Below are 43,336 nucleotides of genomic sequence, written 5' to 3' on the forward strand. Positions count from 1 at the left end.
AATTCTTTCATCATGCTTGTTTAATGCTGTAAAAACGATTTTATAATCTGCTTTATCCAAAGCTAGCTTTTGACTTAAACTATTTATCAATTCAACTGCCGAGGTTTGATACATTACGCGTTGACTACCTTGCATCAAGTATGAGAGTTCTGCTGCTTTATTATTTGAACCAGTAAAAAGTTGACCATTTATAATTAATGCCCCAGCTAAAGCACTGCCTAACACTAATACAGCTGCATTTTTTACATTTTTTAACAAGCCATAGTTTTTTTCACCAATTGCTGCTGCTCGACCATCATTTTCAATTGCGACTGGTATTTCTAAATTTTGCAAAACCTCCTGTAAATTTAAACTTTTTTGTTGCCGTAATAGATACACTTGGCCTGAAGAAGTATCTACATTTCCTAAGATACTAATTCCTACTCCACACAATTTTTCTTTTTGTTGTTCAATTATTTTCATCAACTCTAGCGTTAAATCTGATATCGTTGGCGTTGGTATCGTATTATATAAAAGTTTACGTCCAAGCTCATCAAAAAGCCCGTATTTCAGTGATTGTCCTCCAATATCAATACATAAATATTTATGTAAATCCAAGTTATTTAAAGCAGTTTGTGCAATCGGCAAGCTACTAGCTGCTAGATAATGTTTTTTGGCTATTGTTTTTTCATTTAATTGCTCATACACTTTTCCTAACCCAAACTGCGGTAACTCTAGGTTATAGCACTTACTTAAGGAATTATGCAAGTTCAACGCCTGTTGGTAAGCATCTTTAGCTACCTCTAATTTAGCTTGAGCCAAATAATAGTCGCCTAATGCTGTTTGAAAAAGCGAAAATCGGCTATACATTGGAATCCAGGCAGTAACTAGCTTATTCATTTCGGTTGTTTTTCTAGAATAAATCGCCGCCCATATCATGTTTGTTGTACCAATAAGCGTTTCTTCTATCCCATAATCAATCTCGCTATTAGTAAATAATTGTTGATATAGTTCAAATGCCGCGAAATATTGTCCCTGATAAAACAAATAGTTTGCTTGCTGTATAGACTGTTTTTCCCATACAATTGACAGTTCACTTGAACTATTAATTGTTAATGGAATTTCAAGTTCGTTTTCATTGCTGTTCTTACATATAAATTTTCCATTTTTAAATTCATATGCATCTGCTTGCAGTAACCGCGAATCATGTCGCCTGTTTTCTAAATTCATCTCAGGTAACTGAATCGTCTGAACTAAGAATATATTTCCATTCAAAGTAGTTGTTCTACTATTAGTGAGCAATTCTTGCAAATTTTCTTTATTCCAGTTATAAAGTGCTTCTCCTGCATATAAAATAAGAATATATTTATGTTTTGCATGTTTCAATCCATAATTAATTAAATTATCTATGCTTCCTGTTTGATAACTCACTGCTAAATTTACTATATCAGCAAATCGCTTGGTATTTGTAACCACAACTTTATCAACTTGCATCTCTTTTAAACTATCCAAAGTTACTTTTACTAATTCTTGAGTATCTTTTTCAGCAATAATACAGATTTCAAGATCCAACTGCTTATACTTTATTTTTTTTGCAGCTTTAATTGCAGATTTAAAAGGAAATGCAGCTTGATAATACTTCAACGCTTGTTGTTCTTGACCTGCATTTTCACATAATGTTCCCAAATAATAATCTGCTAAATACGTGTTTCTTCCTTCAATACGTGCACTTATAAAGTTCTTAGCTTGTTTTAAATATACCTTTGCTTGCTGATACTGCCCAATTTGAATGTAGTAACTTGCTAATAAAAACATACTATCTGCCGTTTGCCAAATAAAAGCATATTTTTTAACAAAGTCAATTGTTATTGTTTGTTTTAGCTCTATCATTAGTGCTAAATAACTCTCGGCCGCTAAATATTCAAATGATTTTACATCAGTTTTTGTGGTATTTTTTATAACCTGCAAAAAGCTCACTGAAGCTTGTGCTTTATCTGCTAGTTTAAGATACGCTTGACCACTAATATAATACATATATGTCGTTTTGGGATATTTATTTAAAAAGCGTTGTGCCAATTCAATTTGTTTCTCTGGCTTTTCTTCAAGTTCAATTGCTTTTTTTGCGACTGTATATTCGACTTTTTCTAATTCAACTTGCGCTGGTTCAAATTCTTCTTTGCATTTTTTGTAATACGCTATTGCTTGCTGATAGTCCCCTAATTGTGTATATATCTGACCTAAACTATAATATGAAAAATCACTTTCCTTACCTGGTGCTGAAACTGTTGTACATTGAGTAGCATGCTTAAACGCAGCAATTGCAGCATCGACTTCAGTTAAATTAATATATATAACTCCAACGTCATACCAAAAATCAGCTACATTAGCGAACTTAGGTGCAAACCTTAATATTTCTTTTTTCACTAATTCGCTTTTTTTTAAATGATACAGAACATTTAGATAACTTGTCACCGTTTCATATGCATATGCAGACTTATAACCAAACTCTGGTTGATTTAGTGCTTGTTGCAAATATTCTAAAGCTTGTTGATACTTATTTAAAATTAAATAGCTCTCACCTGTTTGAAACAAAACATAAGGATTCTTAGGTTGATCAGCTAAATCTTTTAAGAGGAGATCTAAATTTCTCTTAGCTTTTCGTTTTGATGTAATAGAAACATAGCCATCATGATACAGATTTAAATTTATTATGATTGTTCTTGATTCACCTGCTTTATCTAGTAAAACAGGTTGCTCATGTACTCGACCAGTAAAAGTATAATATTTTCGTGAAAATAAACGTGGAACAACCGCTTTAAATTTGCTATAAGTTATTTCAGGTCTAATACTAGCCTGGTAACAGCAACCTAATGTAGAAGCATCATATCTAATAAAAGCTTTAAATATTTCTTTATTTCGTTCTGTTTCTTCTGTTGCTAGCCACTCATCACTATCAATAATTAAGACATCATCATATTTAGCTTGCTTAATTGAATAATTACGTGCTTTAGAAAAATCATCACACCACTTAAAAGTAAAGTAACGTCCCCCATTTTCAATAACAACATTTTTGGTTGACTCATTGATACCTGTATCAACAACAACTACATCAGCCGCTAATGGCTGCAATGATTGCAAGCATCTTTTTAAAACTTTGTCCTCATCTTTTGTAATCATACATACTGACAGTTCCAATCTTTTCACCTCTTCTTTACTTATTTTCCAAGTAAGTTAATCTTTTTTTTGCAGGTTCATAGTCGTTACATTCTAAGTAGCTTTTGATTGCCTGTGTTTTATCTCCACAATATTCATAAATTATTCCAAGATTATACTGAGTTAACCAACTATTAATACCGCTATTAGCCGAATTTTTATATTTAAGTGTTGCTTCAAAGGCTTGTTTAGCAGCATCCAGCTTTTTATTAGCAAGATAAACATTTCCTAAAACAAATAAAAAATCCGATTGTATACTAAAATCATCTTTAAAAATCAGTGCCGCATCTAATGCCTGCGCATAATTACCTAACTTGATATAAGATTGACATAGCCTACAGATATTTTGTAAAGTCCTTATATTTGAAGAATCTCTCTTCAATTCTTCAATGTAGAAAAAACTTGCTATTAAATATTCTTTAGCAAAGAAAAATTGATCTGCATCTTGCTCCAATTGCTGGATTGTCATCAATTCAAATACTTTTTCACAGTATTTTTTAGTGTTTTTTATATCATTTAACTTAGCGTAGCACCGTGTTATTTTTAGCCAGGTTTCAGGATTAGTTCGATTTTTGCTTGCGTATTTTGAATTAGAGATGCTCAATCCTTTTTGATAATATAAAATTGCTTGTTGATACAATTCTTGCAACTGTAACAAACTTGCAACCAAATAATAATAATCTGTGCTATTAGCAAAATATTGAGTATATTTGAGTGCCGTTTCTATTAATAAATCTTGTTCATTTAAGCGTTCATATGCAATTAATAACGTTGTAATGCAATCGTACATGTATGGTTGCTGCCAATTCTGTTGATAAGTTACGGCATTTTCTAAATAAAGTACTGCTTTTTTTTCATTCCCTGGTTGTAAAATCAAAGCCTTGCCCATTTGAAATAACAGATATGCATCATGTGGTTTATCTGCTAAATCTTGTTTAAGGAGCTGCTCATCCCTTTGGGCTTTAGTAAGCAGTACCCTTTTATCAAGATACCCAGTATGTTCTATTTCTAATCCACTATCCTGGTATGAAACACCCGTTACCTGACTATTAAGTGGAATGATTTGTTCATGCACACGACCAGTATATTTAAAGTACCGTCGAGAAAATAATCGGGCCTCAACTTCATAACTTTTTCCAATAGCTGTCTTTTCTCCTGTAAAACTAACTCGCTTAATTTTGCCAATTGTATTAGTAAGTGTATTGTTTCTAAAAAAATACATTGGATTGCCAATAACCACATATTCATCACTATCAATCATAAAAATCCAATCATATTTAGCTTTTTGAATTGCATAATTACGTGCTGCTGCAAAATCATCGCACCAATCAAATTGGTAATAACTACAACTATATTTATTAGCTATATCTTCTAGTTTTCCCATACCGGTATCAACTAATACGATTTCTTGCTTAAATCTTTTTAAAGAGCTTAAACATTTTTCTATATTATCAATTTTATTAGCAATTATACAAATCGATACACACATATTAGCTCTACCTCCCTTAAACATAGAATTGCGTTACTATTTCTATCGGTTAAAAAAATAAAATTTAAAGAAACCCTAGCCAAAATATTTTTGAATAGACTTAATTTTAAAATCAGTTGCAAAATTGATTATAAAAACACCCCATAACTGTTAGTTTCTATGTCTAACAATTATGGGGTGTTTCAAATCAAAACAGATTTCTCAAAATTTTTTTAGAATTTAAGGTTTTTATCCGAGCATATAACCAGTATTTATATCGCTACTGAATAGCAGCCAAAGCATCCATTGCATCTGGATAATCGTCACATTTTTCATAATTTTCGCGTGCCTTTTGAAACTCACCCTGTTGTTCAAAAATTTTTCCGATTCCAAAAAAACTAGCTGAAACATATTTTTCAGATATATCCTGTTTTGCTAATTCAATAACTTTTTTAAAATGAGCTAATGCTCTATCATTCTCCAAGTATAGAGCATATATTTCACCAGCCATATATTGAAAATCTACAGAGTCTTGTAGCATTTCTGCATCTTCTTGTATTGTCTGATATAACTTTGCTGCATCTTTCCCAGTAGTGTTTGAAACAACTTTATCTAATACAATTTTAGCAGCTGTTAATTCTCCCGCATCACGATATGATTTTGCAATATTAATCAGATAATCATCATCATTAGGATACTTAGACAAATCCTCTAATGCTAAGACAAGATTACGACCTGCTTTAGCAACGTTTTCTTTTTCTAAAAGATAACCATCATGATGAATTGTTGTTACATTCATCAAATCAAAAGTTAGTGAATCAAATCCCATATTAGAAACTAACTTTTCATAAACCCGCGTATCTTCATTAAAATTAAAATGTTGTCGATTAAATGCCCGCTCTACAATTGATCCTTGTATCATCTCTTGATTTTGTCTGATACAATGATTCAAACAACGTGCAGTTCCCTTGGCCTGTGATAAGTCGTCACGCTCAAAATAACGTTCAAGTTGCTCAATATTATTTGCGATATCTTCTTTTGCCCACCACTCATCACTATCAAGAAAATAGATGTTGTCATTTGTTGCATTATCTAGTGCAAAATTTCGAGCTTTAGCAAAATTATCTACCCAATCAAATTCACAGTAGCGAGCTCGATTATTTTTAGCTAATGTTGCAGTTGCTTCACTTTTACCACTATCTACAACTACTAGTTCTGCTTTCACGCCTTGGATAGAATTCAAACAGCGTTGCAAATTGTCTTGTTCATCCTTAGTTAGCACACAGATTGTTAAGTTATCATTCAACATATATTTTCCTCTCTTCTTGTCTCACAATATACACTAATATTATTCCGCTATTTTTTTCCATGAATTTAGTAGCGTAACAAAGACATTTAACACACTGTCTAACTGCTGTGAATCTTTAGAGATATTAGCTTTACGTAATTGATTGTTACTAAAATCATATAGAGAAATTAATTGTTGTGCTATTTCTTTATCAACTGATGGATCTATTGCAGATGATAGTTCATAAATAATTTCTTCTGCATTACGAATATAATTATGTGCTTTTTCTATTTCTTTATTTTTCATAGCCAATTGTGCTAGCTTTATACTTTTAATTGCTCCTTCAAAGAGCATTGTCGTTAACTTTGCAGGACTTGCACTCATAACTTCAGTTTTTAAATAATCGTTTTTATACCCTTTAGGACCATACCCCACGATAACAGACTCCCCTCTTACTAATTCTAAAAGATTCTCTTCATTGAAGATTGCATGTGCTTAGCATATGCATCTACAATTCGTTTCTGCTTTGTATCACTTAATCCACTAATTTTTGTAGCTAACTGTTTTTTTTCCTCAGCTAATATATGGATAAACTTTTCATAAACACGTTGAATATCTTGTAATGTTCCTTCAGATATTCCTTGTGGTCTTCCATTAAATTGCAAAAATATCGGTTCTAAATATGTTATTATTTTAACGGCACTATCTGCACTACCGTCAAATCGCCTAATTTTTTTCATGATTTCCGCAATTAGTTCCGTATCTTTCATAATAAATACCCCTTTTTATTAGCTATCATCATCATCATCACTTGAAAACCAATTGGAAATTTCCTTCAATGTCGATTCAGCCGACTCCATTGCAGCGTCAACTGCAGTGTATTTAGTAATATATGCCTCTTTTTTAGTCTCTAACTGGCTGGTTAAATCAGTAACTTCAGAATTCAAGCTTTTTATCTGACTTGTAATACTGCTGATCTTATCTCCAATAATTCCTTTTGAAGTACCAGTACTGCTATAGCTTGTACTGATATAGGAACTGATTAGAGAAGCAAAACCAGTTGTATACCCCGATTCGGTTTTGCTAGTTCCTTTACCTGTTGAAGTATAAAAGAAATTTTTAACATTAGTTAAACTATCACTGATTGCTGACTCTAGTTTCGTAGTGTCAACTGACATCGTGCCATCTGAGTCAACACTCAAGCCTACATTAGCTGAACTTAAACTAGAAGAACTCGATCCTGTAATAGCACTTGCTAAAGAAGCTAAAGAAGACTTTAATCGTGTTGCTGTACTATCACCGTATAAAACACCATTACTTTTTTCTGTAGCATCTGTCGTACTTGTATCAATTGCTGTATCTGTATCTAACAGCGTCATCGTAGCATTATATTTATCAACAAAATTCTCAACAGCCGCTTCTAAATAAGAAGTATCATTAGTTAAAGTTAACGTTGTTGAGCTTAACGTGCTACCTGTACTATCTGAACTATCAGCCGAGGAAACACCGGTTAATGTAAGTGTGGCACCATTGATTGCATCTGAAATAGTATTTGAAGAACTTGTCAAATCATAACCATCTAAGGTATAGCTTGCATCTTTGCCTGCTGTTGTTGTTGCATCAGAGCCTAACCCTAAACTGTCTGCTGTACTGTCTGTACTAGTTGCAGAAATTGTATTACTTGCGCCGGTAGCAGATGAAGTTAAAACTAAATGTTTAGCGACAACAGTTGCCGTAATACCCAAAGAATTAGTAGTACCATCAGAAGAAGTAACCGTTAAGTTATTGATGGCTGAAGCAATATCTGTTAAACTCTGCGTACTTGAAACTGATAGCGAAGCACTACCAACACTTGACGTTAATGTCAGTGAACCGCTCAAACCTAAAGCTGTAGTATTACTACTATCTGAACTACTACTTAAAACACTAGGTACAGATCCTGAAATAGTTTCAGCGGTCGCCAACTGGCTAACACTAATACTATATGAACCGGTAGCTGCTGAGGTTGTTCCTGAAATTGTTGCAACTGCTGAGTTACTCGAAGTTGCTGTTTTTGTATAGTATTGATCATCATCTTGTAGATAATCTAACGCTGTTTGTAAATCCGATAATGATGATTTGATTGCCGTCCAAGCAGAACTTTGACTTGTTAAATTAGTTATTTCCGTCTCATCAGATGTTTTCCGTGTGGATAATGAATCCGCCGCAATCATTTCATTTATAATTTCAAGAGTAACTCCAGAATACTTACCTAATGTAGAGCTAACACTAGCATCAGATTCACTAGTTGTACTTGTTGTAGAGCTACTGGTTGACGTACTGGTTGAAGTGCTAGTGGCTGAACTAATTGCAGATGCTGTCGCTGAACTAATTGATGTTGTTGTCATTGAAAATCATCCTTTCTTGTTAATTGATATTCCTTGGTGACTCCATCTATCTCGTCTATATAGTTCTAAAGCTTCCTTGATAGTTAAGCGTCTGATTATTTTCTTCGTATTTTCTTCAACCAATACTATTTTTGAATCATCTTCTTCTAACGAAAGCCTTAATCCTAGTCCTTGTTCACTTAAATTATGATTTACCTCTGTGATTATTTGATAGAGTCCCTCTTTGTCAAAATCTATATTATCAATATCGGCTTGTTTCTTCCTTTTTTTAAGTTTCTTTTTTGATTTGTTTGGCTGATTATTATTTATAAATCTTTTTTCTGTAACTCCTTCATCACGTAATTGATTTTCTATCTGTTCTTTTTGGCTATCTTCAATTTTACGAATTTTTTCAACTGGAGCTATCTCACTAATGATACGCGAAATTCTATCTATATCCATTGACTTTTCCCCCTAATAAAAAACAAGAAAATCAAATGTGGATCCTTGATTTTTCTTGTTATAAAAGTTCTAGTCCATATAGTCTAATACTGTCGTTTGCATGATTTTAGTTCCAACAGCTAAAGTTGCTTTATACGCAACCATTTGATTCTCATATTGTAAGTATGCTTCTGCATAATCAACATCTTGTTGATCAGAAAGCTGGGTTGTGAGATTCAATTTTTCGGTTGAATTTCGACTAGCTGCTGCTTCTAAACGCGTTTCTTTTGCACTAATATTAGTTTGTACACTAGTAAAGTTATCATAAAAATCTTGTGCTTGAGTTAAAAGAGTACTACCTAATTCAGTCTGATTAGTGTTCCCATCACTATCACCTAAAGCACTCATTAAGTTACTAACAAATTCATTTAAACTAGTTGTTGTTCCATCTGAATTTTTAATAGAGGTAAACTGACTACCATCCGCAAATAAATCAACTGATACTCCATTCGCAATCGTTCTTGTCAAATTATCGTCAGTACCTTCATATGAAATATTACTAACAATCCCATCAGAATCAGTTGAAACCTCAAATGGCTTAGTCGTTGTATTCTGCCCCGAAAAAAGATATTTGCCTGCATAATTAGTATTTAGAGAATCCATAATATTTTGGATATCTTCATTAATTTCTTCTTTTTGAGCTGCTAGTTCATCTGTCCCATTTGTAGATGAAGCAGCTGCTGTAATTAAAGTAATAATTCTATTCATAGAAGTACTAACATTATTTAAGACGCTATATTGCTCTTGTGTCCATGTTTCTGCAGAACTAATTGTATCAGCATACGTTTCATTCTCAGCTAAGGATACTTTTGAAGAAATTATCTTTGAAACAAGTAACGGATTATCTGAAGATTCCGTTACTGTTTTACCACTGGACAATTGATTCATTGTATCTTGCATTGTATTAGCATTCTTCTGATAATTAGTTAAGAAATTTGTATAAGTCATACTACTGGATATTCTCATTATCTTATACTCCTGTCTTATTGATTAAAGTATCCAAACAATCTGAAACTATTTCAAGCATCCGCGCATTAGCTTGAAATGCATTCTGATATTTAATAACATCTGCCATTTCCTCATTAATTGAAACACCTGATACAGAGTCATCTTGATCATTTAGGCTTGTTAGTAAAGTATTTTGCGATGATTCTGAATTATCAGCTTTTTGCTTTGCAATACCATTAGTCGTAACAATATTATTAAAACGTGTAGCATATGAACTACCGCTTGTACTAGTTGTAAAACTCAAGGAACTTGCATCAAAAGTACTTAAGACACTTTCATCGCTACCATCAGTCGTCATCGCCGAACTAAACGCATTTGCAATTGCCGTTGCAATTGTACTATCACCACTATTACCACTTGTTCCTGTCTTTAATTCCTCTGGATTATCAACTAAATCTGTATTGACTTCAAAATCTGCAGCGGGATTAGTACTATCTTGACTCAAAGTAAAAAGCCCATCATACATTTGAGAAGTTGTCGGTGTCGTTGATCCATCAGAATTATAAATAGTATTAATAGTTTTGACCACTGTATTAGTAAAACTATTTAAATCATCCATTTCTGAATTTATTTCCTTTAATGCATCTTGATAACCACCTAGGTCGCCTTCACTAACTGTTGCTTCTTTTGCTACAGAATATGTATCTCCTGATTTAGATAATATTAACAATGTTCCTGGATCATATGTCCCACTAACACTTACTGGTGTCGTAGTTGTATCACCATCAACAAATACAGTTGAACTATCTGAACTCGTTGCACTTACCACACTCAACTTATTAACGGTTTTAGTAGAAGCATCTAAAACTAAATTGTCTGAATTCTTTGTGCTTCCCAAGTAAACAGATACACGTCCATATGAATCTGTTGATGTCGTTATATCCGCTAATCCAGATAATGATTTTAAGAGCGAATCTCTTGTGTCTAACAATGTATTAGGTGTATCACCAGCTGTTTCAGAAGCATAGATTTGAGTATTAATATCATTCAAATCATCTAAATCAGTATTAAAATCTAGTGCCGACTGCTCAATTCCAGTAACTGTTGTATTTTTTAAATCTGAAATCGAACTTGCCATGTCATGAATAGCATCAACAAAACTACTTGCATCCTCGATAACTACACTTTTCCCTGTGGATAATTCTGGATCATTAGCAACTGTAGTCCATGAACTTGACATGCTACTCAATTGCGTAACAATACCATTATCGGAGGGTTCATTTAAAATATCCTCTAAATTACCTAAGGTTGTAGAACGTTGTGTTGCTGATTCATATTTTGAATTTGTATTTCTAATCTGCTCTCGAATATAATCACTAACATCTCGTTGTACCCCATCAACTTTAACCCCAGTTCCGATTGAGCCAACACCAGCCAAAGTATACGCACTTTTAGTCTGTAAATTAACTTTTTGCCTTGAATAGCCATCAGTACTAGAATTAGAGATATTATTCGCTGATGTTTGTAATGCAACATCACTAGCATTCAACCCGCTACTAGCAGTACCTAAAGTTCCAAATAGTCCAACCATAGTCTCCTCCTACAAAAGAAATCAAGCCTTATTATCTAAAAGATAGGCACCCGGATCAGAAGCATATGCATTTTTTTTATACTTTTTTGGGCCGTACAGTTCATTAGGACTTTTTAAATTATCTTTAATAGCTTGCATAAGCGTGTTTTGATAACTTAATGCCTGTCTTGTCAATAAAAGGTTAGTTTCTTGTAATTCTTTGATTTCTCGTAATAATTGTTTCGTTTTTTCAGAAATTGGTCCTTGATAATTATCTAGAATCGGAATATACGTTTCTTTTTCAGACAATGCCTCAAGTACTTTCTCAGTTTTATTATTAATTAAGCTTTCCTTTTCATTAGTTAAAACATTTCTAAATATTCTGATTTTTTTTTGAAATTCCTTTTCGTTCATAACATTCTACTCCTCATCCATTGCTGAAATCATGTTAGTAGCAATCTCATCAGCAGAAATATTATAATTTCCAGATTGAATAGCAGATTTTAAATCTGCAACCTTAGCTGCATCAAAAGCTCCTGATGTCGCTTGACGACTTGAATCTAATTTTTTGGCTGTATCAGAAATCTCCACATTTGCATTGCTATCGTTAGTAGATTTAGATTCAGAAGATGCAGTTACTTTCCCATTTGATTGGTTTATTTCATTCTTGGATACAAGTGGATACACCTTATTATAGTTACTGTAATCACCATGAATATCCATATCTATTTCCCCCTTTCACATCTCTAATTGAATAATTCTTTCATCTCATATTATATCGGATTATCAAAAAAAAGTTAAACCCCTTAAGTTTAACTTCTTTCATAATTAATTATCTCATATAATCGATTCGTTTTTTTGGTGATAATATATCTGTAATTCTAACTCCAAAATTATCATTGATTACAACAACTTCTCCGGTTGCAATTAATTTACCATTTAGCAATATTTCTAATGGTTCATCAGTTAATTTATCTAATTCAATAACTGAACCGGTATTAAAACTTAGTATATCTCTGACGGCTTTTTTACTACGTCCAAGTACAACACTCAAGTTTAAAGGAATATCCATGATTAATTCAAGATTATCACCCTTTCCTGTATTGGGTGTATCTGGATTTAACTCTTGGAACTGCGGCGTATTAATCTCCACTTTTTTCTCAATTACATTCTTAGATTCACTTTTCTGTGGTTGTACAGTTGTATTAGTTTCTATAGACTCTTCAGCAGGCTTTTTTTCATTATTTTTACGATTATTAATTACTGTTGCCTTATCAGATAGCATAGCTGTTGCAATATCATTAACCATTGTTTCCGTAAAAATCTGCATAATTTCACTTTGAACTAAACCATCGACATTTAACGAAAAGGATATTACATAAATTACTTCATCCTTAACAATGAAATCATAATCAACTTTATTAGGCTCTTTCCATAAGTTTACTTCAGGAGGCAAAATATCTACTTTACGATTAATCATTGTTGCCATTGAAGTTGCGGCTGAACCAATCATTTGATTCATTGCTTCTGCTACTGCACTTAATTCAAGTTCTGTAAAGTCTTCATTTTCAGGAGTACCATCGCCACCCATCATTAAGTTAGCAATAACATTAGCATCATGTACTTCTAAAAGCATTAGATTGGCACCAACTAATCCTTCTTTAAATTTAACCGTTGTTGCTACCTTGGGCGCTTTTATTCCATCAATTAGTTCACTAAAAGTTACTTTAGTCACACGTGGTGTTGTGATAGTCACACGATGATTTAAAATCGATGATAAAGTTGTTGCAGCTTGCGACATAGAAATATTACCTACTTCACCAATTAAATCTCTTTTAGCTTGGTCATCCATGGCTGCAACCATCGGATTCAATTCTTTATTCTTATCATCTGATGATTCTTCGACTTTTTCTTCATTTTCTTTACTATCTTGTGCTTTTGATTCATTTTCTTGAGACTTTAGCGCTCCTTCTTTGGAACCATTACCATTCATCAACGCATCAATTTCTTCTTGTGATAGGCTATCACTCATTTTCATCTTCCCCTTCCAACTTATCTAATAACTCGACTGCAAATTGGCCATTGCTCAGTTTTCCTAACTTAGTCGTATAGAATGGATGAGTTTCTATATACGTATCTATAGGATCTGATATTTTTTTACTTAACCGTATAACATCGCCCACTTCTAAATTTAAGAAATCAGCTAAATCCATCTTTGTATTTCCAAGCAAAGCTTCTATATTCATTTCAACGTGATTTAAATTGCGTCTTAATTCTGTCGAATCATCTTTATCTTTCTCTTTACTTGAGTCAAACCAATTTCGAATGCTTAACTTATCTAACATTCCCTCAAAAAAGATATATGGAATACATAAGTTGATGAAGGTGCTCTTATCCATCAAATCGACTGTGAAAGTCACTAGAATAACAGGTTCATTAGGTGACATGCTTTGAAGCATTTGTGGATTGGTGTCCATTAAATCCAATTGCGGATCTATTTCTACAATATCTTTCCACACTTGTTTATAAACCTTAATAAGTTCTTTAACAACCTCTTCTAAAATTGAAAGTTCAATATCAGTAAAACTTTCACGCGTTTCTAAAATACGATCTTCATTGCTTTCACTGTCACCCATCTCTTGACCACCACATAATAACTCAATAAGGATATTACACAATTGAGGATTAATTTCAACTATCTGCGAACCCTTCATTGGATCAGAATGAAATAGACCAATCAATGTCCGACGTGCAATAGAGTGAATAAACTCATCGTAACTGATTTGCTCGATTACAGCTAGTTTCACATTTACATTAGTTCGTAACTGTGAGGCTAAGAGCGTACTTCCCAATTTAGCAAAGTCTTCAAAAACCATGTGTAAGGTATTAATATATTCTTTTGATAAACGCGTTGGTCTTCTGAAGTCATAGGTTTTTACTTTTGTAGCTTCTTTTGCTTCATCTTCAATCTGTTGTTCATCGAGCGTACCACTGCTCATAGCATTCAGCAAGGCATCAATTTCTTGCTGGGACAATACTTGATCCACAATAACCCTCCCTACTTATTAACAATCATTAATTAAAAATTGAATCTGTCACATCAACAATATTTGCAATCTTGTCTGGAAAGGCGACAACACCCTTTATATGTTTACTTTCCTGTTCCAAACTCAACTGAATATCGTCATCCTTAATATCAAGGACTTCAACCACTTCTTCAATTAGCAAGCCCTTTCGTGCTTCTTCGTTTTTCATTACTAAAATATTCATATTATTTTCCGTGGATGGAATATCAAGCAATTCAGCTAATCCTATTATTGTGACAACAGTTCCGCGAAGATTTATCAAACCTTTAATCCACTTAGAAGCTAAAGGTACCTTGGTTATTTGAATAGTTTCAACAACTTCTTCTACATCTGCTGCAGAAATTAAATAATATTGTCTATTCATCTTAAATAAAATCATTTGCATGTTACTGCCTCCTGTCATTAGGAAAGTGCTTTGTCGATAGCTTGAATAACACGTTCTGTATCAAATGGTTTAACAATAAAATCAACCGCACCAGCACGGATTGCATCCATGACCATTCCTTGTTGCCCCATTGCGGAACACATTACGACCTTAGCGTCTGCATTATATTCTTTAATCATCTTTAATGCATCAAGGCCATCAACTTCTGGCATTGTAATATCCATTGTTACTAAATCTGGATTGGTTGCCTTATATTTTTCAAATGCCTCTTGCCCATTTTGAGCTTCATCTGCTATTTCATAACCATTTTTCTCTAAAATATCTTTTAACTTCATACGCATAAAAACAGCGTCATCTACAATTAATACTGATTTTGCCACATTAATTCTCCTCTCAAAGTCCTAAAGCTTTAAATATTTTTTCAAGTACTCCAATTCCTGGAATTAAAAAAAGTGATGCATCTAAATTTTCACTACCATAAGTAAATTCATTATGAATAACAAGTATTTGTTCATCATATTGTTCAAAGGCCATATAAGCACTGGAGATAATCGCTCCAAAGTAGTCATAACTTGCAATAGGTAACCTTGATACTAAACTCATCTGAACCAAATCACCAATTGCACGTAGAAAAGAGTTAAAAATAATATTTGTTAATTCCATCACGGCAGATTGTATCAGTTGTTGCGTTTGAGTTGTATCTTCACCTAGCATCATCTTCGCCATTTTATTTGCAGAGTCTTGCGAAATTACAAACAACAATGCACCATCAAGATCACCTACAATTTGACTTAATACCCCATGCATCTCAACATCGTCTGAAATAATCTTATTATACATATCAGTATAATTCATTATCTGCACTTCAGGAACTTCCATCGCAATCCGTGAATCAATCATTTTAGAAATGCTAGTTGCTGCATTACCGCCACCAATATTCATAATTTCTTTTAAACCATCAAGTTGCAATTTTGTATAGCTCATTATTTAACCGCCACCTTTTTCTCATTGCAAATCGCATTAACATCTAAAATTAATGCAATTGCGCCATTCCCTAAGATGGTTGCTCCTTGATACTTATTTAAATCCATTAAAATTTGATCGATTTTTTTAATAACAATTTCTTGTTGTCCAATTAAGCTATCAGCTAAAATTCCATAATATTGTGCGCCAATAGTCACAATAATCGCAAACTTATTCTTGCTTTCAGTCTTCGGTAGATTTAATAACTCATTAGTGCGTACAATTGGAATTAGTTTGCCCTGGAACCGATATACTTCATTTTGACGGGTTTGAATAATTTCATCATCTTTAATCATTACAACCCGTTCTACCACGTCTAATGGAATTGCAAAGTCTTCATCACTAATTCGAATCATTAACGCTTGAATAATTGATAATGTTAACGGTAATTTGATCGTAATACGGGTTCCGACATTAACTTTACTTTCCATTTCAAGCGAACCACCTAGTTCAGATATTTTTGCCTGAACCGCATCTAATCCGACTCCACGACCAGAAATATTTGTAATTTTTTTAGCCGTTGAAAAACCAGGATGAAAGACTAACATCTGTAAATCACGATCACTCATTCCATCTGTATTAATACCCTTTCTTTGTGCACTCTCTTTAATTACATCAGGATCAATACCTTTACCATCATCTTCCAATGTAATAATAACCTTGTTACCTTCTTGATAAGCTGAAAGAGTAATTGTTCCTTTAGTAGGCTTGCCAAGTTTTTCTCTAACTTCTGGTTTTTCAATCCCATGATCTGCACAGTTTCTCAACAAATGAATCATTGGCTCTGAAAGTTCTGAAACAACCGTCTTGTCTAATTCAGTTTCTTCACCAATAACCACTAATTCCATTTCTTTTTGCAATTCATTAGCTAAATCACGAATCATCCGTGGATACCGGTTAAACACAACACTAACTTGTTGCATTCTAATTTTCAGAACTAAATCTTGCAATTCAGAAGTTAGACGTGAAACTTGTTCCATTGAATCTCTTACTTCATCAGCATTATTACGTTTACCTGCATCTGCTAACTGATTTCTATACACAACTAATTCAGATACTAAATCCAAAAAACTATCTAATCGATTAAGGTCCACTCTAATTGATTGATTTCGATTATTATGATGATTCTCTTTTTTTACTGCTGGTTTCTTTTTTTCAGAATCTTTAGGCCTTGTTTCTAACTGATCTTGTGGCTTTGCAACAATTTCTTTAGAGTCATCATCTTTTTCTTCGCTTACTTTTGGCTTTTGAATTTTCTCTTCATCAAATTCCTCAACAATAACTTGATCAATTTCACTATTGCTATTAATATTTTTGGTAACCTCATCAAAAGTATCTTTTGTCACATAAATAACTTTAAAATCAGTGTCAAAATCACCATCTTCAAGTATCTCAGTCGTAGGCTCCGAATGAATAACATCACCTTCTTGATCTAGCTTTTCCATAATCAAGAAAACTCGAGGGCCTTTTAGCAAGGACTTTGCATCCAAGCGTATTGCTATTGTAAATACATTATAACCCTCTCCTTGTGCTTTTTTTATTACATCCAAATCCGCATCTTCGATTTTTTCAAAATAACCATTTAGCTCAGCGACTTCTTTTTTTGTTTCTTTAGAACTAGATTTTTTTTCGTCTATACTTTGCCGAGCATCAACACCCTTTTCTACTTCATCAAGTTCATCCCATAATACTTTTATTTGATCATCACTTAATGTTTTTTCATCCCGTAAATCATCAACTAATTCAGATAATTTGTCTAAACACTTAAATATTAGTGAAACATGATCTTTAGTTACTTTTAGTTTTCCGGATTTAAATAAATCAAAAATATCTTCCATTTTATGTGTCAACTTTGTCATGACATCATATCCCATTGTAGCTGACATACCTTTTAAAGTATGAGCTACTCGAAAAATATTATTAACTAATTCCATATTGTCTGGATTTTGTTCAAGTTCCAAAATACTGTCATTTAATTCTTGTAAGTTATCATCACTTTCTTCAAAAAAAAGATCGCGATAAACACTATTATCATCTGCCATTTATATTCCTCCCCGCAATCATATTTTTTGATAGATAAACGAGTCTATTTTCCTTAAACCAAACTGTTCACAATCATTTATTGTTTCAGTTGCTCCAGTAAATATAATTCCTCCAGAAACAAGTACATCACTAAAATTGTGATAAACCTTATCTCTTGCATCTGGTTTAAAATAGATTGTTACATTCCTGCATACAATAACATCACACATAGGCTCATAACTGTCCTTTAATAAATCATGCTGTTTAAAAGTTACATATTTTTTAATATTTGTTTTAACTATGTAATCTTCATTTTCTTGTGTGAAATAATTTTTCAAATCTAAGCTAGGTACATTTTTTAGCTCACTCTTTTTATATATACCTTCATGTGCTTTATCTAAAATAACCTTATCAATATCCGTAGCAATGATTTTACCATCAATATGATTACGTTCCAAAATCATTGCTAATGTATATGGTTCTGCTCCAATTGAACAAGCTGCACTCCATATTTTGGGATGTGTTTGTCGTGGAATAATCGTTTTTTTCACTACTTCTTCAAAACTATCAAAAATCTCCCTATTACGATAAAACTCCGTAACGTTTATCGTTAGGTGCTCCACAAATGCATTACGCGCTGTTTTGTCTCGTTCTAAAAGCTTTGCATATTCTTCTAAAGTACTGCAACCAAATGTCGTCATTATATTGCCAATTCTTCGTTGCATCTGTTTTTCTTTATATGCATCTAATCTAATTCCCAGATTTTGTTCAACCCATTTGTTAAAAAAAACAAAATTTAAACTGCTCATCTATAGTTACCTCACTAATTCACTTAACTTAGCTCGAATTTCAGACAAACTTAAAACCTCATCAATTACGTTATTTTCAATTGCATTACCTGGCATTCCAAAAACAATACAACTATCTTTATCTTGAGCGATTGTATACCCGCCTTTTGCTTGTATCTGTTGTAAACCAGTCGTTCCATCTTTACCCATGCCAGTTAAAATTATTCCAATTAACGCTGAACCATATTGTTGTGCTGCTGATAAAAATAATGGATCTACAGCAGGTCTTGTTCCATGTTGCTTAGCCGTTTGATTTAACCTTAAGCGATTGTTCTCGATTGTCATATGAAAATCACCAGGAGCAATATAAACAGCTCTTTGAATTAATTCACCATCTTTTGCTTCTTTCACAGTTACTTTCGCTTCATTATCCATTCTTTCAGCAAATGTAGCTGTAAATCCTTTTGGCATATGTTGTACAATAATAATAGGTACTCGTAAATTAGCAGGTAAAGCTGTTATTAAATTTATTAAAGCTCGTGGCCCTCCTGTTGAGGCGCCTATAACAATTGCTTTCAAATTATATTTCAAATCTGTTATTGATTTAGTTTCTCTTTTAGAACCACTACTTATTTTTATTGAAGCTGAATTCCTTGCCTTTACTGTTTTAGCTCCTGTTGCACCTTTTATTTTGTTATAAAAGTCTCTTATCCAGTCATCCTTTATCTCCATAATATTAGTTGGTTTTTCTATAAAATCAGTTGCACCTAATTCCAAAGCTTCAATTGTTACTGCCTGATTAGTTAGAGCACTAAGCATAACAACTGGGATAGACTTTGTTTTTTTTATTATCTTTAAAGCTTCCAGTCCATCCATAATTGGCATTTCAACATCCATTAAAACTAAATCTATATGTGTATCATCTTCAATAAATTCTATTGCATTTTTACCATTTCGTGCAATTCCTGCCACTTCTATACCTGGCATTTTTGTAATTAAGTCTGTAATTACCTTTCGCATAAAAGCAGAATCATCTACGATTAAAATCCTAATCATTGCTGTACCTCACTTATTTCATATAATAATTGACTCATGATGAACAACTCTAACTGTTGTTTCAAAGTTCTCGAGATTTACAATCATTGTCCTGCCTGAATTGCCACCAACGTGTTCTGCCAACAGCGGAATATCAAGTCTTTCTAATTCCTTTCGTACAGCTTCTACATTTCTCTCGCCAACATTAGCATTTTTTAAAGCTCGATTAAAATCAAACATATTTGCACCGCCAACAATTTTTGCTTTAAAATGACCATATGGAGCTTTTTGTTTCAATTGTGCTAACATTATTTCTAAAGCAGTATTTGCATATTTAGCTAAATTAACTTGTGTAGATTTTGTAAACATATTACTATCTGGTAACATTATATGGCTTAATCCGCCTGTTTTTGTTCGTTCATCGTAAATAATTGTACCTACACAAGAACCTAATCCAACCGTTATTAATGTATTAGGGGCTTGCCCTATTTTATATTGTGCAATTCCTACCCGTATTTCTTCATTAGCCATTAGCATCATCTAATTTTTCAATATTTTCTTGCTGTTGGTCTTCTAATTCATCTGAATTAGCATCGTCTATCGAATCTAACAATTCTTGTGACTGTTCATTATTGAACAAATATTCCAATTCAAGTGAAATAACAACTTCGTCATTTGATTTTAAAAATTTACCGATATATCCTCTTTTTAATTTAGATTTGACTAATTCACGCTCATAGTCTGTATCTTCTAGCATCATGATTCCAGTAATTGATTCAACATAAATCCCAATTGTCTGTTCTTTCCATTGACATAAAATTACTTTATTCTTTGTATCACTTACTGTATCCTCACCAAAAAGTTTCTTGCGTAAGTCAATAATTGGCAACATTTGTTCTTCATATTCGTAAACGCCTAACACGTAATCAGGTACATCTGGCAAAGAAACAAAGTTGTCAGCTTCAACAATTCGTCTAACCACAGTGACTGGCAAACAAAAAAGTTGATCATGACTGATAAAAACAATATATTGTTCCACAGTTACTACCTCTCTTTATTGCTAATCTAGTTGGAAAGCTGAAGCATTTATCTTCTTTTCTTCAGCTGTCTGTTGTAATTTTTCAACATATTTTTCCAATTCTTGTATCATTTGATAGAAATCATCAATATTAGTTGAAACTTCCTGTGTTGAAGCAGATATTGAGGTCATTGAATCAGTCACATTTCTAGATGCTCCTAAAACAACATCTTTTTGTTCAACAACATCCGCCATAATTACCTTAATTGAGTCCAAACTATCATTAAATGTATCAACAATAGCTGTAATTTCCTTTGAGGAATCAATAGCGTTACTGATATCACCATTTTGTTCTTGACTCTTATGAAATGACTTATTAATGTCACCAGTCATTTGTTCAGATTTACCTCGAATCGCTTCAATAATGTCACGAATATCTTTAGTTGACTTACCGCTTTGCTCTGCTAATGATCGAATTTCATCAGCAACTACTGCAAAGCCCTTACCTGCTTCACCAGCTCTTGCTGCTTCAATTGAAGCGTTTAAAGCTAATAAATTTGTCTGTTCAGAAATATCATTAATTAAGTTAACGATATTACCAATGCTTTGAATGTCTTTGTTCATATTGCCCATTTCTTTAACAATACTTGCTTGACTTTTTTGTTCTTCCTCCCAACTAACAGCAATCGTTTGCAGCGTAGTGGCATTCCGTTCATTACTTTCCTTTGATTTATCTGCATATGAAATCATCTTACTGATATCACTATTAATAACTTCGATATCTTTTCCAAGTTTATTAACAAATTTTTCTGTTTGCTCTGCTTCAGAGCTTTTTTGATTTGATTCATCTGCAATAGTACTCATTGTGTTTCGGATACTAGTAATTGATGTCTTTGCATTGTCAGATAAATTACTTAATTTATCAACCATTCCGACAGTACTCTTTGTCTCTTCTTGTAAACTAATTGCCATTCCTTTAAACGCATATGCAATTCCTAATAATGACTGCTGCATACGTCCTGGAACTGTATCTTTTTTGGCAGTTACTAGATTATCTAAGTTACGTAAATCACCTTGCGCAATATTTGTCATGTCACCTTCTATTTTATTGATGATTTGATCACCATTCTTAGAAAAGAAGATTGCTGATAACCATATACCAACAATTTGTAAAATAAAAACTAGACCTGTAAAAATGAGAAAATTAGTATCCAACTTACTATTACCTATTTCTTGTATTAATAAAAAATAGCATAGTAGTAATATGGCTAAAGTAATCAGAGCTGGAAGCATAGATTTCAGCCTAATTTGTTTGAAACGTTTACTAAAATTTTGCATAGTTAAATTCCTTTCTCGTATACAAGCTTGTATACACTAACTTATCTATCTAGAAATCATTTGTTAAATATGCGCTCCCACGCTAAGCGTATCTAACTACACGATATTCTAATTTTTAAATCGGTTAATAAGGAAAAAAATTAACCATTTAATCCTATAAAAGATACACATCCTTAGCATCACTAAATACATTATATTTTCCATAATTTTGATCGCGGATTAATTTTCCATGATCTATTTCCAAAACACGATGCGGAAACGTATTTACAATTGTGCTATCATGTGTTGCCATCAAGATTGTTGTTCCCATTTGATTAATTTTGAAAAGCAAACGCATAACCTCGACTGCTGAAGTAGCATCTAAGTTAGCGGTTGGCTCATCAGCAACTACAATCTTAGGGTTATTTAAAATTGCACGAGCTATTGCTATTTTTTTTTGTTGTCCTATAGAAAGTTGCTTAGGAAATCGTTGTCGATAACTATACATATCTATAATGCTTAATACATCACTAATTCTTTTTTCCCATAAATCAGTATTAACATTTATAGCTTCTAAAACAATTTTGAAATTTTCTTCAACCGTTCGTTTATATAGAAAAGTATCTTTTTGATTAACAACACCAATTTGTCTCCTTAATTTATATACATTACGGCTACGAATTTTACTAACCTGAACATTTCCAACTTTGACAATACCTTTAGTTACCATTTCTTCTCTAGTTATCAATTTGATAATTGTTGATTTACCTGCACCACTTTTTCCAACTAAATAAACAAATTCACCTTGATTAATATTAAAACTCAGATTTTCTAATGCCTCAATGGAACCATATTTCTTTCTAACATTTTTAAAATTAATCATCTCTTCTTCCCCCTAGCTACTATATGCATTAGCTATTGAATGAATTTATTGATTCCCACATATCATCATTTGATTTCAACATTTGTGAGTTAAGTGAATATGCTCTTTGTGCAATGATTAAGTTTGACATTTCTGAAGCTAAATCAACATTGGATGATTCTAAAGCACCTTGTTTTATAGAACCCAAATCCGTTGCACCATTAAGGTTAGAATTTAATGTTGTTCCCGTAGCAACTGAATAAAGGTTATCTCCTCGATTAATTAAACTACTCAAACTTGAAGGCTCATATATTGCTAATTGTCCAACTTGCACACTTTCCGTACCTGTATTAATTGACATTTCTCCGTTACTTGAAACATTCAAAGTGCCGCTTGGCCATTGATTAGTTGGAACTGTCGCATTCATCGAAACCTTATACCCTTGACTATTAACTAAGTCTCCGTTTGCGTCAAAACTAAAATCACCATCGCGCGTTAGATATAAATTCCCACTAGTATCAGTAACTCCAAAAAATCCATTTCCATTAATTGCAAAATCTGTACTTACACCTGTTTCTGAGATTGTCCCTTGAGAATAATCTGCTTCACCACTAGTAACTTTTACACCCATATTTACCGCTAATGGTTGTTCATCTTCTGTAACATCCTCAGTTATATCCTTATTTAATAATTCAGAAAATGAAGCTTGTTGTGTTTTATATCCAGTTGTATTTGAATTAGAAACGTTATTTGCCACAATATCCAATTGTGTTTGCAATCCATTCATACCTGTTAAACTGGTTGAAAATGTGTTATTTACTCCCATTTGTAATAGCCTCCTATGCTTTTCCTAAAGTATTTACGGCTTTATCCAGTGTAGTATTAGTCGCACTTAACACTTGTTGACTTGACTGAAATTCCCTTGTTGTTTCCATCATTTGTGTAATAGCATCTGTCATGGATACATTTGAGCTAGTTAAATAACCTTGCATAACATCCGGATTTGTAACCTGAGTCACGCCCCCTGTAGTACTATAATATGTATCACCTAAATTTACAGCAGAATTATCATCATTAAAGGATACTACTAAAAATTGAGGATTAGTTGTATCTGCATCAATAGCTTCTCCATTTTGATTCAGAACTAAATAACCATCTTGTGTAGTCAATTGATTATCAGCATTAGTTGTAAAATTACCATTTTTTGTATATATTGTCTGCCCACTATTATTTTGAACTGCAAAATATGCATTCCCATTAATTGCATAATCTGTTGACAAACCCGTCTTTTCCAATGAACCTTGGCTTGTATCAACTCTACTTCCCGAAATCTCATTTTGCCATGTGATTCCACCTGTTAATTGATTATATTGATTATTAAGCGGACCATTTTCATAATTATGTACACTAACATCATCCATTGCGGATTGAAACAATTCCTTTTGTTGGTAACCACTAGTATTAACATTAGCAATATTACTAGCAAGATTTTGCTGACGATCTTGAAGAACATTAAAATCTGCGCGTAAAGTATCCAATCCTCTAATCATTATCCAAGTTCCTCCTTAATATAGTCACGTAATTTTACAATAATCTTGCCATGAAGTTGCGAAACTCTTGCAATCGAAATATCTAAAATAGCTGCAATTTCTTTTAAAGTTGCTTCATCTTTATAATACAAACTTAAAATCAGCTGTTCTCTATCATTAAGCTTTAAAATTGCATTTTTTAAAGCTTCTTTCTTCTCACTTAATAAAAGATTTTCTTCGCCATTTTCAGCATTTTTATCTTGAATCAAGTCTTCCAAAACTAATGAGTCATTGTCTCCAGAAAATATAGTTCCTTCGAGCGAAATGCTTGATAAGTAATGAATACTGTCAAAAATATCACCTAATTGTGCGCTTGTAAGATTCATTTTTTTCATAATTTCAGCATCAGTGGCTTCTCTTTTTAAATCCTGCTCTAACTCTTGTTTTGCCTTGTAGTAATTATTAACAGCCGTCATTTTATAACGTGAAATCTTAGCATGTTTACGTATCTCATCAATAATAGCACCCTTTATTCTAATCGTTGCATAGCCTGCAAAGGGGACATTTTTAGAAGCATCATATTTTTTTAGCGAATCTATTAATCCAATAACGCCTATATTATATAAGTCATCATAATCATATTCAGTGTTTTTTACTGAAATTCGACTAGCTACACGTTCTACTAAGGGAAGATATTCCAGAATCTTAGCCTCAATATCAACTTCATACATAATAAAATGCTCCTCTCTTACAATAAATAATTACGTCAAATTTCAATCATGCCTACAGCTTCAATAGTTATTTCATTTGGAACTTCATTTAAAGAAATAACTGCCATCTCAGGGAAGTTAAAAGCAATTAATTTTCTAAATGCGAGTCTAATTTTAGGAGAAGTTAAAACAACATATGAAATATCTTTTACTGCTAAATCTTGTTGTATTTTACCAACAGCCTTTAAAATTTTGTTTACCGATTCAGGATTCAAAACAGGGTATGAGCCAGTTGCTGTTTTTTGAATACTTTCTGCTATCAATTCCTCTGTTTTTGGTTGAATTGTAACTACACAAAGTTTCTTGTTATCTTCTGCAAATTTGTTTGCAATTGTTCGTTTTAATGACTGACGAACGTATTCCGTTAAAACTTCAGTATCTTTAGTTACAGTTCCATAATCAGCCAAAGTTTCTAATATTGTTGTTAAATCGTTAATAGGAATTTTTTCATCCAGTAAATTTTGTAATACTTTTTCAACTTCACCTAAACGCAATATATCAGGGATTAGCTCATCAATAACAACATTATTTTGAGCTTTGATACCTTCTAAAAGATTCTTTACTTCTTGACGACCTAATAATTCTGAAGCATGTGCGTAAATAACTTCTTTTAAATGTGTTGCGATAACAGTCAATGGTTCTATCACTGTAAATCCCTGTAAATCAGCTTGCTCTTTATCAGAAGAATCAATCCAAAGCGCTTCTAAGTTGAATGCCGGTTCCTTCGCTTTAATACCTTTAAATGGAAAAGAACCATCAGAGGAATTATTGATAATCATGTACTTTTCAGGATATATATCCCCATGTGCAACTTCATTACCTCGAATTTTAATTGAATAATTATTTGCTTCAAGATATAAATTATCCCTAATTCGAACTGGACTCACTAAAATTCCTAATTCATGTGCTGTTTGTCTACGAATTGCAGCAACTTTGTTCATTAAACTATTGTCATTTAAGTTATCTACAAGTGATACCAAGCCATACCCAATTTCAACAGCTATAGGTTCAACTTGGAAAGACGTAACATTTTCATCTTGTTCTTGCGTTACTTTTTTCTTTTGCAAGGCTAATTTTTGCTGTTCTTTACGAAAGGCTTCTTTTTTCTTTTCTTCTTTTGAAGTAATCATTGTACTAGCAACAACTAAACCAAAACCCAATATCATAAATGGTATAGTCGGAAAACCAGGAACCAATCCTAAAATAATTAAAATTGCAGCAGCTATTCGAAACAATTGGGGATTTCGAAGTGCATCTGTTGCAATATCCTTACCAAAGCTCCCATTATTACCTGAACGAGTAACAATAATACCTGATGCAATCGAAATTAATAAAGAAGGAATAGAACTTACCAAACCATCACCAATAGAAAGCTTACCAAACTGCGATAATGCTTCCGTAATTGATAAACTACCATTAACCGTAAAAATTATTGATCCACCAATCAAGTTTACTAAAACAATCAGTATTCCAGCTATTGCATCACCTTTAACAAACTTACTTGCACCATCCATAGATCCATAAAAATCAGCTTCTCTTTGTAAATCTTCTCGCCGTTTTCGTGCTTGTTCTTCATTAATCAATCCACTATTTAAATCCGCATCAATTGCCATCTGTTTTCCTGGCATTGCATCTAAAGTAAATCGTGCAGAAACTTCAGCAACTCGTCCAGTACCATTAGTAACAACTAACAGTTGAACAATTAAAATAATGACGAAAAGAATAATCCCAACAACATAATTGCTACCAGCTACAACATTAGCAAATGCAGAAATAACATTCCCTGCACTTCCTTCTGTTAAAATGAGCCGCGTAGAAGCCATATTTAATCCTAATTTAAACATAGTGGTAATTAAAAGTAATGTTGGAAAAGTTGTAAATTCAAGAACCGATTTAGTAAATAACGTGATTAATAAAATATTAATCGCAACCGCAAGATTAGTTACAATCATTACATCTAAAATTGTTGATGGTAGTGGAATAATTATTAATCCGATAACACCAACAACCACAAAAGAAATCACAATATCGGCAGATGATAATTTACGTTTTTTCTTTTTCTTTATTTGAGCTGCCACTATTACATTTCTCCCTTAATTTAAATTTTATACTTTGCCTTTTCTTCAAGTTGATAAACTAACGCAATAACTTCAGCTACAGAACCAAAAAATTCATCTGGAATCACACTACCTACTTTAACTTGAGCATATAGCGCTCGAGCTAAAGGGATATTTTCTATCATTGGAACTTCAAATTTACGTGCCTCTGCTTTCATTCTTTGTGCAATTTCATCAGCACCTTTGGCAATTACCTGAGGAATCCCAAGAGCATCTTTTTCATATTTAATAGCTACAGCAAAATGTGTTGGATTAGTTACTACCACCGTTGCCTCTTTTACATTAGCAATTGAATTTCGTAACATCTGTTGATATTTTCCTTTTCGCTGTGCCTTAAGCTGTGCATCACCCTCATTTTGCTTTACTTCATCTTTAACTTCTTGTTTAGTCATCTTTAACTGTTTCATTAAATTATAGTATTGGTAAATATAATCAAGTAAACCTAAAATTATTAAGATAGCTGCGATTTGAAGCATTAATCCTTGAGCAAAGTGCAATACAAAATATAAGATTTGCCCCATTTCCATACTGCTTAAATTAGTAATTGTCGCAATTGATGCCTTATATTTGTTGTAACAAATATATACAATGATTCCTAATTTAGCTAAAGTTTTTGCTAAATTTACTATTGCTTGAATAGAAAACATATTTTTTAACCCTTTTAAGGGATTTATTTTACTAAATTCTGGTTTTAAATGCTTTGCACTAAAATTTAATCTAGTTTGCAAAATATTGATAAGTAGTCCTACAAATATCGAAACAACCATAAATGGTGCAGAGCCTAATAAAATTATTGCAATTGATTGTATGGCAATTTTGGGCAAATCATTTATTTGCGTTTTATAATCAGAAATACGTTGAAATGAACTAATCATATACGGAAGGTAGTTTTCAATTACAAATTCCCATGCCGGTATAAAAACAACTGCTAAAATAATTAAAACTGTTGCTGCGCTCAAATCTTGGCTTTTGGCTATTTGCCCTTCTTTTCTGGCTTGTCTAATTTTCCTTGCAGTAGGCTTCTCAGTTTTACTAGCTTTGTCCTCATTGTTCATTTATTAACACTCCCTACTTATGCAAATAATTAATCAGATTGACCATGTATGTATAGGCATGCGGCAAAATCTGCTCTAAAAAATCAATAACATTAGGTAGTGCGAGTAAAAAGATAATAAGTGCAACAATTGTCTTAATCGACATTCCTAACATCAATACATTTATTTGTGGAATAGTACGAGCAATAATTCCTAAAACAATATCAACTACTAACACAGCCACAACTAATGGTGCTGCGAGACTAACCGACATAGCAAAGGCTTTAGCAAATAACTTAACAACACCGCCGACTATTGGACCAGTAATGACATTGGCACTTCCAATCGGAACTATTTGAAAAGAATACATTAACCCACGAATCATTAATTGATGTAAATTTAACGCAAAAAAAACCATGATTGCCATCCAGTTATAAATCTTCCCATATGTTGAATTTTCTGTTTGAAAAGTTGGATCATACGCTTGCGCCATTGTTAGACCTGTTTGAAAATCAATAAAAGCACCAGACATCGTTATTGCATCAAAAGCTAGTTTACTAACATATCCCATTAACATTCCAAATAAAGTTTCCTTAATTGCTAACAAAATATAAATAGTACCACTTACAGAATGATAACTGCTACTTACCATTGGAAAAGCTACTATAGTTAAACTGCCTACCACAATTAATTTAGCCAAGTTAGGAAAGTTTTTCTCGGAAAAAAGCGGTGCTAAAATAACAAAAGTAGCAATACGGCAAATTATTAATCCTGTTAATTGAATAAAATCCACCGTATCCCTCCTTTTACATTTGTGTCATTAACCTAAAAATATATTTAGTAAATTCAACCAAAACAGTAATCATAAAGTTACCTGCAAATATTATTGTCGCAAATATTGCAAGTAACTTCGGTACAAAAGTTAGTGTTTGCTCTTGAATTTGTGTTGTAGCTTGAAAAATACTAATTATCAAACCCACAATCATCGAGATTAGTAATGCTGGTCCTGAAATAACCAAGATTCTAATTGATGCTTCACGAATAAGTGTCAACACTAATGAGACTGTCATTAAAAACTCCCTTTCTACTTAAAACCTGCTACAAGCGATTGTACTAATAGATACCATCCATCTACTAAAACAAACAGCAATAATTTAAAAGGTAAAGAAATCATAACCGGAGAAAGCATCATCATTCCCATTGACATTAAAATACTAGAAACAACCATATCAATAATTAGAAACGGAATATAAATTAGAAAGCCTATACTAAACGCAGTTTTCATTTCACTAATTATGAATGCTGGAATTACCGTCGAAATTGGTAATTGTTTATAATTTTTATATTTATGTTTGTCCTTAGAGATAGTTAAAAAAAGCTTCAAATCCTTAGTACGTGTCTGTTTGTACATAAACTTTTTTAATGCATCCTCTGAACGATTAATTGCTTGAGTTTGTGTTATCTTACTTTCTGTATATGGTTGATATGCATTGTTGTATATAGTTGTATATGTGGGTTTCATTGTGAAAAATGTCAAAAATAACGCTAAGCCTAACAAAACCTGATTAGGCGGATTATTTTGTGTTCCTAATGCACTACGTGTAAATGATAGAACCATAACAATACGAGTAAATGAAGTAGTCATAATCAATAAAATTGGAATAAACGATAAGACTGTTAATAGGATAAATGTATTAATTGTCGTATTTGTATCGCTTGTTCCACCAAGCAATTTGTTGATTCCTGAAGAAATATCACTTGTTGTTGTTGCTCTTACATAAGTTGGAAAAACAGCAATAAGAAGTAACCCTAAAAGACAACCACTACCTACTAGAAATAATTCTTTTTTTCTTTTAGTACTAATCTTCATTATTGTTCTTCCTTTTTTTTGATTTATCTAACACAGACTTTAAAATATCTTTAAACCTATTAGCTTGTTCTAGTGTTAACTCTTGGTTTGCGTGGAGATTGTTTTTGAATATTTCGATTTCCTCAGGTGTTAATTCCTTAATAATTTGAACATTTTGTTCTGAAAAACTCATAACATAGTACACACCGAGAATTTCAACAATTCCTAAAGAAAGATTCTTATTAAGAGCAATCTTTTGCAATATTCGCATATTAGCTGTCCCTTTATTCATGTACTTATTTAAATATCGCATAAGTACATTGATCAAGACAATAATTAATGCTAAAGCACCAATCAACTTGATTATTGCAAAAGCTGTTTCCATTTATTATTACTCCCTTATCTATTTTCTATTGAATAACCAAATCAGTTATATATACTTGCTTAACTATAGTTGTTCCGTATTCTGTATTAATTTCATTTTTTATATCATTTTTCAAAGTACTAATGCTATTACTTGTATTCAATAAATCATTAGCCGTTTTTGTATTTAGAACATTGATTACACTATTACGAACCAATGGCATACTCTTTTTAAGACTAGTTTTTGCATCGTCATCAGCTACCAAACAAGAAATTTTCAATCGAACATATGTTAAATTATCTGTCGATGTGTTTCCCGAAAGATTAACAACGAATTTAGAAACAGAAACTAGCTTCTCATTACTGGTTATTGTAGCTTGTGTTTCAGTACTCTTTTCACTACTTTTATTCAGAAAATATTTATTAGCTATATAAGTACCTCCTACTCCAAAACCTGCTGCAAGTAGAACAAACAACAACGCTAATATAATAATTTTCCCTTTGCTTCCCCTTTTAACACTTTGTTCTTCATCTACATTGTTTTCTCTGTTTCTCGCCATTCTTTACTCCTGCCCCTTTAAAATTTTTTCTTGCAATGATTTCGCATAAATTCTTCGACGATAATTAACTATAAGTTCAACTACCTCAGTAGCGTTTTCTTTAATTACTAAATTTTTTCCATCAACTAGGGTTAATACAGTATCTGGAGTTTCATCAATTCGATACAATAAATCAGGATTTAAATAAAACTCTTTGCCATTAAAACTAGTAATTTTAATCACCTGTCAGGCCCCCTACTGTATTAAGACTTCTTTAAGTTAACAAGTTCCTCTAGAATATCATCAGAAGTTGTTATAACACGTGCGTTAGCCTGATATGCTCTATTTGCAATAATCATATTAGTAAATTCTGTTGATAAATCAACATTTGACATTTCTAATGACCCAGATTCAATCGTACCTGCACCATTGTCACCCACATCACCAATTATTGCCGTTCCTGAGTTATTGGATGCTGAATATAAATTAGATCCTTGTTTTTCAAGACCAGATGCATTATTAAATGTTGCTAATGAGAATTTACCTAAAACAAATTTTTGGGAATCCGCATCTGTATCTGTTGAGTTTTGATATTGACCTGTAACAACACCGCTACTATCAACAGAAAAACTGTTAAACGTATATGATTGTCCATTATAAGTAATAGTTGATGGTATAGTTATTCCTGAAGTGTCACTAACACTAGTAGGCGTTGTTAAACTGCTATCTGTGTAATCTGAATATAACATTGGGCTAGCAGTTGTATTTACTCCTTGAATAAGATACCCATCACTATTAACTAAATTACCTTCACTATCACGTTCAAAAGCACCATCACGTGTATAATAACTTTCACCTGTACTTGCATCTTTAGCAATAAAGAATCCATTCCCTGTAATTGAAAAATCCGTACTAATTCCTGTAGATTGGGTCGATCCTGCTGTCATATTTGTATCAATCGAAGCTATTTCATCCCCTAATCCAACTTGTTTTGCATTAGTTCCCCCATTACCATTTGTTGGTGCTGATGCTGATGATATTGTTTGACTAAATGTATCCGCAAAATGAACACGGCTAGATTTAAACCCAGTTGTATTAACATTAGCGATGTTATTTGCAACAACATCTAAGTCCGTTTGTAAATTTTTCATTCCACTAACGCCTGAAAAAAGTGATCTTAACATAATTTATTCCTCCTCTAAAATCTGATACTTTAATTTGAATCTCCAACTTGCACCAAGTCACTCATTGAATATGTATTTCCATTTACAAGTAAAGTGCCATATCCATTTGAGAACTGTGCTCCTGTAACTGTTCCCTCGATTTCTGATCCGCTATCCGTACTTAAAGTTACTTTTTTACCTACAAGAGATAAAGTTTCTTGTTGTTGCTGAATAGCTGCGGATTGTGAAATTGTCGTTTCTAAATCAGTTAATTCCTGTAAGATAGAAAATTGTGCTAATTGAGAAACATAACTTGTTGATGAGTCACTGCTACTTGATGAGCTGTCTCCAGTGAAAGAAGGATTGCTAATTGAAGCTGCCATAATCTTTAAAAAAGACTCCATATTCAATTCAGAACTTGATGAGCTTGATGAACTACTCGAAGTCAATGCAGAATTTGTCGATAATGAAGCAACTGCATCACTCAAACTTGAAATATCCATAATGTTCCTTCTTTCTAAACTAGGCTAAAATGCTGATCTTACTTTCCTGTTTTTCTTGTTCAACAGTAGAAGATTCTTGTAATGTATAGTCATGTTTATTATTTTTATTATTCAAATTTCCTTGCTGTTCTTGACTAAATTGTCTTTGTGTTCCACTTTGATCAAACATAGTTTGTGTATCAAAACTACTACTATTTGTTTCAGATAAATGACCAACAACTTGATTTAAATTTGTTTTAACATTGTTTGTCGTGCTATCTAAATTATTTAACCCTTGTTTTTCTAAAATATTTTGCAACTTTCCTGAAACTGATTCTAAGATTTGTTTCGTTTGTGTTGTTTCAACTTTAAACTCTAAGGATACTTGCTTGTCATCACTGTGAAAACTAACTTCCATTTTTCCTAAAGTTTTGGGTGTTAACTGAATTGTAATTTTGCTCGAATCAGTTTTGTCAAGAGTCTTTACCCCACTTAGAATAGAATTAGCTAATTGATTCAATTCTTTTCCTTGGGAAACAGTTAAATTGATTGCTTGATCATCTGTACCTTGACTCAGAAAAGTGGCTCCATTTGCTACCTGCATTGAATTATTAAACTTGTCACTAGTAAGTAAAGCTAATTGACCCATATCAACAATTGCTTGTGTTGGTGAATCGATAGAATTTTCCACTTTTTTTACTGTAATTGCTGATTTTTTCTGACTAGTCACTTCTTTTGAAGTATCCTCACCTATTAATTGCACTTCTTGTTCATTTACCTTTACTATGTTTTGAGATGTATCTGTTAATGTACTCGATTTTGTTGCTACTATACTTTGACTAGTTTGCTTATTTACTATTTGTGATTGACCGGATTGTATGGTTGATGTATTCTTTATTGCTTCATTATCTTCTTGACCATCCAAATCTAAAGTACTTGATATCTTGATATTTATACTTTTTTTTTCTTCTTGATCTGTAGATACATTCTCAGAAACTTCTTTACTATCCACAGCCTTATTTTTTAATGATGTATTTGTTTGAGTACTTGTTACTGATTTTAATAAATTATCCAACTCAAGTTGTGAATTAGTTTGTGTAGAAACATCTTGTGTCGCTGTTTCATCTAAAACGGATTCTTTAACTTCTTCTTTTACTTCCTGTTTTACGGTTGAATTTTTATCTTGCTGTTCTTGTTTTTGCTTATTTAAAAGACTACTAAACTTATCAACCTTTACAGCATTAACATCCTTATTTAAAGACGTTTTAGACTCGGTAGCTTTAGTTGCATCAGCACTCACGACTGGAATGGTCTTAATCATTTTCTCACCTCCTTTCAAAGATTTATTTGATATTTAAAATTCTTCTATTAGACAATTCATCTAATAACTTTTGCTCTTCACGCTTCTCCAAAATGATATAGTCGGCTTTTTTATTTTCCTTAAGCTTTTCCATTATCTTGCGCTTTTGCTGAGCATTAACATATTCTTCAAGTGCATCGCGTAATTTCCCTTGCAAACTATCTATTTCTGTTTGTAAAGTTAAAGCTATTCTATCTAAATCAGCGATATAACGCTGTTGCACTTGCATACGACTCACTGTATACTCTGGAACGCTTAACATTTGCTTTTTTTCTTGTACTACTTTTTGAATATTATCCTGCTTATCATTAACTATTTTTTGAATTGACGCATAATTATTTTTGGCTTGTTTTTCAAGCTGCAGTCGATATACAAGTACTTTTTCTAGTGAAAATTTAAATTCCCTCATAATCTCCTACTCCCCTTATCACTATCTTCTTTCATTAATAACAGAGCTTTCATTAAAAAGATTATGCAGTTTGCTGATTGTATCTTCGAACAACGAATATTCAGTAACTTGTTGCTTTAAAAAAGCCTCTATTGGATGATGCACTTTGATAGCATAATCTGTTATTGCATTAGAACCTTTTTTATATGCACCAATATCAACTAAATCTTTTGCCTCATCATATGCTGACAAGTTCTCTCTCAAAGAACTAGCGTCTTTATATTGTTCTGGCGTAATCAATTGTTTCATTAAGCGACTTAAACTATTTAGAACATCAATTGCTGGATAATGATTCTTTGAAGCTATCTTACGTGATAAAATAATGTGTCCATCTAAAATTCCACGAACAGCATCCGCAATTGGTTCATTCATATCATCACCATCAACTAAAACAGTATAAAAAGCTGTAATAGAGCCTTTATCAGACATTCCGCTACGTTCTAATAATTTAGGTAATTCTGCAAATACAGATGGTGTATACCCTTTTGTCGTAGGCGGTTCTCCAATTGACAACCCTATTTCTCGTTGCGCCATTGCAAAACGTGTAATAGAATCCATCATTAATACAACTTTCTTGCCTTGATCTCGAAAATATTCAGCTATTGCAGTTGCCGTATGAGCACCCTTTAAACGAACCAAAGGTGGCATATCTGATGTTGCACAAACAACAACAGATTTTTTATAACCTTCACCTAAATCTTTTTCAATGAATTCCCTTACTTCACGTCCACGTTCTCCGATTAAACCAACAACTACCACATCTGCTTGACAATATTTTGCAATCATTCCTAAAAGAGTGCTTTTTCCAACTCCACTTCCTGCAAAAATACCAATTCGTTGTCCTTCTCCAACCGTTAACATACCATCTATCGCTCTAATACCTGTACTCATAATTCTTTCAATTGGCTGACGCTTAAATGGATTAGGAGAAATCTGCATTACTGGATAGTCAACCTCTTTATCAAAATCCATGTGTTCTGAGTCAAACGGTCTGCCTAACCCGTCTAGTGTATGTCCTAGTAATTCATCGCCAACGCTAACCTGTAGTGTTTTACCAGTTTGTTTAACAATGCACCCCGGGCCTATTCCTTCAAGATCATCAAGCGGCATCAATAACACTGTATTTTTAACAAAGCCAACAACTTCAGTTAAAGCTACTCGCCCATCTTTTTCAACAAGAACTTCACATATTTCACCAACAAAAACTTTTAAACCAGATGCTTTTATAATTAGACCTACAACTTCAGATACTTTTCCATATTTTGAATAAAATTGATGATTTTGCGCAATTTCTAAGTTCTGGTTTAACGGTACTGAAAAACTCATTTCACATCACCAACAGTTTCATTTAAAAACTTTTTTAATTCTTCAGTTAAATTAGCTGTAACAACTGCATCTTCTGACTCTATTTTTATCTGTGCATTTCCCATTGAATTGTCATCTAAAACTGCAAACCTGATATTACTATTCTTTTTCATTTTTTCTAATCGTTCTGTCAAAACCATGTGATAACGATTGTGTGCTCGAATAATTATGACTTGATCTGGTTTTTCTAAATTAAATAAAACAGGTTCAATCAAGTTTAGAATTGTTTGTGGTTCTATTTCTAGTTTTTTATTAATCAGTATTTCCGCCATTTTCACACCATACGTTATTACATCATTTTTCTTTTCTTTCACGTACTCATTAATTTCTTGATTTACTTGCTTAATATTAGTTCTTGTTTGATCAATTAAGTTATCCGCAATTTTTTTCCCTTCGGTTAATCCATCTTCATAACCTGCAGTATATCCAGCCTCCTTTCCTGTTTTAAACCCTTGCTCATATGCGCTTTTTTTTATTTTTTCAGCTTGTAATGTGGCGTCATTGATTATTTGATTCTTTAATTTTTCAAGTTTTTCTTGTCCTTCTTGTGATTGGCGCATTAACTCTCTTTCTTCAGCTGAAAGATTAACGTTAAGGAAAATATCCTCTGATTTTTTTGAGATTTTCTTGGGAGGTAAAACAGTAATAATTTTTTTATCTTTTGTTATCGGCATTACTTTTTTTTGCTTTACTACATTACTAGACAACTGCATCTTCTTCACCTCTTCCAATATATATCTCACCAGCTTCATCTAACTTACGAATAACTGCAACTATTTGTTGCTGTGCCTCTTCTACTGCAGATAAACGAGTTGGTCCCATAAATTCCAATTCTTCTTTCAGATTATCAACTGCACGGTTTGACAGATTTTCATAAATAAAGTTTTTAATATCATCATTAGCACCTTTCAATGACAATGCAAGAACATCGTTTGAAACATCTCGTAAAACTTTTTGAACATCTGTTTTCTCCAAACTAATAATATCTTCAAAGGTGAATAGACTAGCTTTTACTTCGCCAGCTAATGTAGGCTGTTTCTTTTCCAAATCACTTAAAATTGCCTTTTCTGTATTCCGACTAGCAGAATTCAAAATGTCAACTAAAGTATGTACACCACCGACTTTTTCTGAGTCATTTTCTATTAAAGTTGAGAATTTAGATTCCATAACCTTCTCAATTCGTCGAATTATTTTAGGGGATGTACTAGAGATTGTACCTATTCTCTCAGCAACGTCAACTTGTAATTCTTTGGGAAGCTCTGATAATACTTGTGCTGCTTTATCTGGCTGAATGTAACATAGAACTAACGCAATGGTTTGCGGATGCTCATCTAAGAGCAAATTCACTAACTGTTGTTCATCTGCTTTTCGTGCAATGTTAAAGGGACGTTCTCGATACTGAATTTGAGTTAATAAATCGATAACATCTTTCGCCTTTTGTGGCCCTAATGCTTGCTTTAAAACACCTTTAGCATAATCAATTCCTCCATCAAGAACATATTGCCGGGCTTGAGCTGTGTTAACAAAATCGTCTAAAACCTTTGTTTTTTCTTCTGGTCTCACTACATCAGTGTTTGCAATTTCATAACTAACCTTTTGAATGAGATCGTTAGGAAGAAGTTTCATAACTTTTGATGACGTTTCAGTTCCTAAAGAAATCATCAAGATGGCAGCTTTTTTAAATCCACTAAGTTTTGCCATTAGTTGCCTCCTTTTTTATCGTCCACTGTCATCTTTATCATCTTTCATCCATGCTTTAACTAATTCAGCAGCAATTTCTGGATGTTCTTGCGCATATTCACGGGCTTTAGTATCACGATCTAATTGTTTTTTTACTTCTGGAGCAATTTTAGGTTCTGTTGAAACAGATTCATCTTTTGCTGTTTCCTCGTTCGAAGCCTCAATATTATCATCTGCGACATCAACATCATAATCATCATCATAATATTCATCTTCAGCTTGTCTTCTTCTACGAATTATTACAAAAGCAGTAATCCCACTTAGTAACAATAATGCCCCTATACCAATTCCTACGTATAACCATGGGAAGGAATTCTTTTTAGTTGCTTTTTTCTTAGTAGTTTTTGTTTTAGTTGTTGCCTTTTTTAATGATAACCCTTGAACTACAATGGAATCACCACGTCCTGAATCATATCCAATTGCGGCAGCAACAGCTTTTTTAATATACCGTCGATTCTTTTTTGATAGCTTATCATTAACTAAAATTGATGTTGTTAGTCTTTTAACTGTTCCAGGTGCCTGAATCGTTTTTGTAACACTCGTGTTAAGTTCATTATTGACGGTATGGCTATAACTAGCTGAAGAAGCACCGCTTGAACTGCTATCGTTTGTCACAGTTGCAACATTGCTTGCTTCATCTGCGGTTTCAGCAGATGAAACGGTTGCAGCTGTACCACCAGCTGAGGTTTCTTCACTTCTTACTTGCGGATCACTGTAAGTAGTTGTTTTGTTTTGAACAGCATCAAAATCTAAAGTTGAATTAACCGATACTGTAAAACCGATATTCCCCATTGAAGACTTGAGTAACGCCTTAATTTTTGCCTGTAATTGTTGATCATATTTATTTTGCATTTGTATGTATTTAGATGATGTCCCGCTTGTTGAAGAAGTGCTTGAACTACTTCCTGAATTCAAAACATTCCCATCACTATCAACAACTTTAACATTATTAGCTGTTAGACCTGATACTGCTCCAGTAGTTAAAGATACAATTCCGCGAACTGCTTGTGAAGAAATATAGCCATTTTTCAATGTTAACGTGATTGATGCTTTAGATTTGCTACTTGAACTGGACGAACTATCTGAGAAGACACTACTACTACTGGACATTACTAGAATTACTTTTGCAGTTTTGACAGCACTTAACGATTGAATAGCATTTTGTAACTCACCTTGCAATGCTCTTTGATAGAGAATTTTTCGATCTTCATCAGTTGTCATAACACTTGTACTATCAAATAAGTCAAAACCTTTTGAAGTACTAGGAAGCTCATCATTAACAGCTAAATCAATTCGTTCTTGATCAACTTTGTTTTTATCTATCATAATAGTTGTTCCATCATCAGCTAATTTATATGCAATATTATTTTTTTCTAATTCTTCAGTAACTGTCCCTGCATCTGCTTCACTCAAATCTGAAAACAAAACTCCGTATTCAATCCGTGTTTCTAGATAATATACGACCCCACCAATTGCGAGCATACTAACTACACCTAAAACAATCGCTATTTTAACCAGTCGATTTAGATTTTGCCAGCGATTCTTAAGATTATTCAGCATACTTCCTACTCTATCCACTAAATTTCCCTCCAAAAAGACTACTAATTAAAATTGCATATCTTTTATATCATCATATGCAGATACTATTTTGTCTCTAACTTGTACAGCAGTTTCAAGATTCAACTGTGCCTCAGTCATATTAACCATTACCTGACTTAAATCATCAGTTTTTCCAGTAATTAAATTATTAGTACTTGTATTCATTGTAGACATTGAGTCATTGAGACTAGATAATGCGTCACTCATATAATCACTAAAACTTTTACCACTACTATTTGAAGATGAAGTAGTGTTCAATCCTAATGAATTCCCCAGAGATGTCTGATAATTTGCTAAACTACTATCTATTCCAGAAACATCCATTTTCACTATTCCTCCTTAACTTTTTGAAATTTCTAAAGCCTTACTTAAAATGGTTTTATTTGCTTCTTCAGAAGAAGTATTTGCTTCATACGTACGCATTGCTTGAATCATATTTACCATTTCATCTGAAAGATTGACATTAGATTCTTCAACGTATCCATTTGAATCTGCCGCCTCATTAGTTGGATCATATTTTAAATTTTTTTCAGTATCTTCATCTATCCCTAACACCTTCACTCCAGATGATTGTGTTCCGCCAAAATTTGAATCATCTCCCGAAACACTCTTTACATTTTCTGAAAAAACAACCGATTTGGCATGATATGCTGAGGTTGTAGTTGTTTGATCAGTATTCAGATTGGCGATATTTGATGAAATAGTATCTAACTTTAATCTTTCTAAGGCTAACCCACTAGCATTTATCTGTAATCCATTAAATACACTCATATGTAACTTCTCCTTATCTCTAAACTAGTTATTCAAAACGTAATTTCTCATTGATAAACGCCCACTTATTTGTTTTTCTAATGCCTCATAGTACAGTGTGTTTGTCGACTGATTAACCATTTCGCTTTCTAAATCTACACTATTCCCATTTTCCTTAACGGATCCAGTATCTGAAGTTGTTACATACGCGCCATCTTCAGAGCTGCTTCCGCTTAAATGATTTTTATGCGTTTTCTCTAACGTTAAATTTGAAGTCGCATCAGATAATTCACTTTCAAAAACAACTTTTTTAGCCTTATAGTTAGCAGTATTTACGTTAGCGATATTACTAGATATTACACTAGCTCTTTCTGATGATACACTTAACGCTTGATTGATAAGATTATAGGTATCTACCATATAGAACAACCTCCCTTTTGACTTTTTTAAACAAAACTATACTAAATGATTACAATTACTTTACAAAATTATAATATCTTTATACTTTTGTATTATAAACAGAAATAATGGGTTTTACAATAATTAAATCGCTCAAAAAAAAATTTTTTTAAGGGATTACAACGTTTATTTTTTATTTTTTCTGATTTAGGCGTTTTCTATTTGTTATTTTTATCTGTTCATTTAATTGCTTTATATACCATTCATCTTTTAAATTCAATAAACTTTTTGATGTATATTGTATGTCTTTTAGTATTTTAATTAATTAATATTCTTAAACAAATATTAATTAATTATCTTGCTTTTTTGGGCTAAAACGTTTTATTATTTAATTATTCTTTATTAGGAGAGTCGATTTTATAATGAAAAGCAAAGTCCTAACACTACTTCTTTGTTCAGTATTCTTTTTCATAAATACAAATATAAATGTATCTGCCGCAAATACTTATACTTCAAATATTCAATCTAGCATACAAATTACATATGAAAATGCACTAAAGAAAAGACAAAGCTTAGTGCAAAGAAAGACACAGATTCAAAGAAATGTTTCATCTACCCAAATAATTATTTCACAGTTACAGACAGATTTAAAAAACATTGCAACCAATGAATTCATCGGACCTACTTATCCCAGTTCAGAATTACAACAACTATATCAAAACTACTTTTACTTACATCAACAATTAACAGATACACAAAATAAACTTTCTGAATTAACAACTCAACAAAACTTAGTAACAACGCAAAAATTACAATTACAAGAAAACTTAAGTAATACGAGTCAAAATATTGCCTCACTTAACCAAACAATTTCTTCTTATAACAGCGAGATGGATACAACCAATATTTCTTTGCACAATATTACTACTCAGCTAACTAACTTAAGCACAAATGCTCCTAATTATGCTCAACTCACCCTGCAATTGCAACAACTAGTAACTCAAAAAAATGTCCTTGAACAAAAAATATTGTCTGCTCAGTCAAACTTAAAGCAGTTGCAGCTAAACACACAAAACACTAGTGATTCGTTACTTAAATTAGAACAACAATTTACCGAATTAGATTCTAACCTTGTAACACAAAAAAATTTAGTTGCAAAGCTAGATCAAGAATTCAATCAAGCTAAACAAACTTATATCGCTAAACTTAATTATTATCTTGCTATTGAAAATAACAGCTTGTCTGAATTACAAACTGTTCTAAACCAATTAACTGAACAACAACTTCAATTAACATTTCAAATAAGCTCTTTAGAACAGAATTTGCATAAGTCAAATAAATCAGCTTCATTATCTAAAAGTCTTGATTCAGATACATCGGTCGCAGTTACATCTCTTGCAGCCTCAACAAACAAAGCAACAACATCATCTACTACATCTACAAAAAAACAAGTAATTACTAATAATTCTTCTGAAACAGTAAAAAATAAAGAAAATAAAATTCAAGTTGCTACATCCCATAAATCAAATTTTTTGTTACAATTATTAGCAGTCGCCTTTGTCATTGGAGGCGCAGCATTCTTTTATAAATCAAAAAATAGCTAAATGCTAATTCTTATAATCACCACTTTTATTTTGACAAATAAAGAGATACAATTATTACTGCAAAGAAAAAGGAGGAGCTTATGTCAATTACACCAATTGATGAATCTACCATAACAGGGTTATTTGATTATACAAATTCAACCACCAAAACGCCTTCCAGTGAAGCCAGTAACTTTGCTGAATCGTTACGTACCGCAGCAACAGGTCAATCAATTCCTAGCCAAATTACTGTTAAATCAGGCGATACGCTTAGCCAAATAGCAGTAAATTATGGTTTGAAGACCTCTGATATTGCTACAGAAAATAATATTAGTAATTCTAATTTAATTTATCCAAATCAAGTAATTAACCTTACAAAAGCATCCACTAACAGCCAAACTACGCCAACGAATACTGCAAGTACTAATGATATCTCAACTAGTTCGACTGTCAGTACTAACTCGAATACAACAGATGAAAGTGATGCTGAAAATTCAGCTCGAACTTGGATTGCAGCACACGAATCTAGTGGAAGTTATACAGCTACAAATGGCAAGTATTACGGCAAATATCAACTTGATATCAGTTATTTAAAAGGTGATCTATCAGCTGCTAATCAAGAGCGTACTGCGAATACATACGTTACAAATCGCTATGGTAGTTGGGTAAAAGCTAAGGAGCATTGGCTTAAATATAATTGGTATTAAGGTTCCATTGATTAAATCTTATATAATAAAAGAGGCTGTGACATAAGTCTCTCGATTAAAAACTGGGCTGTGAAAATCTTCGGATTTTCGTAGCCCAGTTTTTTGATGTATTTGATATAATAGAAAATAAAAAAGAGCACCGGTCTCGACCCCCATGCTCTCTGAAATTATCCCTGAAAGGACATTCCAATATGCAAGATTATTATAACATAAATCAAACTACCAGGAGGGTGTACTTTAGGAAAATGACAGACATAATTTATATAGTCAAAGATACTGACGAAAGCGAAGAATTAGACACCTTTGAGTTTTTAATTGAGAACAAGGCTATGCTTGGAAAGCACAATGCCGATAGAAGCCTTAAACTTTTTCATGTAAATAGCACTGGAAAAGTTTATCCTAAAAATAAAAAAATACAAGCTTTCATCGACGACATTGGCTTAAAAAGTTTACCGATTGCATTAACATTAAAAAGAAACTCTTTATATACCGCAAATGAACTGTCTTCCTTGTTCGAGGGTTTGGATATTCAAATCCCTAAAGATGATAATATTGCTAAAGATTAGAAAAAAGAGGCTGTGACATGATATGCTCTGCTGGGCTCCCCGTCAAGTGAACAATGAAATATAATAAAATTATTTTGACGACTGTCTGCCGAAATTCGGTAGAC

Annotated in this window: 48 protein-coding genes (1 of these 48 only partly in view); 3 read left to right on the plus strand and 45 right to left on the minus strand. The window is 32.6% G+C overall.

Translation table 11 applies throughout. From position 1 onward, the window contains the following. The 45 genes from LB941_RS02515 to flgB all read right to left on the minus strand — a co-directional run. On the minus strand, nucleotides 1-3,174 hold the 5' portion of the coding sequence (locus LB941_RS02515) for an ROK family protein (protein WP_253359211.1). 276 nt of this gene lie to the left of the window's left edge; 3,174 of the gene's 3,450 nt are visible here — the first part of the coding sequence; it begins with the start codon at nucleotides 3,172-3,174; the stop codon falls past the left edge of the window. Nucleotides 3,175-3,190: 16 nt separating this feature from the next. Next, nucleotides 3,191-4,681: a tetratricopeptide repeat-containing glycosyltransferase gene (locus tag LB941_RS02520; protein ID WP_253359212.1), complete on the minus strand. Its 1,491-nt coding sequence runs from the start codon at nucleotides 4,679-4,681 to the stop codon at nucleotides 3,191-3,193. A 259-nt stretch (nucleotides 4,682-4,940) separates the two neighbouring features. Further along, entirely contained in the window at nucleotides 4,941-5,969 is a 1,029-nt protein-coding gene (locus LB941_RS02525; RefSeq protein ID WP_253359213.1) for a tetratricopeptide repeat-containing glycosyltransferase, read from the minus strand. A 39-nt stretch (nucleotides 5,970-6,008) separates the two neighbouring features. Continuing rightward, on the minus strand, nucleotides 6,009-6,383 hold the full coding sequence (gene fliS, locus LB941_RS02530; RefSeq protein ID WP_253359214.1) for a flagellar export chaperone FliS: 375 nt from the start codon (nucleotides 6,381-6,383) through the stop codon (nucleotides 6,009-6,011). A 26-nt stretch (nucleotides 6,384-6,409) separates the two neighbouring features. After that, on the minus strand, nucleotides 6,410-6,718 hold the full coding sequence (locus tag LB941_RS02535) for a hypothetical protein (RefSeq protein WP_253359215.1): 309 nt from the start codon (nucleotides 6,716-6,718) through the stop codon (nucleotides 6,410-6,412). A gap of 18 nt (nucleotides 6,719-6,736) precedes the next feature. Next, nucleotides 6,737-8,335, minus strand: coding sequence for a flagellar filament capping protein FliD (gene fliD / locus LB941_RS02540; RefSeq protein ID WP_253359216.1), 1,599 nt, complete (start codon nucleotides 8,333-8,335; stop codon nucleotides 6,737-6,739). 6 nt (nucleotides 8,336-8,341) lie between these two features. After that, nucleotides 8,342-8,776: a hypothetical protein gene (locus LB941_RS02545; RefSeq protein ID WP_253359217.1), complete on the minus strand. Its 435-nt coding sequence runs from the start codon at nucleotides 8,774-8,776 to the stop codon at nucleotides 8,342-8,344. Nucleotides 8,777-8,845: 69 nt separating this feature from the next. Then, nucleotides 8,846-9,781, minus strand: a complete 936-nt coding sequence (flgL, locus tag LB941_RS02550; RefSeq protein WP_253359218.1) for a flagellar hook-associated protein FlgL — start codon at nucleotides 9,779-9,781, stop codon at nucleotides 8,846-8,848. Between the two features lie 4 nt (nucleotides 9,782-9,785). Next, complete coding sequence (gene flgK, locus LB941_RS02555; RefSeq protein WP_253359219.1) at nucleotides 9,786-11,354, minus strand: flagellar hook-associated protein FlgK; 1,569 nt, start codon at nucleotides 11,352-11,354, stop codon at nucleotides 9,786-9,788. A gap of 21 nt (nucleotides 11,355-11,375) precedes the next feature. Next, entirely contained in the window at nucleotides 11,376-11,747 is a 372-nt protein-coding gene (locus LB941_RS02560; protein ID WP_253359220.1) for a flagellar motor switch protein, read from the minus strand. 6 nt (nucleotides 11,748-11,753) lie between these two features. Beyond that, on the minus strand, nucleotides 11,754-12,056 hold the full coding sequence (gene flgM / locus LB941_RS02565) for a flagellar biosynthesis anti-sigma factor FlgM (RefSeq protein WP_253359222.1): 303 nt from the start codon (nucleotides 12,054-12,056) through the stop codon (nucleotides 11,754-11,756). A gap of 109 nt (nucleotides 12,057-12,165) precedes the next feature. Continuing rightward, nucleotides 12,166-13,365 carry a flagellar motor switch phosphatase FliY gene (fliY, locus tag LB941_RS02570; protein WP_253359224.1) on the minus strand — a complete coding sequence of 400 codons (1,200 nt, stop codon included), beginning with the start codon at nucleotides 13,363-13,365 and terminating at the stop codon, nucleotides 12,166-12,168. Continuing rightward, complete coding sequence (fliM, locus tag LB941_RS02575; protein WP_253359227.1) at nucleotides 13,358-14,380, minus strand: flagellar motor switch protein FliM; 1,023 nt, start codon at nucleotides 14,378-14,380, stop codon at nucleotides 13,358-13,360. The genes fliY and fliM overlap by 8 nt, the downstream gene beginning before the upstream one ends. Nucleotides 14,381-14,408: 28 nt before the next feature. Continuing rightward, on the minus strand, nucleotides 14,409-14,804 hold the full coding sequence (locus LB941_RS02580; protein WP_253359228.1) for a chemotaxis protein CheW: 396 nt from the start codon (nucleotides 14,802-14,804) through the stop codon (nucleotides 14,409-14,411). Between the two features lie 17 nt (nucleotides 14,805-14,821). Then, complete coding sequence (locus LB941_RS02585; RefSeq protein WP_253359229.1) at nucleotides 14,822-15,184, minus strand: response regulator; 363 nt, start codon at nucleotides 15,182-15,184, stop codon at nucleotides 14,822-14,824. A 13-nt stretch (nucleotides 15,185-15,197) separates the two neighbouring features. Continuing rightward, nucleotides 15,198-15,788, minus strand: coding sequence for a chemotaxis protein CheC (locus LB941_RS02590; RefSeq protein WP_253359230.1), 591 nt, complete (start codon nucleotides 15,786-15,788; stop codon nucleotides 15,198-15,200). Then, nucleotides 15,788-17,869, minus strand: coding sequence for a chemotaxis protein CheA (locus LB941_RS02595; RefSeq protein WP_253359231.1), 2,082 nt, complete (start codon nucleotides 17,867-17,869; stop codon nucleotides 15,788-15,790). The genes LB941_RS02590 and LB941_RS02595 overlap by 1 nt, the downstream gene beginning before the upstream one ends. A gap of 18 nt (nucleotides 17,870-17,887) precedes the next feature. Then, on the minus strand, nucleotides 17,888-18,658 hold the full coding sequence (locus LB941_RS02600) for a CheR family methyltransferase (RefSeq protein ID WP_253359232.1): 771 nt from the start codon (nucleotides 18,656-18,658) through the stop codon (nucleotides 17,888-17,890). A gap of 6 nt (nucleotides 18,659-18,664) precedes the next feature. Further along, a complete protein-coding gene (locus LB941_RS02605; protein ID WP_253359234.1) occupies nucleotides 18,665-19,693 on the minus strand; it encodes a protein-glutamate methylesterase/protein-glutamine glutaminase in 1,029 nt (342 codons plus the stop codon). Nucleotides 19,694-19,711: 18 nt separating this feature from the next. Continuing rightward, nucleotides 19,712-20,209, minus strand: coding sequence for a chemotaxis protein CheD (locus LB941_RS02610; RefSeq protein ID WP_253359294.1), 498 nt, complete (start codon nucleotides 20,207-20,209; stop codon nucleotides 19,712-19,714). Continuing rightward, nucleotides 20,196-20,711, minus strand: coding sequence for a chemotaxis protein CheW (locus tag LB941_RS02615; RefSeq protein WP_253359236.1), 516 nt, complete (start codon nucleotides 20,709-20,711; stop codon nucleotides 20,196-20,198). Before LB941_RS02615 ends, LB941_RS02610 begins: the two co-directional genes overlap by 14 nt. Before the next feature lie 21 nt (nucleotides 20,712-20,732). Next, nucleotides 20,733-22,028, minus strand: coding sequence for a methyl-accepting chemotaxis protein (locus tag LB941_RS02620; RefSeq protein ID WP_253359238.1), 1,296 nt, complete (start codon nucleotides 22,026-22,028; stop codon nucleotides 20,733-20,735). A gap of 154 nt (nucleotides 22,029-22,182) precedes the next feature. Beyond that, nucleotides 22,183-22,890: a cell division ATP-binding protein FtsE gene (locus LB941_RS02625; RefSeq protein WP_253359240.1), complete on the minus strand. Its 708-nt coding sequence runs from the start codon at nucleotides 22,888-22,890 to the stop codon at nucleotides 22,183-22,185. 28 nt (nucleotides 22,891-22,918) lie between these two features. Then, the gene (locus LB941_RS02630) at nucleotides 22,919-23,695 is read right to left on the minus strand and encodes a flagellar hook-basal body protein (RefSeq protein ID WP_253359242.1); all 777 of its coding nucleotides are present in this window, start codon (nucleotides 23,693-23,695) and stop codon (nucleotides 22,919-22,921) included. A 13-nt stretch (nucleotides 23,696-23,708) separates the two neighbouring features. After that, a complete protein-coding gene (locus LB941_RS02635; protein ID WP_253359243.1) occupies nucleotides 23,709-24,419 on the minus strand; it encodes a flagellar hook-basal body protein in 711 nt (236 codons plus the stop codon). Next, entirely contained in the window at nucleotides 24,419-25,129 is a 711-nt protein-coding gene (locus LB941_RS02640; protein WP_253359244.1) for a sigma-70 family RNA polymerase sigma factor, read from the minus strand. The genes LB941_RS02635 and LB941_RS02640 overlap by 1 nt, the downstream gene beginning before the upstream one ends. A gap of 35 nt (nucleotides 25,130-25,164) precedes the next feature. Next, nucleotides 25,165-27,246: a flagellar biosynthesis protein FlhA gene (gene flhA / locus LB941_RS02645; RefSeq protein WP_253359245.1), complete on the minus strand. Its 2,082-nt coding sequence runs from the start codon at nucleotides 27,244-27,246 to the stop codon at nucleotides 25,165-25,167. Between the two features lie 20 nt (nucleotides 27,247-27,266). After that, on the minus strand, nucleotides 27,267-28,340 hold the full coding sequence (locus LB941_RS02650; protein ID WP_253359246.1) for an EscU/YscU/HrcU family type III secretion system export apparatus switch protein: 1,074 nt from the start codon (nucleotides 28,338-28,340) through the stop codon (nucleotides 27,267-27,269). 13 nt (nucleotides 28,341-28,353) lie between these two features. Continuing rightward, nucleotides 28,354-29,112 carry a flagellar biosynthetic protein FliR gene (gene fliR / locus LB941_RS02655; protein WP_253359247.1) on the minus strand — a complete coding sequence of 253 codons (759 nt, stop codon included), beginning with the start codon at nucleotides 29,110-29,112 and terminating at the stop codon, nucleotides 28,354-28,356. Nucleotides 29,113-29,125: 13 nt separating this feature from the next. Further along, entirely contained in the window at nucleotides 29,126-29,389 is a 264-nt protein-coding gene (gene fliQ, locus LB941_RS02660) for a flagellar biosynthesis protein FliQ (RefSeq protein WP_253359249.1), read from the minus strand. Between the two features lie 14 nt (nucleotides 29,390-29,403). Further along, the gene (gene fliP / locus LB941_RS02665) at nucleotides 29,404-30,189 is read right to left on the minus strand and encodes a flagellar type III secretion system pore protein FliP (protein ID WP_253359251.1); all 786 of its coding nucleotides are present in this window, start codon (nucleotides 30,187-30,189) and stop codon (nucleotides 29,404-29,406) included. Then, complete coding sequence (locus LB941_RS02670; protein ID WP_253359254.1) at nucleotides 30,179-30,553, minus strand: FliO/MopB family protein; 375 nt, start codon at nucleotides 30,551-30,553, stop codon at nucleotides 30,179-30,181. The genes fliP and LB941_RS02670 overlap by 11 nt, the downstream gene beginning before the upstream one ends. Nucleotides 30,554-30,578: 25 nt before the next feature. Continuing rightward, nucleotides 30,579-31,091, minus strand: coding sequence for a flagellar basal body-associated FliL family protein (locus LB941_RS02675; protein ID WP_253359255.1), 513 nt, complete (start codon nucleotides 31,089-31,091; stop codon nucleotides 30,579-30,581). Nucleotides 31,092-31,094: 3 nt separating this feature from the next. Next, nucleotides 31,095-31,313: a flagellar FlbD family protein gene (locus LB941_RS02680; RefSeq protein WP_253359256.1), complete on the minus strand. Its 219-nt coding sequence runs from the start codon at nucleotides 31,311-31,313 to the stop codon at nucleotides 31,095-31,097. A gap of 20 nt (nucleotides 31,314-31,333) precedes the next feature. Beyond that, a complete protein-coding gene (locus LB941_RS02685) occupies nucleotides 31,334-32,254 on the minus strand; it encodes a flagellar hook-basal body complex protein (protein WP_253359257.1) in 921 nt (306 codons plus the stop codon). 29 nt (nucleotides 32,255-32,283) lie between these two features. Next, a complete protein-coding gene (locus LB941_RS02690; protein ID WP_253359258.1) occupies nucleotides 32,284-32,736 on the minus strand; it encodes a flagellar hook capping FlgD N-terminal domain-containing protein in 453 nt (150 codons plus the stop codon). Nucleotides 32,737-32,755: 19 nt separating this feature from the next. After that, nucleotides 32,756-34,036 carry a flagellar hook-length control protein FliK gene (locus LB941_RS02695; protein WP_253359259.1) on the minus strand — a complete coding sequence of 427 codons (1,281 nt, stop codon included), beginning with the start codon at nucleotides 34,034-34,036 and terminating at the stop codon, nucleotides 32,756-32,758. A 22-nt stretch (nucleotides 34,037-34,058) separates the two neighbouring features. Next, on the minus strand, nucleotides 34,059-34,484 hold the full coding sequence (gene fliJ, locus LB941_RS02700; protein ID WP_253359260.1) for a flagellar export protein FliJ: 426 nt from the start codon (nucleotides 34,482-34,484) through the stop codon (nucleotides 34,059-34,061). A 21-nt stretch (nucleotides 34,485-34,505) separates the two neighbouring features. Beyond that, nucleotides 34,506-35,849 carry a flagellar protein export ATPase FliI gene (gene fliI / locus LB941_RS02705; protein WP_253359262.1) on the minus strand — a complete coding sequence of 448 codons (1,344 nt, stop codon included), beginning with the start codon at nucleotides 35,847-35,849 and terminating at the stop codon, nucleotides 34,506-34,508. Further along, a complete protein-coding gene (locus LB941_RS02710; RefSeq protein ID WP_253359266.1) occupies nucleotides 35,846-36,601 on the minus strand; it encodes a FliH/SctL family protein in 756 nt (251 codons plus the stop codon). The genes fliI and LB941_RS02710 overlap by 4 nt, the downstream gene beginning before the upstream one ends. Then, nucleotides 36,588-37,589 carry a flagellar motor switch protein FliG gene (gene fliG, locus LB941_RS02715; RefSeq protein ID WP_253359268.1) on the minus strand — a complete coding sequence of 334 codons (1,002 nt, stop codon included), beginning with the start codon at nucleotides 37,587-37,589 and terminating at the stop codon, nucleotides 36,588-36,590. Before fliG ends, LB941_RS02710 begins: the two co-directional genes overlap by 14 nt. A 15-nt stretch (nucleotides 37,590-37,604) precedes the next feature. After that, a complete protein-coding gene (gene fliF, locus LB941_RS02720; RefSeq protein ID WP_253359269.1) occupies nucleotides 37,605-39,206 on the minus strand; it encodes a flagellar basal-body MS-ring/collar protein FliF in 1,602 nt (533 codons plus the stop codon). Between the two features lie 27 nt (nucleotides 39,207-39,233). After that, nucleotides 39,234-39,551 carry a flagellar hook-basal body complex protein FliE gene (gene fliE / locus LB941_RS02725; protein WP_253359270.1) on the minus strand — a complete coding sequence of 106 codons (318 nt, stop codon included), beginning with the start codon at nucleotides 39,549-39,551 and terminating at the stop codon, nucleotides 39,234-39,236. Nucleotides 39,552-39,566: 15 nt separating this feature from the next. Further along, nucleotides 39,567-39,998, minus strand: a complete 432-nt coding sequence (flgC, locus tag LB941_RS02730) for a flagellar basal body rod protein FlgC (protein ID WP_253359271.1) — start codon at nucleotides 39,996-39,998, stop codon at nucleotides 39,567-39,569. Between the two features lie 24 nt (nucleotides 39,999-40,022). Continuing rightward, on the minus strand, nucleotides 40,023-40,397 hold the full coding sequence (gene flgB, locus LB941_RS02735) for a flagellar basal body rod protein FlgB (RefSeq protein ID WP_253359273.1): 375 nt from the start codon (nucleotides 40,395-40,397) through the stop codon (nucleotides 40,023-40,025). A 401-nt stretch (nucleotides 40,398-40,798) separates the two neighbouring features. Here flgB and LB941_RS02740 point away from each other — a divergent pair, with 401 nt between their 5' ends. From LB941_RS02740 to LB941_RS02750, 3 genes are all read left to right on the plus strand, one after another. Then, nucleotides 40,799-41,980, plus strand: coding sequence for a coiled-coil domain-containing protein (locus tag LB941_RS02740; RefSeq protein WP_253359275.1), 1,182 nt, complete (start codon nucleotides 40,799-40,801; stop codon nucleotides 41,978-41,980). Nucleotides 41,981-42,060: 80 nt separating this feature from the next. After that, entirely contained in the window at nucleotides 42,061-42,666 is a 606-nt protein-coding gene (locus LB941_RS02745; protein WP_253359277.1) for a LysM peptidoglycan-binding domain-containing protein, read from the plus strand. A 245-nt stretch (nucleotides 42,667-42,911) separates the two neighbouring features. Further along, nucleotides 42,912-43,232, plus strand: a complete 321-nt coding sequence (locus LB941_RS02750; RefSeq protein WP_253359279.1) for a hypothetical protein — start codon at nucleotides 42,912-42,914, stop codon at nucleotides 43,230-43,232. Nucleotides 43,233-43,336: the final 104 nt, after the last annotated feature.

It is taken from the genome of Ligilactobacillus ubinensis (assembly GCF_024160875.1).
GTDB lineage: Bacteria > Bacillota > Bacilli > Lactobacillales > Lactobacillaceae > Ligilactobacillus > Ligilactobacillus ubinensis.

Bases quoted from the DNA above. Each gene is read 5' to 3' on its own strand.
- LB941_RS02710 (WP_253359266.1), bottom strand. From the start codon at position 36,601: ATGCAGTTGTCTAGTAATGTAGTAAAGCAAAAAAAAGTAATGCCGATA.
- flgK (WP_253359219.1), bottom strand. From the start codon at position 11,354: ATGGTTGGACTATTTGGAACTTTAGGTACTGCTAGTAGCGGGTTGAAT.
- LB941_RS02650 (WP_253359246.1), bottom strand. From the start codon at position 28,340: ATGAACAATGAGGACAAAGCTAGTAAAACTGAGAAGCCTACTGCAAGG.
- LB941_RS02600 (WP_253359232.1), bottom strand. From the start codon at position 18,658: ATGAGCAGTTTAAATTTTGTTTTTTTTAACAAATGGGTTGAACAAAAT.
- LB941_RS02745 (WP_253359277.1), top strand. From the start codon at position 42,061: ATGTCAATTACACCAATTGATGAATCTACCATAACAGGGTTATTTGAT.
- flgB (WP_253359273.1), bottom strand. From the start codon at position 40,397: ATGGTAGATACCTATAATCTTATCAATCAAGCGTTAAGTGTATCATCA.
- LB941_RS02640 (WP_253359244.1), bottom strand. From the start codon at position 25,129: ATGTATGAAGTTGATATTGAGGCTAAGATTCTGGAATATCTTCCCTTA.
- LB941_RS02630 (WP_253359242.1), bottom strand. From the start codon at position 23,695: ATGGGAGTAAATAACACATTTTCAACCAGTTTAACAGGTATGAATGGA.
- fliY (WP_253359224.1), bottom strand. From the start codon at position 13,365: ATGAGTGATAGCCTATCACAAGAAGAAATTGATGCGTTGATGAATGGT.
- LB941_RS02670 (WP_253359254.1), bottom strand. From the start codon at position 30,553: ATGGAAACAGCTTTTGCAATAATCAAGTTGATTGGTGCTTTAGCATTA.
- LB941_RS02590 (WP_253359230.1), bottom strand. From the start codon at position 15,788: ATGAGCTATACAAAATTGCAACTTGATGGTTTAAAAGAAATTATGAAT.
- fliQ (WP_253359249.1), bottom strand. From the start codon at position 29,389: ATGACAGTCTCATTAGTGTTGACACTTATTCGTGAAGCATCAATTAGA.
- LB941_RS02620 (WP_253359238.1), bottom strand. From the start codon at position 22,028: ATGCAAAATTTTAGTAAACGTTTCAAACAAATTAGGCTGAAATCTATG.
- LB941_RS02685 (WP_253359257.1), bottom strand. From the start codon at position 32,254: ATGTTAAGATCACTTTTTTCAGGCGTTAGTGGAATGAAAAATTTACAA.
- LB941_RS02635 (WP_253359243.1), bottom strand. From the start codon at position 24,419: ATGATTAGAGGATTGGATACTTTACGCGCAGATTTTAATGTTCTTCAA.
- LB941_RS02580 (WP_253359228.1), bottom strand. From the start codon at position 14,804: ATGCAAATGATTTTATTTAAGATGAATAGACAATATTATTTAATTTCT.
- LB941_RS02750 (WP_253359279.1), top strand. From the start codon at position 42,912: ATGACAGACATAATTTATATAGTCAAAGATACTGACGAAAGCGAAGAA.
- flgC (WP_253359271.1), bottom strand. From the start codon at position 39,998: ATGAGTGTATTTAATGGATTACAGATAAATGCTAGTGGGTTAGCCTTA.
- LB941_RS02560 (WP_253359220.1), bottom strand. From the start codon at position 11,747: ATGAACGAAAAGGAATTTCAAAAAAAAATCAGAATATTTAGAAATGTT.
- fliG (WP_253359268.1), bottom strand. From the start codon at position 37,589: ATGGCAAAACTTAGTGGATTTAAAAAAGCTGCCATCTTGATGATTTCT.
- LB941_RS02690 (WP_253359258.1), bottom strand. From the start codon at position 32,736: ATGGATATTTCAAGTTTGAGTGATGCAGTTGCTTCATTATCGACAAAT.
- flgL (WP_253359218.1), bottom strand. From the start codon at position 9,781: ATGAGAATATCCAGTAGTATGACTTATACAAATTTCTTAACTAATTAT.
- fliP (WP_253359251.1), bottom strand. From the start codon at position 30,189: ATGAAGATTAGTACTAAAAGAAAAAAAGAATTATTTCTAGTAGGTAGT.
- fliE (WP_253359270.1), bottom strand. From the start codon at position 39,551: ATGGATGTTTCTGGAATAGATAGTAGTTTAGCAAATTATCAGACATCT.
- LB941_RS02545 (WP_253359217.1), bottom strand. From the start codon at position 8,776: ATGGATATAGATAGAATTTCGCGTATCATTAGTGAGATAGCTCCAGTT.
- fliD (WP_253359216.1), bottom strand. From the start codon at position 8,335: ATGACAACAACATCAATTAGTTCAGCGACAGCATCTGCAATTAGTTCA.
- LB941_RS02605 (WP_253359234.1), bottom strand. From the start codon at position 19,693: ATGATTAGGATTTTAATCGTAGATGATTCTGCTTTTATGCGAAAGGTA.
- LB941_RS02520 (WP_253359212.1), bottom strand. From the start codon at position 4,681: ATGTGTGTATCGATTTGTATAATTGCTAATAAAATTGATAATATAGAA.
- LB941_RS02610 (WP_253359294.1), bottom strand. From the start codon at position 20,209: ATGCTAATGGCTAATGAAGAAATACGGGTAGGAATTGCACAATATAAA.
- LB941_RS02740 (WP_253359275.1), top strand. From the start codon at position 40,799: ATGAAAAGCAAAGTCCTAACACTACTTCTTTGTTCAGTATTCTTTTTC.
- LB941_RS02675 (WP_253359255.1), bottom strand. From the start codon at position 31,091: ATGGCGAGAAACAGAGAAAACAATGTAGATGAAGAACAAAGTGTTAAA.
- fliI (WP_253359262.1), bottom strand. From the start codon at position 35,849: ATGAGTTTTTCAGTACCGTTAAACCAGAACTTAGAAATTGCGCAAAAT.
- LB941_RS02695 (WP_253359259.1), bottom strand. From the start codon at position 34,036: ATGATTAAGACCATTCCAGTCGTGAGTGCTGATGCAACTAAAGCTACC.
- LB941_RS02535 (WP_253359215.1), bottom strand. From the start codon at position 6,718: ATGAAAGATACGGAACTAATTGCGGAAATCATGAAAAAAATTAGGCGA.
- LB941_RS02595 (WP_253359231.1), bottom strand. From the start codon at position 17,869: ATGGCAGATGATAATAGTGTTTATCGCGATCTTTTTTTTGAAGAAAGT.
- LB941_RS02625 (WP_253359240.1), bottom strand. From the start codon at position 22,890: ATGATTAATTTTAAAAATGTTAGAAAGAAATATGGTTCCATTGAGGCA.
- fliJ (WP_253359260.1), bottom strand. From the start codon at position 34,484: ATGAGGGAATTTAAATTTTCACTAGAAAAAGTACTTGTATATCGACTG.
- flgM (WP_253359222.1), bottom strand. From the start codon at position 12,056: ATGGATATTCATGGTGATTACAGTAACTATAATAAGGTGTATCCACTT.
- LB941_RS02525 (WP_253359213.1), bottom strand. From the start codon at position 5,969: ATGTTGAATGATAACTTAACAATCTGTGTGCTAACTAAGGATGAACAA.